Here is a 52,078-nt window from a genome sequence, read left to right on the forward strand (position 1 = left end):
GATGCCATGCAGGGTCAGGACGCGGTCAACACCGCCAAGGCCTTCAAGGACGCGTTGCCGCTGACCGGCATCATCCTGACCAAGACCGATGGCGATTCGCGCGGCGGTGCGGCCCTGAGCGTGCGGCAGATCACGGGCGCGCCCATCAAATTTGCCGGTATCAGCGAAAAGCTTGACGGCCTGGAAGTGTTCGACGCCCAGCGCCATGCCGGGCGTATTCTGGGCATGGGCGACATCGTGGCGTTGGTGGAGCAGGTCGCGGCCGGGGTTGACGTCGAGGCGGCGCAAAAGCTCGCCGCCAAGATGAAGTCGGGCGACGGTTTTGACCTCAACGATTTTTTAAGCCAGCTGCAGCAGATGAAAAGCATGGGCGGCCTGTCCAGCCTGCTTGACAAGCTGCCGGCGCAGATGGCGGCCAAGGCCGGTCAGGTCGACATGAACAAGGCCGAGAAAGACATCCGGCGCAAGGAGGGCATCATCCAGAGCATGACGCCGCTGGAGCGCCGCAAACCCGAGCTGATCAAGGCCACGCGCAAGCGCCGTATTGCCGCAGGCTCGGGCGTTCATGTCCAGGAAGTCAACCGCCTGCTCAACGAGTTTGAGCAGATGCAGGGCATGATGAAAAAAATGAAGGGCGGCGGCCTCATGAAGATGATGAAGCGCATGGGGGGCATGAAGGGCATGCCCAAGTTCTAGGACCCGTCGCTCAGGGCAGCTCGGCGTTGAGCTGGAGCATCAGGCCGGCGGTGCCCAGCATGTTGATTTGCGTCGACAGGCGGGGAGTGATCTGGTAGCTCAGGGCCAGGATCAGGCCAGGCGAAAAGCCCTTGTAGTTGAGCGGCACCTTGTTCTCGTAAGGTGCCCTGTAGCCATACAGCAAACCCGCCGTCCATTTGAAATCCAGGCCGGTGATGCCGGCGATGGAGGGGTAACGCTCACCCCAGGGGTAGAGAAAAGCGCTGGGCTGGCCAAACGAATTTCTGAACACTGCAACACCATCGAGCTTGCGGTCAGGCCGTTCACGCTCCAGTCCCAGCATGAACACGTGGGCGTGCTCAGAGTTATAGGTGAAGTGGCGGCTGTAGGGACTGAATTGAAACCGGATCTTGTTGCCAGACGCGTCAGGCGTGGCGGCAGCCTCTTGGGCCGAGGCCATGGGCGAGATAGAGAGGGTCAGCAAGGTCAGAAAGAATGCAGCAAATGATCTCATGCGGAAAATTACAAAAAAGCAGGGTTGTTTTTGAATGCAGCGGATGGCCGTACAGGGCTGGCGAGTTCGCCTGAAAGCCCTACATACACCATTCAGTATCAGGGCATGAACGTCATCTACCGGCCAGCACTTTGTAAGCGGCTGTGACGCCTGAGGGCACGAATGCCCGTCAGGCTGCCAGCGCTGATTCGTGAACCAGCACTTCACCACGCAATGAGCGCTGCATGGCTTCGGTGATGGTGACATCGATCATCTGCCCCACCAGCCGTGGCTGGCCCTTGAAGTTGACCACGCGGTTGCATTCGGTGCGGCCCATCAGCTCGGTCGGGTCTTTGCGTGACGCGCCTTCCACCAGAATGCGCTGCACCGTGCCCAGCCGGCTGGCGCTGATGGCGCGCACATTGTTGTCTATGGTTTCCTGCAGATGCTGCAGGCGCCTGAGCTTGACCTCATGCGGCGTGTCGTCGTGCAACGCGGCTGCGGGCGTGCCGGGGCGCGGGCTGAAGATGAAGCTGAAAGAGGTGTCGTAGCCCACCTCGTCAATCAGTTTCATCATCTTGTTGAAGTCATCTTCGGTTTCACCGGGGAAGCCCACGATGAAGTCGCTGCTCATGGCCAGATCCGGGCGGATGGCGCGCAGCTTGCGCACCGTGCTCTTGTATTCCATAGCTGTGTAGCCGCGCTTCATGGCCATCAGGATGTGGTCCGAGCCATGTTGCACCGGCAGGTGCAGGTGGTTCACCAGTTTGGGCAGCCTGGCGTAGGCATCAACCAGGTTTTGCGTGAACTCGTTGGGGTGGCTGGTGATGTAGCGGATGCGTTCAATGCCGGGGATGTCCGACACGTAGTCCAGTAGCGTGGCAAAGTCGGCAATGTCGGCGGTTTCACCCATTTTGCCGCGGTAGGCGTTGACGTTCTGGCCCAGCAGGGTCACTTCCTTGACGCCCTGATCGGCCAGGCCGGCCACCTCGACCAGCACGTCTTCAAACGGGCGCGAAACTTCTTCACCCCGGGTGTAGGGCACCACGCAGTAGCTGCAGTACTTGGAGCAGCCTTCCATGATGCTGACAAACGCGCTGGCGCCTTCCACGCGGGCCGGCGGCAAATGGTCAAACTTTTCGATTTCGGGAAAGCTGATGTCGACCTGCGACTGGCCCAGTTGCGCGCGTTTGCTGAGCAGTTCGGGCAGGCGGTGCAGGGTTTGCGGACCGAACACCACGTCGACATAGGGCGCGCGCTGGATGATGGCTGCGCCCTCCTGGCTGGCCACGCAACCGCCCACGCCGATCAGCACGCCTTTTTTCTTGAGGTGCTTGATGCGCCCCAGATCGCTGAACACTTTTTCCTGCGCCTTTTCACGCACCGAGCAGGTGTTGAACAGGATCAGGTCGGCCTCGTCGACGTTTTGCGTGGGCTCGTAACCCTGAGCGGCATGCAGCACGTCGGACATCTTGTCCGAGTCGTACTCGTTCATCTGGCAGCCGAAGGTTTTGATAAAGACTTTTTTACTCATGATTCGCTATCGAATAGGTAGCTGCTCACGCAGATTGGGCGAGGGCTACGGGCCAATTTGGCTTGAAAGTAAACAGCAGCTGACGGGCTTGCTTGGCTTACTGTTTGTAGCGGGGCAACTGCTTGTAAGGCGTCTTGCCGTCGTCTTCAGGCGTGGTGGCAGTGTCAGAGCCAAAAATGATGTTGGTGTGCGACAGGCCTGCCCGCTTTTCCTTGGCCTCTTCGCTGTTGAGTATCCAGACCTGCTGCACCTGACCCAGGTTGTCGCGCAGGTAGTTCACCAGCAGTCGCTGATTGATCACCTGGCCCGTCAGCACCAGCTTGTTGTCGCTGTCCCGGATGCGTGCGCCGGGTGACAGGCGGTCGGCTGCGCCGTTCATGGTGATCTCGGGGGGCGCGAGCACCACGAGTTCGCCGCGCAATGCGGCTTTCGGAAATTCCCGAACGCTGGCTTGGGCCTCGCTTTGGGCGGTGGCCGGCGTGCCGAACAGGCTGGCGCAGGCCATCAAGACTGTCAGGGCGACAGCGGGCAGACGGGGCATCAAATGTCGGCAGCGTTTCATGGTGTGTGTCCAGAGGCTGTGAAAGTGAAAACTTGCAAGGGCGGCCCAGGGGCTGCAATTGCTGAACGTCCAAAGTACAAAAGCCACTGTCAGCGACAGTGGCTTTTATGTCAATAGCGACATCAAAAATCTGGTGGCGCTTCACGGATTCGAACCGCGGACCTGTGGATTATGATTCCATCGCTCTAACCGACTGAGCTAAAGCGCCAAAGCCTTAGATTATAACCATTTTTCGGATCGGCCGGCGATAAAAGCCCGATCACAGGCATCAAAATCCCGTCGCCGAAGCCTAGCGATGCGTAAAGACCGGCTTGCGCTTGTTGACAAACGCATCCATGCCTTCTTTCTGGTCGCTGGTGGCAAACAGGGCGTGGAACAGGCGGCGTTCAAACATGATGCCGTCGGCCAGCGTCCCTTCAAAGGCGCGGTTGACGGCTTCCTTGGCGGCCATCACGCTGGGCTGGCCAAAGTCGCAAATCATCAGGGCGGCGCCCAGCGCTTCATCCATCAGTTTGTCCAGCGGCACGACCCGGCTCACCAGACCGGCGCGCTCGGCTTCGGTCGCATCCATCATGCGGCCGGTCAGGGCCAGGTCCATGGCTTTGGCCTTGCCCACGGCGCGCGGCAGCCGCTGCGTGCCGCCGGCTCCCGGGATGACGCCCAGCTTGATCTCCGGCTGGCCGAAACGGGCGTTGTCGGCGGCAATGATGAAGTCGCACATCATGGCCAGCTCGCAGCCGCCGCCCAGGGCGAAGCCGCTGACGGCGGCGATCACGGGTTTGCGGACGCTGCGGATCTGCTCCCAGTTGCGGGTGATGTAGTCGTTGCTGTAGACATCGGCAAAGCTGTATTGCGCCATGGCGCCGATGTCGGCGCCGGCGGCAAAGGCTTTCTCGCTGCCGGTGATGATGATGCAGCCTATGCGCGCGTCGGCGTCAAAGCCCTTGAGCGCGCGGCCCAGCTCGTCCATCAGCTGGTCGTTGAGCGCGTTGAGCTGCTTGGGCCGGTTCAGGGTAACGATGGCGACCTGGCGCGAATCCGGGCCTTCGGTTCTGGTCAGAATCAGTTCATAAGTCATGGCGAGGTCCTTCTAAGCCTTTTTCAAGCCGTTAATCATGCCACGATCTTTCCGGCTTCAAGGGCGGGTGGCCGGTCAGCGCGCGGGCGCCAGCCACTGGCTGGCCAGCGCTGCATCCTGCACGACCAGCCGCCAGGTGGTTGAGGCGGCGGGCATGGCCAGATCCAGGCGCAGCAGCCGCTTGTCACGCGCCACCAGGGCGATGACTTTCTTGCTGCCGCCGGCATAAAGCGTCAGCTCGTCGAGCTTGCCCAGGCGCCAGCTGTCGCCGACTGGTTTGCTGGCCCGCGCGGTGGCGGGCTCCACGCCCAGCCATTCATCACCCGCCGCGAAGCCTGCGCGCTCGGCCGCGCCGCCACGCAGCACCGTTTTGACCTGGATGCCTTGTGTTTCGGTGACGCGCAGACCCAGCCGCTGCGCCAGTTGGGCCGGCTCTTCCAGCACGCCCACGCCATGGCGCTGCAGCAGCTCCTTCAGGGGCAGTTCGGTGGTGCCGTGCACCCAGCTGGCGATTTCCTTGCCAAAAGAGCGTCCGCCCAGTTCCTGCAGCACCGCGGCAAAATCCGCTTCGCGCATGGGGCCGGCCTTGCAGCGCAGCCACAGGGCACGCATCACGTCATCCAGCGTGGACGCAGAGCGGCGCCCCTCTTTGCGCAGCGTCAGGTCAAAGCACAAGGCCACCAGGGCGCCCTTGGTGTAGTAGCTCACCGTGGCATTGGGCGTGTTTTCGTCCTGCCGGTAGTACTTGACCCAGGCGTCAAAGCTGGCCTGGGCCACCGATTGCACCAGCCGCCCCGGGGTTTGCATGACCTGGTTGATGGTTTTGTTGAGCAGCTTGAGGTAGCCGGCATCGTCCAGCAGCCCGGCGCGGCGCAGCAGCAGGTCGTCGTAGTAGCTGGTAAAACCTTCGAAAAACCACAGCAGCTGCGTGTAGTTTTCGCCGCCGTACTGGTAGCGCTCAAAGTCTGCCGGGCGCAGGCGCTTGACGTTCCAGGTATGAAAGTACTCGTGGCTGATCAAGCCGCGCAGCGTCGTGTAACCCTCTGCGGTTTTGGCCTCCCCCAGCCGCGGCAGATCCTTGCGGTTGCAGATCAGCGCGGTGGAGTTGCGGTGCTCCAGCCCGCCATAGCCGTCGTCCACGGCGTTGAGCATGAACAGGTAGGTTTTGTGGGGCGGCTTCTTGTTGCCGTGCCAGAAGTGGATGGCGGTCTCACAAATTTTCCGGGTGTCGGCCAGCAGCCGCTCGCCATCAAAGGTGGCCGGGGCCCCGGCCACCACAAAGCGGTGCGGCACCCCGCAGGCCGTGAAGCTGCCGCTCCAAAAGCAACCCAGCTCCACCGGGCTGTCCACCAGTTCGTCGTAGTTGGCCGCCTGGTAGCTGCCGAAGCCCTGCTTGTTGATTTTTTGCGCGGCCAGCCCGGTGGCGACGCTCCAGCCGGCGATCGCTTTGGAGGCGGGTATCTCCAGTTCATGGGGCGCCTGCTCCTGCCCCTCGACCCGCAGGCAGAGGCTGGTGCCGTTGAAGAAACCGCGTGTGGCATCGAGCCAGGCCGTGCGCACCGAGTTGTCGTTGGCGTACACCTCGTAGCTCAGCACCAGTGGTTTATCGGGGGCGCACACAATTTCCCAACTGCATTTGTCCAGCTGCACGGTCGTGGCCAGCGCGCGCGCGCCCTGGCGTGCCTGCAGGCGCTGCAGGTTTTTGGAAAACTCGCGCACCAGGTAGCTGCCCGGAATCCAGACCGGCAGCGACACGCGCTGCAGGGCCGTCGGTTGGCGGATGGTGAGGGTGACGCGAAACAGGTGGGCGTGCAGATCGGCGATCTCGACGCGGTAATGAAGAGGTGCGGGGTGGTTCGGTGTATTTTTTTTCATCTTGATCAAAAGAATACCCCACGCGAACGCTGCAGCCCGCGCGCCTCCCGGCAGCTGGCCACAGGCAGCCCGGGAAGGTCAGCTATATGCTATCAAAAAGAGAGCTATTGGCGCACATTCAACGGGGGCTGGATGCCAGTTCTGCTAAAACTTCTGGCATCAAACATCCATTACTGGGCCTTGGCCTCGGTCAGGTGTTTCTCGACCTGCTGGGCGTTGATGGCGCCGGGAACACGCAAGCCATCTGAAAAAATGAGGGTGGGGGTGCCTGTGATGCGGTACTTTCTGCCAAACTCGATATTGCGGGCAATCGCGCTGCTGTCGCAACTGGCGCTGGCCACCGGCTGGTCACGCAGCATCAGGTCCTGCCAGACCTTGCCCTTGTCTTTGGCGCACCAGATGTTTTTCGATTTTTCTGTCGAGTCCGGACTCAGGATGGGGTACAAAAACAGGTAGATGGTGACGTCGGTGACCTTTTGCATGTCGCGCTCAAAGCGTTTGCAATAACCGCAATTGGGGTCTTCAAACACGGCCATCTTGCGCTTGCCGTTGCCATGCACAATGGTGAAGGCGTCCTTGAACGGCAGCGTATCAAAGGCCACCGCGTTGAGTTTGTCAATGCGCTCCTCGGTCAGGTTGCGCTTGACCTTGGTGTCGATCAGATGGCCCTGGATCAGGAAGTTGCCTTCGGCGTCGGTGTAAAAAATATCGCTGCCGTTGACGCGGATTTCATACAGGCCGTTCATCGGTGTTTTGCTGACCTCATCGATTTTTGGCAGGTTGGGCAGGCGCTCGCCGAGGTTTTTGCGGATGGCCGCCTCCTGCGCCAGGGCGCTGCCCAGGCTCAGGGCCAGCAGGCCGAGGATCACGCTTGATTTGAATAATTTCATGTTGTTTCCGGTTCTATAAACCCGTAGCCTGTTTCGTCACCCAGGCCTTGAAAGGCCCGCTGCGCGCAAAACTGTTCATGCCCCAATTGCGCAGCGCCTGCCAGCGCACATCCGTCTGTGCGAACAGGCCGTGCAAGCCATCGGTGACCACCCCCATGGCGGCCACATCGGCCTTGCGCGCCCGTTCGTAGCGGCGCAGCAGTTTTTCATCGCCCAGACCACGCCAGTACTCGCGCTCGTGAATCACATGGGCCAGGCCCGCCGCGTCGGCCAGTCCCAGATTCAGGCCCTGACCGGCCAGCGGATGCACCGTGTGCGCCGCGTCGCCCGCCAGCGCCCAGCCGGGCCCGACCCAGCGCTGGGCCTGCGACAGCGCCAGCGGCCAGCTGGCCAGCTCGCTGATCAGCCGCATTTGACCGGGCTCGTCGCCACAAACCCGTTGCAAGGCGACACAAAACTCGTCTGGCGGCAGTTTTTCCAGCATCTGGGCACGCTCCACAGAGACAGACCAAACCAGCGCCACGGAGTTCCCGGTGGGGCCCGAAAGGGGCAACAGCGCCAGCACATCGCCGTGGCTAAACCATTGCCGGGCCACACCCTGATGCGGCTGGCTGCAGTCCAGGCGGGCGGCAATGGCCTTTTGCGGGTAGGGCTTGACGGTCCATTGCGCGCCAAATTCGTTGCGGCTGCTGCTTTTCTGGCCTTCACAGACCACGTTCAGCGCGGCCTTGACCGGCGCCTCCACGGTTTCGATCTGGGGCTGGTAATGCACGGCCTGGGCCAATTGCTGTTCCAGCGCGGGCACATCGACAATCCAGGCCAGGGCACTTTGGCCAATGTCGCTTGCCGTGAAATCCAGCCGGCCCCCGTCATCGCCCCAGACCCGCATTTCGAGAACCGGCGTGGCGGCGCTGCTCTCAGGCCACGCCCTGAGCGTTTCCAGCAGCAGCCGGGAGGCGCTGTTGAGCGCATAAGCACGGACATCGACCGGCATGGGCGTCTGTGCCTGCCCGGTGGGGCGGGCGACCAGCGCGACCCGCAGCCGCTCGCGCGCCAGCAGCAGCGCCAGCGTGCGGCCGACGATACCGCCACCGCGAATACACACATCAAAAGGCTTGGACATGCCTCATTTTAGAAGGCAGGGCAAAATCGGCGTTTTGCCGAAGCGCTTGAACCCTGCCCGCAACAGGATTCACGACAGGGTCTCAGCCCGCCTCTCAACCAGAATTTCAACAAGGACTTGTCACACGTGAGCGATTCATTGAGTGAAACATCGTCTGTCACTTTTTCTGCCGCCGGCTCCGACATCCAGGCGGTGATCTCACGCCTGTTTGTCTATCCCATCAAGTCCTGCGCCGGGGTGCAGGTGAAGGAGGCCATCCTGACGGAAATCGGGCTCGAATTTGACCGGGCCTGGATGGTGGTGGACGGCGAGGGCCAGTTCCTGACGCAGCGCGAACTGCCGCGCATGGCGCTGATCCAGCCCCGGCTCAGGCACCACGACATGGTGCTGCGGGCGCCCGGCATGCTGGCCCTGCACATTGCGCTCAATGAGGTGGAGGCGCCCGTGCGGGTGCGGGTCTGGGACGATGAGGTTCAGGCTTACGACATGGGGCCGGTGGCGGCGCAGTGGTTCAGTGATTTTCTGGGCACCACGGCGCGGTTGGTGCGCTTTGACCCGGCGCACAAGCGAATCTGCAGCCTGAAATGGACGGACGGCGTGGAAGCCCTCAACCAGTTCAGCGATGGTTTCCCGGTGCTGCTGACCAGCGAGGCTTCACTGGCGGGCCTGAATGAAAAACTGGCGGCTGTCGGTGCGGCGGCTGTGGACATGTTGCGCTTTCGGCCCAACGTCGTGTTGGGCGATGCTGCGGGCGGCAGCGAACTGGCGCCGCACGATGAAGACCGGCTCGATGAGCTGCAGATCGCCACCGGGCAGGGCACGGTGCAGCTCAAACCCGTCAAACCCTGCGGGCGCTGCCCCATCCCCAATATTGACCCGGTCACCGCCACCAGCAGCCCGGAGGTGGGCGACATGCTGCAAACCTATCGGCAGGATGCGCGGCTCAATGGCGCGCTGACTTTTGGCATGAACGCCATCGTGCTGCGCGGCACCGACCATCTGCTCCAGGTCGGACAAGCCGTCACGGCCAACTACCGCTTCGACTGAACCTGTGCCCAGCGCCTGAGCGGTTGCGGACGCGTTCAGTCATTGTTGTCCGCCTCGTCATCCAGCCCGGAGTCGGCTTCCAGCGGCATGGGGTGGGTCAGCTCGGGGTCCAGAAACCGGATCGGGCGGCGTGTTCGCGCTGCCATCCCGTCAAGCAGGTCGGCCAGGGCCTGCGACAGGGCCGGCCCGTCCATGAGCCGCTCATTCAGCAGGACGCCACCCACATGAAACTGCAGAATCACCTCGGGCTGTAGCCCCTTGAGTGGCATCAGGCCCGCGGCAATCAGCCGGGCCGCCAGCTCGGTCACCGGGGTGCGTGAGCTCACGCCTTCCATGATCAGGCCAAAGCGGGCTTCGCCAATCCGGCCCACGGTATTGACATCACGCAAGACACGGCGCAATTTGATCACGCTGCGCAGCAGGCTTTGCTCGGCCACCGCCGTGCCCCAGGTCCGCTTGATGTAGTCGTAGTTCACCAGGTCCACAAACACCACCGCAGCGGGTTCCTTGTGGCGCTTGGCGCGCGACACCACCTGGTTGAGGCGGTCTTCAAACAGGTGCGCAGCCAGCAGCCCGGTCAGCGCGTCCTGGCTGGCCATGGCCTGTTCACGCGCTTCCACGCCGTGGCGCTCGCGCGAACGGATGCTCAGAGTCACCAGCAGCAGGGGCACCCCGATCGTGAGCGCGACCATGACCCCGTATTGCGAAGCCCAGTTGGTGCTGATCCAGCCGAAAATCCGTGCCATGGCCAGCAGGGTGGTCAAGCCCAGCGGCGTGAACGCCGCCAGTACCCACAGGCCGACGACATCGCTGCGGCGCCAGGCTACATAAGCCGTGCCAATGCCCAGAACCACCACGAGCGGCAGGTAAACGCCCACCAGCTGGACGCCGTAGGGGCGTGCCAGGTTCGCATAAAGAATCGCCAGCGGCACGCCGGCCAGGCCGGTCCAGTGAACCGACGCGTCGAACCAGCGCCAGCGTGGCTTGCCGCACAGGGCATGGACAAACAGCAGCGCAGCACTGGCGCCCAGCAGGGCCAAAAAGCCCTGGGCGATGTCTGCCCAGGCGCCGAAATTGCGCCACAGCAAATGGCCTGCCACCCCAGAGTAGGCGGCGATCGCCAAGGCAATGATGATGGTGTAGGCCGCGTACCAGCCGTAGAGGGCGTCGTCGTAAATCCAGCTTTGGGCCGTGCAGGCGGCCACCAGCAGAATCAGGGCGCCAAGCACCACGCCGATGCCCAGGTATTCCAGCTGCAGGCGCTGGTTGTGGCTGTTTGCGGTGGTGGCGTTGATGGGGATGTCGATGTCGGTGGCATGCTGGATGCGCACGTACACATCACGCTCCTCGCCGGCGGGCAACTCAAGCTGGAAGCGGGCGTAGCGGCCGGGCTCGGGCCAGCTGGCCACGGCCACGGTGTCCCCGGCGGTTTGCGAAAACCAGGTGCCGCCGGGCGGGCGCTGGAAAACCGTGACCAGATCGAGCTGGGGCGTGGGAAACTCCAGCACCCAGGACGTTTTGTCGCCAGCGGGCCTGAGCAGCCGGTAATGCTGCCAGAGGGCCGTCTTGGCCCGTAGCGAATAAGGGGCATCGCCTTGCGCAGGCGCCATGGACGGGGCATTTTTGCGGCTGGCGACCTGCTCGATGCTGGCCTGGCCTGTGGGATCCATCCAGATCAGGCTGGCGGCGCGCAGGTCGATGGAGGGGGTTTGCGCGTCCAGCGTGGTGACCGGCTGGGCCAGTCCAGGCGGAGAAAGCAGGGCCACGGCCGTGAGCAGCAGCAGGGTCCGCAAAAGGGTCTGCCAAGGAGTCAGATTCCTGTCTGCCGCGTATCGAATACACTTCTCAGCCTGTTTTTGAAGGTTTGTCATGAGTTTGAAGTGCGGCATTGTAGGCTTGCCTAACGTCGGAAAATCCACCCTGTTCAACGCGCTGACCAAAGCGGGAATCGCGGCCGAGAATTATCCCTTTTGTACGATCGAGCCGAACGTCGGTATTGTCGAGCTGCCGGACCCCAGATTGGCGCAGTTGGCAGAAATTATCAAGCCCGAGCGCATCGTGCCGGCGATTGTCGAATTTGTGGACATTGCCGGCCTGGTCGCCGGGGCGAGTCAGGGCGAAGGTCTGGGCAACCAGTTTCTGGCCCACATCCGCGAGACCGACGCCATCGTCAATGTGGTGCGCTGCTTCGCCGACGACAACGTGATCCACGTCGCCGGCAAGATCGATCCGATCTCCGACATTGAAGTGATCCAGACCGAGTTGTGCCTGGCCGACCTGGCCACGGTGGAAAAAAGCCTGCACCGCTACACCAAGGCCGCGCGTTCCGGCAATGACAAGGAAGCCGCCAAGCTGGTCGCCATCCTCGAAAAATGCCAGGCCGCGCTGAACCAGGGCAAGCCGGTGCGCTCGATTGAATTCAACAAGGAAGACCAGCCGCTGCTCAAGCCGCTGTGCCTGATCACCGCCAAGCCGGCCATGTTTGTCGGCAATGTGGCCGAGGACGGCTTTGAAAACAACCCGTTTCTGGACAAGTTGCGCGAGTACGCGGCCGGTCAGAACGCGCCGGTGGTCGCCATTTGCGCCAAGATAGAAGCCGAACTAGCGGACATGAGCGACGAAGACAAAAACATGTTCCTCGCCGAAATTGGCCAGGACGAACCCGGTCTGAACCGGCTGATCCGCGCCGGCTTCAAGCTGCTGGGCCTGCAAACCTACTTCACCGCCGGCGTGAAGGAAGTGCGCGCCTGGACCATTCATGTCGGCGATACCGGCCCGCAAGCCGCAGGCGTGATTCATACCGACTTCGAGCGGGGCTACATTCGCGCGCAAACCATTGCGTTCAACGACTTCATCACCTACAAGGGTGAGCAGGGCGCCAAGGATGCCGGCAAGATGCGCAGCGAAGGCAAGGAGTACATCGTCAAGGATGGCGATGTCATGAACTTCCTGTTCAACGTCTGACGCATTGCCAATTGTGACTGTTGTCCGCATGGAATGGGCGTTGAGTGCTATATAGTTTGTAGCAAATCGCGATCCGGCGCTGTGATGTAAGAATGGGTGCAAATGGGTTGAATAATGCGCCGCGCACTGTGCAGCGTAAGCCCGAGGAGAAATGGGTGTAAATGGATGTAGCATTGGGCTCAATGATCCAGTCCAACACCGTCCAGATCGCCCCGGAAATCCTGAGCCTCATCGCCGGTGTCGATGAGTTCAAGGGTGCCTGGCGCGCGCTCGGCACGCTGGCGCCGGATCGGCTGTCGGCATTGCGGCGGGTGGCCACCATCGAGAGCATCGGCTCGTCCACCCGCATCGAGGGTAGCAAGCTGTCGGACCGCGAGGTCGAGCGCCTGCTGTCCAACCTGCAGATCAAGTCATTTACCACACGCGACGAGCAGGAGGTGGCCGGCTACGCCGAGCTCATGGAACTGGTGTTCTCCTCTTGGCAGGACATCCCGCTGACCGAGAACCACATCAAGCAGCTGCACCGCGACCTGCTGGCTTACAGCGAGAAGGACGGTTGGCACCGGGGCAATTACAAGACCTCCTCCAACAGCGTGGTCGCGTTTGACGAAGACGGCAAGCAGCTCGGGGTGGTGTTCGAGACAGCGACGCCCTTCGACACGCCTCGCCTGATGACCGAACTGGTGACATGGTTCAATAAAGAGCGGGAAGATCAAAAGAGGGGCCGGCTTCATCCGCTGTTGCTCATCGGCCTGTGGGTCGTGGTGTTCCTGGAGATCCATCCCTTCCAGGACGGCAACGGCCGTTTGAGCCGAGTACTCACCACCCTGCTTTTGCTGCAGGCCGGTTATGCCTATGTGCCCTACAGCTCGCTCGAAAGCGTGATCGAGCAAAGCAAGGAGGCCTACTACCTCGCGTTGCGGCAGACGCAGGGCACCATCCGCACCGAGGCGCCCAACTGGCAACCCTGGTTGATCTTCTTTCTGCGCGCGTTGGCGGAGCAGGTGCGCAGGCTCCATCGCAAGGTCGAGCGTGAGAAGCTGGTGCTGGCCGCGTTACCCGAGCTGTCGCTGCAAATAGTCGAGTTCGCACGGGAGCATGGCCGCATCACGATGGGCGATGCGATGCGCCTGACCGGTGGCAATCGCAACACGCTCAAACAGCATTTCCGTGCTCTGGTGGAGCGTGGTCACTTGGGGCTGCATGGTGCTGGTCGGGGTGTCTGGTACGAACTCGTGGCAGCGCCACAGGCATTGCCTGATGTTCCCAAGAGCAGGCAATCGGGGGGCTGATGGACAACGTCTTTCACCGCGAGCAGTTCGTGGCTGCACTGCGGGCCGGCCATTCGACCGGCGAGGCATAGCCGCCATGGCGCAAAACCCCTTCGCCGGCCCTTGGCGCATCGTCTGGATGAGCGGCTGGGATCAGGACTACGTGGACATGGACGTGCCCGGCCACATCACTTTCAGTGCAGGCCGATCCGGCAGCTTTCAGTTCGGCATGGTGCAGGGGCAGATGGACTGCAAGGTAGACAAGCAGCAAAGCCTGCGCATCGATTTCACCTGGCATGGCTTCGACGAAGGCGACGAACTGACGGGCCGTGGGCATGCCGAGATCGTGGCTGGCGAATTGAAGGGCCACATCTACGTACACCTCGGCGACGACTCGGCATTTCGCGCGGTGAAGCAAACCCCAACCGTGCGCAAGCGCAAAGCCGCAGCATGAGCGAATACCAGTACTACGAATTCGCGGCCATTGACCGGCCCCTCATTCGCGCCGAGATGACGCAACTGCGTGCGATTTCCACGCGCGCCGAGATCACGCCAGCGGGCTTCGTCAACCACTACGAGTGGGGCGGCCTGAAGGCCGACCCGTCCGATTGGATGCGGCGCTACTTCGACGTCTTTGTCTACACCGCCAACTGGTGCAGTTGCCGGCTGGCCTTGCGCGTGCCGCTGGCCGCCTTCCGCAAGGCGGAGGTAAAGCCCTTTGCCACCCGGCACACCCTGAGCATCGAGGCGAACGATGCGCATTGGATCATCGACTGCTCGCTCGACGAGAGCGAGAACTATGACCGCTTCAGCATGGACGACGGCAACGGCTGGATGCGGCGCCTGGCACCGTTGCGCGACGAACTGCTGCGTGGCGACCTGCGGCCGCTGTACCTCGGGTGGTTGGCCGCAGCCAGCGAACTCCGGGATGACGCGCTGGAACCGGAGGTGCTGCCCGGCTTGTCGGACTTGTCCCCACCGCAGCAGGCACTGGTCGAATTCCTGGAGATCGATGCCGACATGCTGGCCGCCGCCATGACCGGGAGAGCCCGCGTTTCACGGGACGATGCTGCGCAGGCCGATCGCATCGATGCGTGGCTGGACGAATGGCCGCGCAACGAGATGGCGGCGGTGCTGAAGTTGATCGCGCAAGGGCGGGGACACGAAGCGGAACGCCAGGTCAGATCCCGCCACGCAGCCTGGCTGAAGACACAACGCCCGGCATCAGCCTCGCCCGGACCGCGACGCAGCGTGGGCCAACTGCGCGAACTCGCCCAATCGGCCTCTGGCGTCCGCCTGGAGTGTGAAGCAAAGAAACGCGCGAAGCAGGAGGCTGAACGCCGCCAGCAACGCGAAGCGACCCTGCGGCTGTTGATGGCCGATGTGGACAAGCACTGGGCAGCCATCGATGCACAGGCGCAGCGCGGTTCGGCATCGGGCTATGAACAGGCGGTGCGCGCCCTGGCAGAGTTGGCCGAAGGCTATGCGCTCACGTCCAGCAGCAAGGAGTTCGAACGCGCATTGCGGCGCTTCCTGGTGCACCATGCGACGCGTGGTGCCTTGCTGCGCCGGTTGACCGCAGCGGGTCTATGGACGGGATGATAGCGGGCAGGGACGATGAACTCGCCCGGCTGCGCGCCGAGAACGCTCGGCTGGTCGGGTTGCTGGACGCCCATGGCATTGCCTGGCGTGTGCCGGAACCTGTGGCCGCCGTGGTTTCTGCCGTCCCGTTGTCCACGGACGACAAAGTCGCGCTCTTTCGCCGGCTGTTTCGCGGCCGCACCGATATTTATCCCGTGCGCTGGGAGAGCAAAGCGGGCAAGACGGGCTATTCGCCGGCGTGCGCCAATGAATGGCGCGCGGGCGTTTGCGAGAAGCCTCGCATCAAGTGCGCTGACTGCGGCCACCGGCTGCACGTGCCGCTGACCGACCAGACGATCTACGACCATCTCGCCGGCCGTCACACCATCGGCGTGTATCCGCTACTGGCGGATGACAGCTGCCATTTCCTCGCGGTGGATTTCGACGACGCGGATTGGCGCAGCGACGCCCGGGCCTTCATCCAATCCTGCCGCGAACTGGGAGTGCCGGCCGTGCTGGAAATCTCGCGCTCGGGCAACGGTGCCCATGCGTGGGTGTTTTTCTCGTCGAAGGTCGCGGCACGGGATGCACGACGGCTCGGCACCGCCATCCTCAGCCACACCTGCGCCCGTACCCGGCAACTGAAGCTGACGTCCTATGACCGGCTGTTCCCGAACCAGGACACAATGCCCAAGGGCGGCTTTGGCAATCTGATCGCTTTGCCGCTACAGAAAGCGTCTCGCGAGAGCGGTGGCAGCGTGTTCGTGGACGATGCGCTGCAGCCCTACGCTGACCAGTGGGGCTTCCTCGCATCGGTACAGCCCATGGTGCCGCACGACATCGAGCCGACGATCCTGCGTGCCACCGGCGGCTCGCATCCGCTCGACGTCACCTTCATCACCGAGGAGGACCCGCAAGAACCGTGGAAACGCACGACGCTGGCCAAGCAGCGTCTGCCCGGCCCAATGCCCACATCGCTGACCGTGACCCTGGCCAACATGCTGTACTTCGACAAGGCGTCTGTGCCACAAGCGCTGGCGAATCGCCTGATCCGGCTGGCGGCATTCCAGAACCCGGAGTTCTACAAGGCGCAGGCGATGCGCTTGTCGGTGTGGGATGAACCGCGCGTGATCGGCTGCGCCGAGAACTTCCCGAACCACATTGCCTTGCCGCGTGGCTGCCTCGATGCCACCAGGGAGCTTCTACGCGATAACGGCATCCGCTGCGAACTTCGGGACGAACGCTTTGGCGGACAGCCGCTGGAAGTGCGCTTTGCTGGAATGTTGCGGCCGGATCAGGATGCAGCCGTTGCTGCAATGCTGGCGCACGACACGGGCATCCTGTGCGCGCCGACCGCATTCGGCAAAACTGTCGCGGCAGCGGCCCTGATCGCCCGGCGCGGCGTGAACACGCTGGTGCTGGTGCATCGCACCGAACTTCTCAAGCAATGGCAAGAACGGCTGCAGGCGTTCCTGGCGACCGACGAGCTGGGCAAGAGCGCGATCGGCACCATTGGCGCAGGCAAGGCCAAGCCCACGGGACGGATCGATATTGCCGTGATGCAGTCGCTTCACAGGCAAGGCGAGACCAGCGAACAGGTGGAGGACTACGGCCACGTCATCGCCGACGAATGCCACCACCTCTCAGCCGTATCGTTCGAGGCGATCCTGAAGCGCGCGAAGGCCAAGTACGTGCTCGGACTGACTGCCACGCCCATCCGGCGTGACGGGCGGCAGCCGATCATCTTCATGCAGTGCGGCCCGACACGTCACGTGGCTGCGCGGCCAAGGGGTGCACCGCAAACCTTGGAGGTGATTCCCCGCTACCTTTCCGCCCACATCACCCTGGCCGGGGACGCCGGCATCCAGGAAGTGTTTCGAACGCTTGCGGGCGATGCTGGGCGCACCGCTGCCATCGCCGAAGAAGTTGCCAGCGCCTATGCGCAGGGCCACAAGGTGCTGGTGCTGACCGAGCGCACCGAGCACCTCGACGCCATGGTGACTGCGTTGGCCGGTCGCGTGCCCACGCTATTCACGCTGCACGGCCGCATGTCGAAGAAGCAGCGCGCTGCCTTGATCGGTGAACTGGATGCCCTGCGACCCGACGCGCCGCGCGTGCTGCTGTCCACCGGCAAGCTGGTTGGCGAAGGCTTCGACCACCCACCGCTGGACACCCTGGTGCTGGCCATGCCCATCTCGTGGAAGGGTACGCTGCAACAGTACGCCGGCCGTCTGCACCGCGAACACGCCAACAAGACCCGCGTGCACATCATCGACTTCGTCGACGCGGGTCACCCGGCCCTGTTGCGGATGTGGGACAGGCGCCAGCACGGCTACCAGGCGATGGGCTACCGCAACCCAGCCGGCCCAGTCAGCGATAATCTGGACTTCGACGCGGCGGCGCCAGATGAGGTGGCCGCTGCGGTCACAGAAGCGGGTATGAACGCGGGTATGAAATGAAGATCGAAGCACAGCGACCGAGCATTGGTGCGGCCGCCCGCCCATTCTTCCTGTTCAATATCTAGAAGATCAGGAGATCGTTCGGCGGGTTTTAGGGTGTTTTAGGCCCCTGGCCCTTTGAATGTATGCGCAAGTAGCTATCGAATTGATAGTGGATTAGCGCCGACCGGCAGCACCAGCTGCCCAACTTTTCACCGGGGCCGATCTTTTCATGACAGAAGCTGTTCGCCTTGCCAAACGCCTTGCCGAACTGGTGGGCTGCTCGCGCCGCGAGGCTGAGCAGTACATCGAAGGCGGCTGGGTCACGGTGGACGGGCAGGTGGTGGAAGAGCCGCAGTTCAGGGTGCTGCAGCAAAAGATTGAGCTCAGCCCCGACGCCAGCCTGATCGCACTGTCACCGGTCACCATCTTGCTGCACAAACCGCCAGCTTGCGAGGCCGGTCTGGGCGCGGGCACGAATGCGGCCCACTCCGCCGCTCAATTATTGTTGACGGCCAAGCAGTGGCCGGATGACCGCTCCGGGGTCCGGCCACTCAAAAAACATTTCTCCGACGTCAAGCTGGTGACCCCGCTGGCCACCGCGGCCAGTGGCCTGGTGGTGTTCACGCAGGACTGGCGCATGACGCGCAAGCTCACGGAAGATGCCGCCGTGATCGAGCATGAAGTCATTGTGGAGGTGAGCGGCGAGATCGTGCCCGAAGGCCTGAAGCGGCTCAATCGCATCGACCACGGCTTTACCTTTAATGGTGTGCTGCTGCCGCCGTGCAAGGTCAGCTGGCAAAACGAGACGCGGCTGCGCTTTGCCCTCAAGGGCGAGCAGCCCGGGCAGATCGCCTATATGTGCGAAAGCGTGGGGCTCACGGTGCAGGCCATGAAGCGCATCCGCATCGGCCGCGTGCCCATGAGCAACCTGCCGGTGGGGCAGTGGCGCTACCTGTTGCCGCACGAGCGGTTTTGAGGCCGGCGTAAGCCCAGAGGCATGTCCAGCGCAGCGCATGCGGTGGCATGCGGGGGGTCAAAAGCCAATGCCTCCAGGAAACGCCCACAGCAAACCGCCCGTCATCATGACGTAGCGTAAGAACTTGCCGATCGCCATGTAGGCCAGGCAGGGCCAGAACGGAAACTTGAGCCACCCGGCCACCGCGCAGAGCGGGTCTCCCACCGCAGGCAGCCAGGACAGCAGGCAGGCCTTGGGGCCCAGATGCTCCAGCCAGCGCAGGGCCCGTCCATGGTGCGTGGAGTGCGAGTACTTGTCGACCACCTGGTGCGCCTCGTAGCCCATCCACCAGTCCAACGCGCCCCCCAGCGTGTTGCCTACGGTGGCTACCAGAAGGGTGGGCCAGAATAGTTCGGGGTTGATCTTGACCAGGCCAAACACCACCGGCTCGGAACCCAGGGGCAGCAGGGTTGCGGAGATGAAAGACACCACAAACACCGTGCTCAGGCCAAATTTTGGCAAGGCCAGCAGTGTCAGCAGGTGTTCAAGCCAGATTTCCATATGGGCCTGAGTATAGGGAGCAAAGGGGGCGCAGAATGGAGGTGCAGGTGGTTATAAACAGGCGCCGGATTTCAATTGCTGAAATTTTAGGCAGCTACAATCATGCCTCGTTTTTCAGCAATTACATCCCCGGCATTTTTCATGAACATCGGCCCCTATGCTCTGGCAAACAACCTGTTTGTCGCACCGATGGCCGGTGTGACGGACCGGCCGTTTCGCCGGCTGTGCAAGCAGCTGGGGGCCGGTTATGCGGTCAGCGAAATGGTGACCTCGCGCCGCGACCTGTGGGACTCGCTCAAAACCTCGCGCCGTGCCAACCATGAAGGCGAAGTGGCCCCGATTGCCGTGCAGATTGCCGGCACCGAGGCGGCCATGATGGCCGAGGCGGCCGCCTACAACATTGACCGCGGTGCGCAGATCATTGACATCAACATGGGCTGCCCGGCCAAGAAGGTCTGCAACAAGTGGGCCGGCTCGGCCCTGATGCAGGACGAGGCGCTGGCCCTGTCGATTGTGCAGGCTGTGGTGGCCGCCTGCGAGCCGCGCCAGGTGCCAGTCACGCTCAAGATGCGCACGGGCTGGTGCCAGTCGCACAAAAATGCCCTGGTGCTGGCGCGTGCGTTTGAGAGCGCCGGCGTGCAGATGGTCACCGTGCATGGCCGCACCCGCGAGCAGGGCTACAAGGGGCAGGCCGAGTACGACACCATCGCCGCGGTCAAGGCGGCCCTGAAGATTCCCGTGGTCGCCAATGGCGACATCACGACGCCTGAAAAAGCCCGCGATGTTTTGGCCTGCACCGGCGCCGATGCCGTGATGATTGGCCGCGCCGCGCAGGGCCGGCCCTGGATTTTCCGGGAGGTGGCGCATTTCATGGCCACCGGCACGCACCTGGCGCCGCCGCTGGTGGCAGAGGTCAAGCGCCTGCTGCTCGACCATCTGCTGGACCATTACACCCTGTATGGCGAGTTCACCGGCGTGCGCTCGGCGCGCAAGCACATTGGCTGGTACGTCAAAACGCTGCCCGGGGGCGAAGCCTTTCGCGCGCGCATGAATTCGCTGGAAGACTGCCAGCAACAGCTGCAGGCTGTTGCAGACTTTTTTGACGACCTGGGCGCCCGCATGGACCGCATGCCCGCCCCTGCGCAAGCCCTGGCGGGCGCAGGCATGGACAACAACGATAAAAAACAGCTTGAAGAACAGGAGGGATGGGCTGCATGAGCAAGAAACACATTGAGGAGTGCGTGCGCACCAGTCTGGAAGGTTATTTCAGGGATTTGCGCGGCACCGAGCCCGGTGGCATGTACGACATGATGGTCCGCGTGGTGGAAAAACCCCTGCTGGAAGTGGTCATGCAGTACGCCGACCAGAACCAGTCCCGGGCCGCTGAATGGCTGGGCCTGAACCGCAACACCCTGCGTAAAAAGCTGGTGGAGCACAAGCTCATCAAGTGAGCCGCAGCAAGCTGGCGTGCTGTCCGCCGTCAACCCCGCCTTTCAACCCCATTTGCCCTCAAAGAAAACCATGAACGCATTAATTTCTGTTTCCGACAAAACCGGTATTCTTGAATTTGCACAGGCGCTGCACGCGCTGGGCATCAAGCTGATTTCCACCGGCGGCACCGCCAAGCTGTTGGCCGATGCCGGCCTGCCCGTGACCGAGGTGGCCGCTCTGACCGGTTTTCCGGAAATGCTCGATGGCCGTGTCAAAACCCTGCATCCCAAGGTCCATGGCGGCCTGCTGGCACGCCGCGATATGCCCGAGCACATGGCGGCGCTCAAGACGCATGGCATTGACACGATTGACCTGCTGGTGGTCAACCTCTACCCGTTTGAAGCCACCGTTGCCAAAGCCGGATGCACGCTGGAAGACGCGATTGAAAACATCGACATTGGCGGGCCCGCCATGGTGCGCTCGGCCGCCAAGAACTGGAAAGACGTGGGCGTGCTGACCGATGCCTCGCAGTACCAGGCCGTGCTCGACGAACTCAAGGCCGGCGGCAAGCTCACCGATAAAACGAAATTTGCCCTGTCGGTGGCCGCGTTCAACCGCATCAGCCAGTACGACGGCGCGATCAGCGACTACCTCTCGAGCATCCAGGCTGACGGCAGCCACGGCCTGTTCGGGGCCCAGGCCAATGGCCGCTTCATCAAGCTGCAGGATTTGCGCTACGGCGAAAACCCGCACCAGCAGGCCGCCTTCTACCGCGATCTGTACCCGGCCCCCGGCTCGCTGGTGACGGCCCGGCAGCTGCAGGGCAAGGAGCTGTCGTACAACAACATTGCCGACGCCGACGCCGCGTGGGAATGCGTCAAGAGTTTCGACAGCCTCAAGGACGGCGCCGCCTGCGTGATCGTCAAGCACGCCAATCCCTGTGGCGTGGCCACCGGGGTCGATGCGCTGCAGGCCTACAGCAAGGCGTTCAAGACCGATCCGACCTCGGCTTTCGGCGGCATTATTGCCCTGAACTGCCCGCTGGACGAGCGCGCGGCGCTACAGATTTCGAAGCAGTTCGTCGAGGTGCTGATGGCGCCGGCCTTCACGCCCGAGGCGCTGGAGGTGTTCAAGAGCAAGGTCAATGTCCGGATTTTGCAGATTGACTTGCCGCCAGGTGGCGATACCGCCTGGAAGCAGGGCCGCAACGCCATGGACATCAAGCGCGTCGGCTCGGGCCTGCTGATGCAGACGGCCGACAACCATGAACTGACCCTGGCCGACCTGAAGGTGGTCAGCAAGCTGCAACCCACACCGGCCCAGCTGCAGGACCTGCTGTTCGCCTGGAAAGTGGCCAAGTACGTCAAGTCCAACGCCATCGTGTTCTGCGCCGACGGCATGACCCTGGGCGTCGGGGCCGGCCAGATGAGCCGCATCGACTCGGCTCGCATCGCCTCGATCAAGGCGGCCAATGCGGGCCTGACGCTGCAGGGCTCAGCCGTGGCCAGCGACGCGTTTTTCCCCTTCCGCGACGGGCTCGACGTGGTGGTGGACGCCGGCGCGAGCTGCGTGATCCAGCCGGGCGGCAGCATGCGCGACGACGAGGTGATTGCCGCCGCCAACGAGCGTGAAGTGGTGATGGTGCTGACGGGTGTGCGGCATTTCCGTCATTGAAGTTCGCCGCCCGGCGAACTTCGACTTTCAGTAAAACAGGCTCTGGCCCCTGATGGTATTGCGAGAGGCGCTATTAATTTGGTAGCAAATTTACCGCTTCAGGCACCGGCAAAGAACTGCGCCGCCGCGTCTACCGTGGCCTCAATGTCCGCAGCCGTATGGGCCGAGCTGACGAAGCCGGCCTCGTACAGGGCCGGTGCGTAGTACACGCCGCGTGCCAGCATGGCATGAAAGAAGCGGTTGAAGGCCGGGCTGTCGGTGCTCATTACCGTGGCGTAGTTTTGCGGCAGCTGGCCCAGCAGGAAAAAGCCGAACATGCCGCCCTCGCTGTCGCCGCAGAAGGCAACGCCGGCCTTGCCGGCCGCTTGCGTCAGGCCCGCCACCAGGCTGCGCGTGCGCTCGCCCAGCGCCTCATAAAACCCCGGTTTGCGGATTTCGCGCAAGGTGGCCAGGCCGCAGGCCGTGGCGACCGGGTTGCCCGACAGCGTGCCGGCCTGGTAGACCGGGCCCAGCGGCGCCAGCTGCTCCATCACCGCGCGGCTGCCGCCAAAAGCGGCCAGCGGCATGCCGCCGCCAATCACTTTGCCCAGCACCGTCATGTCGGGCTTGAAGCCGGGAATGCTTTGCGCGTAGACGCTTTGGGCGCCGCCCAGGGCCACGCGAAACCCGGTCATCACTTCGTCAAACACCAGTAGCGCGCCGTGTTGCGTGCAGAGTTCACGGCAGCGTTTCATGAAGGGCACGCTGGCGCGTACAAAATTCATGTTGCCGGCAATCGGCTCTATCATCAGGCAGGCAATGGTGTTGCCGTGCAGTGCAAACACTTCTTCCAGCTGGGCAATGTGGTTGTACTCCAGCACCAGCGTGTGCTGCACCACTTCAGGCGGCACGCCGGCGCTGGTGGGGTTGCCAAACGTGGCCAGGCCTGAGCCGGCCTTGACCAGCAGCGCATCGGCATGGCCGTGGTAGCAGCCCTCGAACTTGATGATCTTGCTGCGGCCCGTGGCGCCGCGCGCCAGGCGAATGGCGCTCATGGCCGCTTCGGTGCCCGAGCTGACCAGCCGGACCATTTCGAGCGAAGGCAGCAACTGCACGATTTCTTCGGCCAGCTCCACCTCGCGCTCGGTCGGCGCGCCGTAGGAAAAGCCTTCCAGCACCGCGCGCTGCACGGCCTCGACGACCGCCGGGTGACCGTGGCCCAGGATCATGGGGCCCCAGGATCCGATGTAGTCAATGTAGCGCTGGCCATCGGCGTCCCAGAAATAAGCGCCTTGCGCCCGCTGCACAAAGCGCGGCGTGCCGCCAACTGCCTTGAAGGCGCGAACCGGGGAATTGACCCCCCCGGGGATCAGCGCCTTGGCGCGCTCGAACAGGGCTGCATTGCGGCCGGGGGCAGATTTAATGCTTGGTAGTTCCATTGGTAGGCAAGTCAAAAGGGGGTGCGGTAATCAGGGGGTCGGCGCTCTGCGGGTCGCCCGGCGCCGGCTCGTCGCCGGCCTCTTCGAGGTCCATGTCTGCCTGCGCCCAGAACATGCGGTCGGGCACGATGTTGCCCATGCCGGGGTGAAAGCCGGCGTCCAGGCTGTGGTCCAGGTAAGTCAGGGCTTCGGTGGTGGCGGCCTGCAGGTCGTGGCCGTTGGCCAGCAGGGCCGACAAGGCTGCCGACAGCGTGTCGCCCGCGCCCGAAAAGGTGGCTTCAAAGCGCTCGAATTTTTCGCTGTACAAAACCGCTTGCGGCGTGGCCAGCACGTTGTCGATGAATTGCTCGGGCATCGGAATGCCGGTGACCAGCGTGTAGGGCACGCCGAGCTCCGAGGCGGCTTTGGCGATGTCGCGCGCCGACGGGCTGCGCTCGCCCGGCCAGTCGGGCAGCAGCCAGCGCCAGAGGGTGCTGTGGTTGCCGACCAGCACCGTGGTTTGCGGCAGCATCAGTTCGCGAAAGGCGTCGAGGTAGTTGTCGATCTGGCTCTCATCCCACCAGGACAGGGTGGGCATGTAAGCAATCAGTGGTACTTCGGCGTAATCGGATGCGATTTCCGCAATGGCGCTGATGTTTTCCGGCGTTCCGACAAAGCCGACCTTGATGGCGCTCACCGTCATGTCTTCCAGTGCGGTGCGGGCCTGTTCGGTCACGGCCTCTTCGTCAAACGCGCAATGGTCAAAAATCTCGGCGGTGTCCCGCACGTAGGCGCCGGTCACAACGGCCAGCGCGTGCCCGCCGGCGGAGGTGATGGCGGTGATGTCGGCCGTCAGGCCACCGGCACCGCTCGGGTCGCTGGCATTGAAGCTCATGACACAGGCCGGGGAGGTTTCGCTGTCGTCGTCAGCCAGGAGCTGTGTGCTGTCCGCAGGGGGTGGGTTGGGGTTTGCCATAGGCTGGGATTTTGCCTTGTACGCGAATAAGCAACGCCGCCTCGATACAATTGTTGCATTCTATTCGAAGGCAACTTAAGCTGTGACTCAAACAATGACCTGGATGTGTTTAATTTGTGGGTGGATTTACGACGAAGCGGCTGGCGCGCCAGAGCATGGCATCGCTGCCGGCACCCCCTGGGCCCAGGTCCCCATGAACTGGACCTGTCCCGAATGCGGCGCGCGCAAAGAAGACTTTGAAATGGTTCAGATATAAACGGATAAATGGCGGACGAGCCGGTCGTCCAGGCAGTCGCGGACTGATGTCATGTCATCGGTCCAGCGTTAACAGGAGCAGAGTCAGTGAGTATTCCCAGTTCCGGTCTCAAGGTGTTGGTCATTGATGACAGCAACACCATCCGGCGCAGCGCCGAGATATTTTTGAAGCAGGGTGGTCACGAAGTATTGCTGGCTGAAGACGGTTTTGACGCCCTCTCCAAAGTGAATGACTACGAGCCCGACCTGATTTTCTGCGACATCCTGATGCCACGCCTTGATGGCTATCAAACTTGTGCCATCATCAAGCGAAACCAGAAGTTTGCGGCGGTGCCTATCGTGATGCTGTCCTCCAAGGACGGCGTATTCGACAAGGCGCGCGGGCGCATGGTGGGCTCGCAGGACTATCTGACCAAACCTTTTACCAAAGACCAGTTGCTGCAGACCGTTTCAGAACTGGGCAGCGCAAAACAAGGAGTAGCGTGATGGCGATTAAAAAAATTCTGGTAGTCGATGACTCCAAGACCGAATTGATGTTCCTGACGGATTTGCTGGTGAAAAAAGGGTTCACCGTCAAAACCGCCGAGAATGCCGAGGACGCTTTTCGCCGTCTGGCGGAAGACAAGCCCGAGCTGATCCTGATGGACGTGGTGATGCCCGGGCAAAACGGATTCCAGCTCACGCGTGCCATCACGCGCGATCCCCTGTACTCCGACATTCCCATCATGATGTGCACCAGCAAGAACCAGGAAACGGACCGGGTCTGGGGCATGCGCCAGGGCGCCCGCGACTACATCACCAAGCCAGTGGACGCTGACGAGCTGATGGCCAAGATCAAGGCCTTGGGCTGATTGCCCGGAGACCCCCCAGAGCATGGCGAACAGACAAGCCCTCAGAGAGTTGCAAAGCCGGCTGGCGGAGAGGCTGCAGGCAGCGCGAACACAGGGCGTGACGGCATCCTGGCTGGCGGTTGAGGCCGGTAGCCGCAAGTACCTGTTTCCACTGAACCAGTCCGGGGAAATCTTCCCATGGGTCAACACGCAGGCGGTCCCCTACACGCAGCCCTGGTTTGCCGGTGTGGCCAATCTGCGCGGCGGTTTGTTTGGGGTGGTGGACCTGGCCAGTTATGTGTCCGGGCAAAGCCCGGCCGTTCGAAGCGAGCTGGCCCGTACTGATGCGCGGCTGGTGGCGCTCAACAGCGCGCTTGAAATCAATTGCGCCCTGCTGATTGACCGGCTGGCAGGCCTGCGCAATCCCGATGCCTTCAGTGAATTCTCCGAAAGAGCGCCCGATTCCCCCGAGTTTTTTGGCCATAGCTATGTTGACCAGAGTGGCGCAAGCTGGCAGGAAATCAACCTTCAGTCGCTTGCGCAGCAGGCTCATTTTTTGACTATCGGCGCCTAGCGCACCACGTTTTCTCCGGAAGGCTCTCCATGTCTGTTATCGAAAAAATCCAGCAGCTATTCAAATCCAAGCCGGCACGGCCACCGGAGGACAGCATGGATATGGCGTCCGTTGGCATCCCTGCCGACCCCATGGTAACGGGGGTCATGGACGGCGCTGCCCTGCGCACAGGGGCCATGCAGCAGGTTGCCGAGAGTGAAAATGCGCCGGCTGACAGCAGTCTGGACTCCACCTCGGGTGAGCTGCTGGCGGCTGAGAACCAGGAGCTGTTGTCGCTGCCGCTGCTGGGCAAACGGACCATTGGCAAGCACCAGAGGACTCTTGTGTCCTTGCTGATTCTCGCGGTGATTGTGCTGGGTACGGTGACCTATCTGGCCCTGAGCCAGGCTGACAGGGTGGCTCAGCAGGTGGCGGCCACCGGTCAGTCCCTGATGCAGTCACAGCGACTGGCCAAATCCGTATCGCAGGCGCTGGTGGGCAGTGCCCAGGCCTTCCCTGACGTGCGTGAAAGTTCGGACGTGCTGGCCAAAACCGTGCGCGGCCTGAAAGCCGGTGAGGACTCCTTGCGCCTGGCCGCAGTGGATGAAGAGCTCCAGCCGGATGTCGAGAAGATCATGCCGCTGATGGAGCGGGCCGAAAAAAATGCCGGCGCCGTGATGGGCCAGCAGAATATTCTGACCCAGGTGGGCAACGCCTTGCGCACGATTAACCGGCAATCATCGGACCTGCTGGAAATTGCCGAAACCGTATCGTCCCTCAAGCTCCAGCAGAATGCGGCGCCAGCCGAAATTTCTGCCTCCGGCCAGCTGGTGATGTTGACCCAGCGGATTGGTAAATCTGCCAACGAATTCCTGACCATGGAGGGCGTGAGTCCCGAGGCCGTGTTTCTGCTCGGCAAGGACTTGAACTCGTTCAAGGAAATCGCGCAAGGCCTGCAGGAAGGCAGCCCCGAATTGCGTTTGAGCGGCTCCAAGGACCCGCAAACCCGCGAACGCCTCGAAGCCCTGATGGCGCTTTATGAGCAGACGCGCGTGCAGGCGGGTGCGATTTTGGGCAACTTGCAGGGTCTGGTGTCAGCCCGTGAAGCCCAAGCCTCCATTATTTCCGACAGCGAGCCCTTGCGCCGCGGCCTGGAAGATTTGCAGGGCAAGCTGTCGTCCCAATCGGGCCTTAGCGCAGGTGCCCTGACGACCCTGGCGGTGGCTGCGGCGATTGCACTGCTGTGCGCGGCAGGTCTGGCGCGCTTGCAGGTGAAAGACAGTCAGCAGCGCCAAGGGGTTGCCGAGCAGCAGCGGCAGGAAGCCAAGAGCCAGGAGCAGGACGCCAAGCGCGTCAACGACGCCAACCAGGCCGCCATTTTGCGTTTGATGAACGAATTGCAGACCGTTGCTGAAGGTGACCTGACCCAGGAAGCGACGGTGACCGAGGACATTACCGGCGCCATTGCCGACTCCGTGAACTACACGGTGGAGGAGTTGCGCCAGCTGGTGGGCAACGTGCAGAACACGGCGACCCGTGTGGCACAGACGACGGCACAGGTGGAAAGCACCTCCACCGAACTGCTGGCCGCCTCGACCGAGCAGTTGCGGGAAATTCGTGAAACCGGCCAGTCCGTGCTGGACATGGCAACACGAATCAACGAGGTGTCCAGCCAGGCGCAGGAATCTTCCCAGGTGGCCCGCCAGTCCCTGACCGCTGCCGAATCCGGCCTGCATGCCGTGCAAAACGCCATTGGCGGTATGAACTCCATCCGTGACCAGATTCAGGAAACCTCCAAGCGGATCAAGCGCCTGGGTGAGTCGTCGCAGGAGATTGGCGAGATTACCGAGCTGATTTCCGACATTACCGAGCAGACCAACGTGCTGGCGCTCAACGCGGCCATTCAGGCGGCATCAGCCGGTGAGGCCGGTCGCGGCTTCTCGGTGGTGGCCGAAGAGGTGCAGCGATTGGCTGAACGCTCCGCCGATGCAACGCGTCAGATTTCGGCGCTGGTGAAAGCGATTCAGACCGACACCCAGGATGCGGTGGCCGCCATGGAGCGCTCCACGCAGGGTGTGGTGGAAGGGGCCAAGCTGTCCGATAACGCGGGTACGGCCCTGACCGAGATTGACCGCGTGTCACGGCGCCTCGCCGACCTGATTGAGCAGATCTCCAACTCAGCGTCCCGGGAGGCTGAATCAGCCAACGTGGTGGCCGGAAACATCCAGCACATTTTTGCGGTGACGGAACAAACCGGAGAAGGTACCCGTTCCACGGCGCAACAGGTGCGGGATTTGTCGCGCATGGCAGAAGAGCTGCGTCAATCGGTGTCCCGATTCAAGATTGCCTGACGCGTTTTCGCTCTGTGTTTTTGACGTGAATTCCGATTTCTGAACCGGCTCGCCCCCTATGCAATCCAACGCACTGAATCCAACAGCCGCTGAACTCGATTTGGCCGTCAACGATCTGGGCCCATTGGCCTGGGTGCTGGAGGAGCTGCGCAAGTCGCTGGATGGCGCGGCCAAGGCGCTCAAGCGTTTCGTGCGGGATGCCGAATTGGCACGGGGCTCGGACCTGGCTGCCATTGATGCCAGCCAGTTGCGTATCGCCCGCCAGCAGCTGCACCAGGCGGTGGGGGCGCTTGAAATGGTGGGGCTGGCAGGGCCCGCGCTCGTGCTGCGCGCCATGGAAGCGGCGGTACAGAGGTTTGTGCAGCAGCCGGAGCAGTGCAGCCAGGATGCAGCCGCCAGAATTGAGCGCGCCAGCTTCGCCTTGACGGAGTACCTGGAGGGCGTGCTGGCCGACAAGCCGGTTTCCGCTGTGTCCCTGTTCCCGCAATACCGTGATGTCCAGGAGCTGATCCGCGCGGACCGGGTGCATCCGGCCGACCTCTGGTCTTTCGAATGGCGCTGGCTGGATCCCGAACTGGCCGCGACGGCCCTGCCCCGGAACTACGATGACGGCGCGCGTGCGCTGCTGGACCAGTCGGTGCTGCAGATCATGAAAGGCCAGGCCGGGCCGGCGGCTCAGAACCTCAAGGATTTAAGCCTGGGTTTTGCCACCCGGCAGGCCGAGCGCCAACCGCGCATTTTCTGGAAAATCGCCGCCGCTTATTTCGAGGCGCTGGGCCTTGGCCTGATCGGCGGGGATGTCTATGTCCGGCGCGCGGCCTCCCGGATTTTGCTGCAGTACGCTTCCTTGGTCCGTGGGGATGTCACCGTATCCGACCGGCTGGCGCAGGACCTGCTTTTCTTTTGTTCGCAGGCCATCGCGTCGCATGCCAGCGATACGCCGGTGTTGTCGGCGGTCCGTGCGGCCTATGGCCTGAACCGCTTCAAACCGGTCGACTATGAAGCCGTCCAGTTTGGCCGTTTTGACCCCGCATTGCTGGCCCAGGCCCGCAAGCGCATTGTTTCGGCCAAGGAAACCTGGACTTCGCTGTCTGCAGGGGATGCGAGCAAGTTCAAGTCTGTTGCCGACCAGTTCAGTCTGGTCACGGATTCCCTGCTCAAGCTGCACCCCTCCAGTGAGCCCCTGGCTCAAGCCCTGACGCGTGTGATTGACAGTACCGTGCGCTCGGGCCATGCCCCTCCCATCGAGCTGGCCATGGAAGTGGCGACCTCCGTGCTGTACCTGGAAGCGGCGTTTGACGATCTGGATCCCAACGATCCACAGCTCGCGGCGCGCACCACCCACCTGGCCGAGCGGCTGGATGGCGTCAGGAGCGGCGGTGAGCCCCAGCCGCTCGAGTCCTGGATGGAGGAGCTTTATCGCCGTGTCAGCGACAAGCAGACCATGGGCAGCGTGGTCGGTGAACTGCGCGTGGCGCTGGGGGAGCTTGAAAAAACGCTGGACCAGTTCTTCCGCAATCCGGAGGACAAAACTGCTTTGCAGGCCGTGCCGGGGCAGCTGTCGCAAATGCGTGGCGTCCTGTCCGTGCTGGGACTGGATCAGGCTTCCCAGGCCGTTTTGCGCATGCGTGACAGCGTCGAGCAAATGCTGGACGCTGAAATCGATGAGGAGCGTGCCCGTACGACGGGCACCTTCGACAAGCTTGGCAACAATCTGGGGGCATTGAGCTTCCTGATTGACATGCTCAACTACCAGCCTGCGCTGGCCAAGAAACTCTTCGTCTATGACGAAGAAAAAGGCGAACTCAAGCCCTTGATGGGGCGTGCCCAGACATCCGGCGATGCGGCAGCCAGCGTGACCGTCCATGATGACGCGCTGTCACAGGAAGTGATTGCGGTGGTGCAGGACGCCGGCGCGGGCGCAGCCCAGGACACGCTAAGCGTCAAGCTGGACACCCTGGCCACCCATGCCGCCCTGGCCGAACAGCCCAGCCTGGCCCAGACTGCCCGCGAAGCATCCGCTGCAATGGCAGGGCGCGACACCGATGCGGCTGCCAGTGCCCTGACCAGCCTGGCGGCTACCCTGACACCCGCGGCCCCGGCTCCTGCTGTGCAGGCTACTTCGGATGATTTCGAAGAAGATGATCTGCGTGACATCTTTCTGGAGGAAGCGCGTGAAGTCGTGGGCAACGGCCAGGCCGCCATTGAGGCGCTGGCCAATGATCCCGGTGATATCGGCCAGATGACGATCTTGCGCCGCGCCTTCCATACACTCAAAGGCAGCTCGCGCATGGTCGGGCTTAATGAGTTTGGTGAAGCCGCCTGGTCGCTGGAGCAAATGCTCAACAGCTGGCTGGCCGATCAAAAAACGGCGACCGATGATTTGCGGGCCCTGTCCTCCGAGGCGATGGCAGGGTTTGCTGACTGGATTGCGGACATTGCCGCCAAGCAGGATGGTGCATGGAAACCTTCGGTCTTTCGCCACAGCGCCGATGCCATGCGGACGGAAGGGCGTTTAATTCCCCTGAACCTGTCTGCCAGGGCGGTGGCGCCACCCGAGGAATTGCTCCCGCTGCTTGAGTCTGCTGCCCCAGCCGTTGAGGCGCCTCAGGCCGAGCCAGTCCAGCCAGCGCCTTTGACTTCAGAGCCCGATTTGCCCGATTTGAGCTTTGATGTCGTTTTTGATTTGGACTCGCTCGCGGCCACCCCTGTCAGTACAGTGGCTGCGCCGCCCGCCGAGCCAGCCGCCGCGCCGCTGGAAATAGAGGGCATTGACTTTGACAGTCTGGCGACGCTGTCGCTGACGGGTGAGCCGGACCTTGCGCCTGTTCCCGCGGCTGAGCTGCCCACCCTGGACAAGGCCCAAGAGCCCGTGCCGGAGTTGATGGAGCCGGCGCCTTCCCTGGAAGCCGTCGAGCTGTCAGTTGACGATTTTGACCAGCATTTCCTGGCGGCAACCACTTCAGTGGAGGCGCCAGCGTCCGTGGCGCCCGTAGCGCCGGTTGTGGAAGAGGTGACATTCGAGGAACTCGACCTGTCACTCGATCTGTCCTTGCCTGATCTTTCTGTGCAGGAAGCGGCAACCGCGCCTTTCATGAGTCCGGAGCCTGCGGCACAGCTGGATGAGCTTGACGGCAGCCTGCCTTCGGGCGGTGATGGCGATGAGCAGGTCAAGGTCATTGGTCCTTTGCGGATCGGCATTCCTTTGTACAACGTGTACCTGAATGAGGCCGACGAATGGTCACGTCGACTGGTCACTGCATTGACCGAATGGGCTATCGAGTGTCATGCACCCGTTGACGATTCGACCGTGGCATTGGCGCATTCGCTGGCGGGAAGTTCGGCCACCGTCGGGTTTGATGCCTTGTCGGACATGGCGCGAGCCCTGGAACACGCATTGCAACAATCACAAGCGCACCACAGCCAGCAGGGCGCTGCCGAGTATGGCGAGGTGTTTGTCAATGCCGCCGAGGATATCCGTCGCCTGCTGCATCAGTTTGCGGCAGGGTTCCTCAAAGAGCCTGATGCAGACATCCTTGAAAATTTGCGCACGATTGAATTCCCGGAATCAGTGGCGGCGCTGGATGAGCCTGAAACGCCTGCTGAAACGCCTGATTTCCCAGCCGCTGTTCCCGAGCCCGTGGTCATGGAGATGGCCGACCTGCCCCTGCCATTGACGGCTCTTGCGCCCGAGCCGGTCACCGTGCCGGAGGTGGCCGCAGTACCCGAAGTGGTTGCCGCACAGGCTTTTGTGGCGCCACAGCGCCCCACGCTTGTACCCGCTGCTGCCACTGTCTTTCACGACGACGAGGACGATGAGATCGACGCGGTTGACGCGATCGACCCTGACCTGTTCCCGATTTTCGAGGAAGAGGGCGCCGAGCTGATGCCGCAACTGGGCGGTGCCCTGCGGCAATGGTCTGCACGCCCCGACAACCAGAGTGCACGCATGGAGGTTTTGCGTGCCCTGCACACCCTCAAAGGCAGTGCCCGCCTGGCGGGCGCTTTGCGCCTGGGTGAAATGGCCCACCGGATTGAGTCAGACATCGAGAGCCTGGGCTCGGACGCTGCCGCGACACAACAGTTCGAGCCATTGCTGGCCCGGTTTGATGCCATGCAGACCAGTTTTGAGGCCCTGCGCCACGCCGAAGCAGTGGCCGCGGGCACTGCGGAGCCGGCAGTCGCCGAGTCGCCGGTCCATGAGGCCGCGCCTGGGGCGACGCTTGCGCAGGAAACCCCGGATGCCATGAGCGCGCCAAGCCCTGCAGCCGCTGCAGCGGGCACGGGGAAAATGATGATCCCGGTACCCAAAGCCATGGCCATGCAGCCTTTGCGCAAAGCGGCTTCGGGTTCGATCCGGGTGCGTTCGCAGTTGCTGGATCGCATGGTCAACCAGGCCGGTGAGGTCATGATCACGCGTTCCCGCCTCGAGGCTGAACTGAGCCAGCTGCGCGGATCCCTCAATGACATGAGCGGTAACTTGAACCGTCTTCGCCAGCAGCTGCGTGACGTGGAGCTGCAGGCCGAAACCCAGATGCAGTCGCGCCTGGCCCAGGCCAAGGAAGCCCAGCTGGGGTTTGATCCGCTCGAATTTGACCGGTTCACCCGCGTGCAGGAACTGACCCGCATGATGGCGGAGTCTGTGAACGACGTGGCCACCGTGCAGCGCACCTTGCAGCGGACCGTGGAGGCGACCGAGGACGACCTGATTGCCCAGGCCCGCCAGACCCGTGAACTGCAGCGCGATCTGCTGCGTACGCGCATGGTGGAGTTCGAAGGCATTTCCGACCGCCTGTACCGTGTGGTCCGGCAGGCCTCCAAAGATGCCAACAAACAGGTGCGACTGGACTTGACCGGCGGCACCATCGAGATGGACCGCGGCATGCTGGACCGCATGACGCCTGCGTTCGAACATTTGCTGCGTAACTGCGTGGCGCATGGCATTGAAGATCCCGACACGCGCACTGCGGCTGGCAAAGACCCGGTGGGCCTGATCACCGTGACCTTGCACCATGAAGGCAATGACGTGTCGGTCGAATTCAGCGATGACGGCGCCGGCCTGAACCTGCCACGCATTCGCGAAAAAGCGGTCAGTCTGGGCTTGGTCAAGCCGGGCCAACTGCTTGACGACCAGGAAGCCGCCAACATGATTTTCATGTCGGGCTTCTCCACCGCTTCGCAGGTGACTGAGCTGGCGGGGCGGGGCATTGGCATGGACGTGGTGCGCTCCGAGATCAATGCGGTCGGTGGCCGTATCGAGACCTCGACCGTGGCCGGCAAAGGCACCAAATTCAAGCTGGTGCTGCCCCTGACCACGGCGGTGACGCAGGTGGTGATGATGCGCTCGGGCAGTCTTTCAGTGGGTGTGCCCGCGACGGTGGTGGAGATGGTGCGCCGCACGCCGGCCAAAGACCTGCAGCAGGCCTACAACACCGGCGTGCTGGATGTGGGGGGCGAGGAGGCGGTGCCGTTTTTCTGGTCAGGCGCGCTGCTGCAAGCTTCGCACCGCAGCAGTGAGCCACATGCCAAAACCAATCCGGTGGTGATTTTCCGAAGCGCGGCCCAGCGCGTTGCGCTGCACGTGGATGAGGTGCTGGGCAACCAGGAGGTGGTGGTTAAAAACCTCGGGCCACAGCTGTCACGCTTGCCGGGCCTGGCCGGCATGTCGGTGCTGGCTTCCGGTGCGGTCGCCCTGATCTACAACCCGGTCGCGCTGGCCTCGGTGTATGGCCATCAGGCCCGGGCCTGGAGCGCGGACAGCGCCGAGCCGCACATGCTGGAGGCGTTGAACGGCCAGGCGGTCGAATTGCCCGCCCTGATGCCCGCGGCGCCGCAAATTCCGCTGGTGCTGGTGGTGGACGATTCGATCACCGTGCGGCGCGTGACGCAGCGCTTGCTGCAGCGCGAGGGCTACCGGGTGTCCATGGCGGCCGATGGCCTGCAGGCGCTCGAGCGCCTGCAGGAAGAGCGTCCGGCCGTGGTGCTGTCAGACATTGAGATGCCGCGCATGGACGGTTTTGACCTGGCGCGCAATATCCGCGGCGATGGTCGCCTGCGCGATTTGCCGATCATCATGATCACCTCACGCATTGCCGAGAAGCACCGTGAGCATGCCAAGGAACTGGGTGTGGACCACTATCTGGGCAAGCCTTATTCGGAAGACGAGCTGATGAGCCTGGTGCGCCGTTACTGCAGCACCGAAATGGCTGTTTAAATAAAAATGGCGTTCAGCCCTCATGAAGTGGGCGCAATAAGCTATCAAAACAATAGCTAATTTGGGTGGCTTCATGAGGTTCTGGCGATGGCATGGCGCTGCAGGGGCAACGTGTGTGCGTGGTCATGCTGCACCAGCAGACCCTGGCCAGGGTGGCAGAAAGGCGCGTCCATCGGGCCAGTACGCGTAAAATCAACGCATGGCCATGGATTCTGTACCGATCAACCTTACCAATCACTTCCTGATCGCCATGCCCGGGCTGCAAGACGAGGCTTTTGCCAAAAGCGTTGTCTACATGTGCGAGCACAGCGATCGCGGCGCGCTGGGCCTCGTCATCAACAAACCCAGCGACATCAACCTCAAAAACCTGTTTGACAAGGTGGAGTTGCCTCTGCGCCGTGATGACTTGACCGAATCGCCGGTATTTCAGGGCGGCCCGGTCCAGACCGAGCGTGGCTTTGTCTTGCACGAAAGCATGATGCCGGGCAGCGAGTCGGTGTACGCCTCCACCATGACCATTCCCGGCGGCCTGGAGATGACCACCTCCAAAGACGTGCTCGAAGCCCTGTCCACCGGCGCCGGGCCGCGCAAGGTGTTCGTTTCGCTGGGATACTCAGCCTGGGGCGAAGGCCAGCTCGAATCCGAAATTTCCGACAACAGCTGGCTCACCGTGCCGGCCGATGTGAGCGTTATCTTTGACACGCCGGTCGAGCAGCGCTATGACAAGGCCTTGCTGCTGCTGGGCCTGCAAAGCTGGATGCTGTCCTCCGAGGCTGGCCACGCATGAGCGTCGCGGCTGCGCCTTTCCCGGCCGCCAATCTGCAAACTTTTCTGGCTTTTGACTTCGGTGTCAAACGTACCGGCGTGGCCACCGGCAACCGTCTGACCCGTACCGCAACCGCGCGCGGCTCCATTGCGGCCGAAGGTGATGCCCGGTTTGCCGCCATCGGCCTCAAAATCCGCGAATGGCAGCCGGATGCGCTGGTGGTGGGCATTCCTTATCACCCCGACGGTGCCAGCCACGACAATACCGTTCGGGCGCAAAAATTTGCCCGCCAGCTGCGTGGCCGTTTTGGCCTGCCGGTGTTTGAAGTCGATGAGCGCTACAGCACCACCGAAGCGCTGGCGGACGGCGCCAAGGATGCGGATGCCGCATCTGCCTGCATAATTCTGGAGCAGTTTTTAAGGAGTCTTTCATGAGCAGCCTGACCCTGGATGCCGAAGCGCTGTACCGCGAGCTGCTGAGCGGCATGCGGCAACTGCTGGCGGCGTATGCCGAGCCGCCCCGGCTGGTTGGCGTGGCTTCGGGCGGGGCCTGGCTGGCGCAGCGCCTGCATGCCGACCTGGGCCTGCCCGATGAGGCCGGCATCCTGTCTTCTTCCATGCACCGCGATGATTTTTCCCAGCGCGGCCTGTCCTCCAGCGGCCAGACCATGCTGCCCTTTGATGTGAATGGGGCCCACCTGATTGTGCTGGACGATGTGCTCTACACCGGGCGCACCATCCGGGCCGTGCTCAACGAGCTGTTCGACTACGGCCGTCCGGCCAGCGTCAAGCTGGTGGTGCTGGTGGACCGGGGGGGGCGCGAGCTGCCTGTGCAGCCCGACTTTGCCGTGGTCCGCGTGGCGGTGCCGGCGTCACAGGCGCTGGAGCTGGCACGCGCTGACGATGGCCAGTTCAGCTTTCAGGTCCAACAGGTTCAACAGGTCAAAGGAGCTTGAAGCGTGCTGTACCGACGAAACCCGCAACTCAACAAGAACGGTGAATTGATTCACCTGCTGTCGATCGAAGGCCTGCCCAAGGCCACGCTGACGCAGATCCTGGACACGGCCGCCAACTTTGTGTCGGTCAACGACCGTGAGGTCAAAAAGGTCCCCTTGCTGCGCGGCAAGAGCGTGTTCAACCTGTTCTTTGAGAACTCCACGCGCACCCGCACCACTTTTGAGATCGCGGCCACGCGGTTGTCGGCCGACGTGATCAACCTCGATATCGCGCGCTCCTCGGCGTCCAAGGGGGAATCGCTGCTCGACACCATCGCCAACCTCAGCGCGATGGCCGCCGACCTGTTTGTGGTGCGCCACAGCGAGTCGGGCGCTCCTTACCTGATTGCCCAGCACGTGGCGCCGCATGTGCATGTGATCAACGCCGGCGATGGCCGCCATGCCCACCCCACGCAAGGGCTGCTGGACATGTACACCATACGCCACTACAAGAAAGACTTCAGCAAGCTCACGGTGGCCATCGTGGGCGACGTGCTGCACTCGCGCGTGGCGCGCTCCGACATTCACGCGCTGACCACGCTGGGCTGCCCCGAGGTGCGCGTGGTGGGCCCCAAAACCCTGGTGCCTTCGGACATGGCGCAAATGGGGGTGCGTGTCTGCCATACGCTGGAAGAAGGCATCAAGGGCGCTGACGTGATCATCATGCTGCGGCTGCAGAACGAACGCATGTCGGGCGCCCTGCTGCCCAGCAGCCAGGAGTTCTTCAAAAGCTTTGGCCTGACCACCGAGAAGCTGCAGTTGGCCAAAGCCGACGCCATCGTCATGCACCCCGGGCCGATCAACCGCGGCGTCGAGATCGACTCGGCGGTGGTGGACGGCGCGCAAAGCGTCATCCTGCCGCAGGTCACCTTTGGCATTGCGGTGCGCATGGCCGTCATGGGCATCGTCGCCGGGAATGAAGCATGAAGATACTGATTAAAAACGGCCGGGTCATCGATCCCGCCTCGAAACTCGACGAAGTCTGCGATGTGGCGATTGCCGCCGGGCGCATGGTGTCGCTCAAAAACACCGCGCCCGATTTCTCGCCCAACAAAACCATTGACGCCAGCGGCTGCATCGTGGCGCCCGGCCTGGTGGACTTGTCCGCCCGTCTGCGCGAGCCCGGCCATGAGCACGAGGGCATGCTGGAGAGCGAGCTGGCCGCGGCTGTGGCCGGCGGTGTCACCAGCCTGGTGTGCCCGCCCGACACCGACCCGGTGCTCGATGAGCCCGGCCTGGTCGAAATGCTCAAGTTTCGCGCCGAGAAGCTGCACCAGTCCCGCGTGTTTCCGCTGGGCGCCCTGACGCGCGCCCTGCAAGGCGAGGCGCTGACTGAAATGGTCGAGCTGACCGAAGCCGGTTGCGTGGGTTTCAGCCAGGCCGAAGTGCCTTTGGCCAATACGCAGGTGCTGATGCGCGCGCTGCAATATGCGGCCAGTTTTGGCTACACCGTGTGGCTGCGGCCACAGGAAATGCATCTGGGCAAGGGCGTGGCGGCCAGCGGCGCACTGGCCACGCGCCTGGGGCTGAGCGGTGTGCCGGTGGCGGCTGAAACAATTGCCCTGCACACCATTTTTGAGCTGGTGCGCGCCACCGGCGCGCGCGTGCACCTGTGCCGCATCAGCAGTGCCGCAGGGGTGGCCCTGATCGCCCGTGCCAAGGCCGAAGGCCTGCCCGTGACCTGTGACGTCAGCATCAACAGCCTGCACCTGATCGACACCGACATTGGTTACTTCGACAGCCGCATGCGGCTGGACCCGCCGCTGCGCCAGCAGCGCGACCGCGATGCCATCCGCCAGGGGCTGGCCGATGGCACGATTGATGCCCTGGTGTCTGACCACACACCGGTGGACGAAGACGCCAAAACCCTGCCGTTTGCAGAAGCCGAGCCCGGCGCCACGGGCCTGGAGTTGTTGCTGGGCCTGGCCTGCAAATGGGGTCAGGACAGTGGTGCGGGCTTGTCCCGCGCCCTGGCCGTGCTGACGAGCGAGCCCTCCCGGGTGCTGGGCAGCGCGCTCGGCACCTTGCAGGCCAGTGCGGGCCAACTGGTCAAGGGCGGCGTGGCCGATCTCTGCATTTTTGATCCGCAGGCCGCGTGGATGGTGCAGCCCAAGGTGCTGCGCAGCCAGGGCAAGCACACCCCGTTTTCCGGTTATGAGTTGCCCGCGCGCGTGCGCTGGACGGTTGTCGGCGGCCAAGTGGCTTACGAAGCCTGACATGGCACGCATCACGCGACGCCGGGGCTGAACGCGCATGAATCTTTGGCGGGCGTGCTGGAAACTGCTGCAGGCGCTGCTTCACGCCTTGCATGGCTTCTGGACCATCAAGACGGCGTTTCCCCAACTCAGCCAGCCCGAGCGCGAAGCGCAGGTTCATGCCTGGGCCCAGAAAATGCTGCGCATCGCGGGCATTGAACTCATGGTCAAGGGAACGCCACCGGCCAGCGGCCCGCTGCTGCTGGTGGCCAATCATATTTCCTGGCTGGACATTCTGGTCATGCATGCCTCGCGCTACTGCCGTTTTGTCTCCAAGGCCGATGTCAAGCATTGGCCGTTTGTCAGCACCCTGGCCGCCGGGGCCGGCACGCTCTACATCGAACGCGAGTCCCGGCGCGATGCTCACCGGGTGGTGCACCACATGGTCGAGCGCCTGCGGGCGGGGGAGGTGCTGGCGGTGTTTCCGGAAGGCACGACCGGTGACGGCATCACACTCAAACCCTTTCATGCCAACCTGGTTCAGGCCGCCATCTCGGCCGATGTCCCGGTGCTGCCCATGGCGCTGCGCTTTGTAGACCTGAGCACGGGCCAAACCAGCTTTGCGCCGCGCTATATCGATGACGACTCGTTGGTGCGCTCCATCTGGCAGACGCTGACGGCCCAGCGCCTGGGCGCCGAGGTCATCTTTGGGCAGCCGCAGCGTGCCCAGGGCCGTGACCGGCGCACCTGGGCCGGCGACCTGAAGCTGGACATCGAAAAACTGAGAAGCCGCTAAGCCTTTTATGGTTTATTCGCGCGCGAAAGTCACCACGTGATCGACCTCGGCGCGTATGCCTATCCACTCACCGAGCGCGTGGTCATGGTGCGAGGGGACATGGGCCACCACGGTCTCACCGGTCTTGAGCTTGAGGGTGTATAAAAATTCGGAGCCCCGAAACGCCTTGCGCAAGATCTGGGCTTTGACCGGCGCCGCGTCGTCGTGCACGATGTCGTCGGCGCGCAGCAGGACATCGCACACCCCGCCAGGGTAGGCGTTGGGCAGGGGGCATTCCTCGATATCGGTCAGGTCGCCGAGGGCCGTGTGCACCACCACGTTGTTGCCGTGCTGCTCGATGTGCGCACGGGCGAACACGCCATGGCCAATGAAGTCGGCTACAAAGCGCGTGGCCGGGCGGTGATACAGCGCGTAGGCGTCATCCCACTGGTGCAAGCGGCCTTCGTGCATCACGCCAATGCGGTCGCCAATGGCAAAGGCTTCCAGCTGGTCATGCGTCACGAACAGCGCCGTCGCACCAGCCAGTTTGAGAATGCCGCGAACCTCGTGCGCCAAGCGTTCGCGCAAATCCACATCGAGGTTGGAAAAAGGCTCGTCGAGCAGCAACAGCCGTGGCTCGGGCGCCAGCGCACGGGCCAGGGCCACGCGCTGCTGCTGACCGCCCGACAGTTCATGGGGGTGGCGCAGCTGGACCTTGCCCAGGCCCACCAGATCCAGCACTTCCCGGACCCGTTGCTGCCGGGCGGCCGGCTTGAGGTGCGTGAGGCCGAACGCCACGTTGTGCCCCACATCCAGATGGGGAAACAGCGCATAGTCCTGAAACACCATGCCAATGCGGCGCGCTTCGGCCGGGACATGGTTTTGCACGCTGCTGACGGTTTGCTGCGCCAGGCTGATGCTGCCCGCCTGGGCGCGTTCCAGCCCGGCCACGGCGCGCAGCAGGGTGGTCTTGCCACAGCCAGAGGGGCCAATCAGGACGCCAATGTCACCGGCCTGCAGGCTGAAGGAGACGCCATCGACGGCGGGGCGTGAACGGCCCGCGTAATGCACACGCAGCTGGGAGACATCCAAAAACATGAGGGTGATTGTAGATGCTTACAATTCTCATTTGCAGTCGCTGTATTGCAAATCCGCCGTGCAGGCGGGTTAAGCCGGCGATTCAAGATTCAATGTAACTGGCGCCTCCCCTGCTGGCAGGCCCTTGATCTGGATTTCATGCTTCGCCGTCTTATTCCGTCCGCCTTTTTGTTGTTGCTGGTTGGCGTGCTCAGCCTGCCGGTGCTCGCCGTGGTGCTGTCGTGGGCGCAGTTCAACGCCGAAGCCCGGTCCATCCTGACACAGATGCTGCAGACCGTGTTGCCCGACTACGCACTGACGTCCCTGCTGCTGTGCCTGTGCGTGGCGCTGGGTGTGGCCATCGTGGGCATGGGGACGGCCAGCGCCGTGACGCTGTTTGAGTTCCCGGGCCGGCGCGTGTTTGAGTGGGCCTTGTTGCTGCCGCTGGCGATGCCGGCGTATGTGGTGGCCTATGCCTATACCGATTTCCTGCAGTACGCCGGACCCCTGCAGACCTGGCTCAGGACCAGCTTTGGCCTGCAGGGCCGTCTGCTGCCCGAGGTGCGCAGCCTGGGCGGCGCCGTGCTGGTCTTCACCGTGGCGCTGTACCCCTATGTCTACCTGCTGGCGCGCACGGCGCTGTCGGAGCGCGCGGCGCACCTGATGGAAGCGGCCCGCCTGCTGGGCGCGCCGCTGCGCCGCCGCATACGTGCCGTGGCCCTGCCGCTGGCGCGTCCGGCGGTGGCGGCGGGCGTGGCACTGGCGCTGATGGAAACGCTGGCGGACTATGGGGTGTCAAGCTACTTTGGCATCCAGACCTTTACCGCCGGCATTTACAAGGCCTGGCTGTCCATGGACAACCGCATCGCCGCGGCCCAGCTGGCGACCGTTTTGTTGCTGGTGGTGGCGGTGCTGCTGAGAATTGAACATGCCGCGCAAAAACGCATGCGCTTTGCCGCCAGCCGGGGTGCGCGCGCTGGGGCGGCAGATGCGGCGCCGACTCCATTGCGCGGTGGGCGCACCGTGCTGGCCTGGGTGGTCTGTGGGCTGCCGATTGCGCTGGGCTTTGTCCTGCCCGTGCTGTTCATGCTGCGCCCCTTGCTGGCCGGCTGGGAGCAACTGCCCTGGACGCAGTTTGCGCGCTGGTCGCTCAACAGCGTCGGGCTGGCGGGTCTGAGTGCGGCGCTGGCGACCGCGCTGGCCTTGCTGCTGGCCTTTGCCGCGCGGCGCCAGCCGCATTGGCTCACGCACTCGGCGGTGCAGCTGGCCAGCCTGGGCTATGCCGTGCCCGGCGCCGTGATCGTGGTGGGCCTGCTGCTGCCGGTGGGCTGGCTGCAGGCTGCGGCGCCGCAAACCGGCGTGGGTTATTGGGTCACGGCCACGGTGCTCGGCATTGTCTGGGCCTATCTGGTGCGCTTTAGCGCGGTGGCGCTGCAGTCCATGCAAAGCGGCTATTCGCGCATTCCGGCGAGTTTTGACGACAGCGCCCGCATGCTGGGCACCACGGGCACCGGCCTGCTGGCCCGGGTGCACTGGCCGCTGCTCAAGCGCTCGGTGGCGGCCGCGGGCCTGCTGGTGTTCGTGGACGTGATGAAAGAGCTGCCCGCCACGCTGGTGCTGCGCCCGTTCAACAGCGATACCCTGGCCGTGGTGACCTACCAGCTGGCCCGCGATGAACGCCTGGGTGAAGCCGCCTTGCCGGCCTTGGCGCTGGTGCTCGTCGGCCTGCTGCCGGTGGCGCTGCTCAGCCGAACCCTGCGCACCCGCTAGCGTTCAGGTCCGTCCGGTTTGTGGTTTGCCGGGTTTGATCTGGGTTCATAGTAAAAAGTGACCTCAGCCCTTGATGCATCTGCGTAAACAGCTATTGAATTAATAGCGGAAAGATTGACCGAGGCTAGGCCGGACTGGACCAGGGCGGCCCTTTGAGCTCGACCGTGTTGCCTTCGGGATCGGTGATGTAGAGGGAGGGGCCTTCGCCTTCCGCGCCGTAGCGTGAGGCAAGCTCTCCCGCCGCCACGCCGGCGGTTTCCAGCTGCTGGCGAATGGCCTGTTCGTCAAAGGGCTCCACCCGAAAGCAGAAATGGTCGAGGTTGCGGCCCTGCACGCCGGGCGCGGCGCCACCGGCCCGGCCCAGCGGCCCATCCACCGGGACGAGGTCGACCAGCGAGCGGCCGGCGCGCAACTGCACCAGGCCGATTTCATCCTGCCGGCGTTCCACGCTGCAGCCCAGCACCTGCGTGTAAAACGCGACCATCGCGTCGAGGTTCACGACACGCAGCACAAGGTGATCGATTTCCCGGATGGTGATCATGGCGTAGGGGTGGTTTGAGGACTATGGGGCTGTCCTGAAGGACGAACCATCTTAGCAAGTGCGTTCAAGCCTGCAAATCCGTGCCCGTGGCTCACCCAGCGGGCGCCGGCCCATGGGCGACCCGCATGAGACCTGTCTGGCTGGCCTGAATTTTCAAGCCTTTTATGGGGCTGGCCCTTTAAGGATTGCGCAAGAAGCTATCAAAACTATAGCGAATTTGACGGATCGATGAAATAGGCAGGATCAGCAAACAAACCCACGAATCGGTCCGGACAGCCTGAACAGGCATGGTGGCGTCGGCTTGAGCCCGTGCCTGCACGCGCCGCACATCTTGCGGGGTGTCCCTGAATTTATGGCTTTGCCACATTCGCTGCTTTGCGGATGGCGCCCAGGGTCACGCGGCCCAGCACTGTGCCGTTCGTGTCAACAATGCCGGCCTCATCGGCCCCGGCGTCCAGCATGACAGACAGGGCGTCGCGCAGAGGCGTGCCGGGCGGCAAACGCGGTGCGTCAGCGGCGGGCGCGCCCTCCTCGATGTACGGGCCCGCTGTCAGCAGCGCCAGCCTCTTCAGCGAGCGATCTCCCCCTACAAAGGCTTCCACAAACGAGTCGGCTGGGCACGCGAGAATGCGTTCCGGCGTATCGTACTGAACGACTTTGCCGGCGCGCAGGATGGCGATGCGCGAACCCATCCTGATGGCTTCGTCGATGTCGTGCGTGACAAAGACAATGGTTTTGCCGAGCTCGCGCAGGATGCGCAAAAACTCATCCTGCAGGCGCGTGCGGGTGATGGGATCGATCGCCCCGAAGGGTTCGTCCATCAGCATCACCGGTGGGTCGGCGGCGAGTGCCCGTGCCACGCCTACCCGCTGTTTTTGGCCGCCAGAGAGCTCGCGTGGGAAACGGTCCCGGTAGAGGTCAGGCTCCATGCCAACCAGCGCCAGCAGCTCATCCACGCGTTTGGCAATACGCGGCGCGTCCCAGCCCAGCATTTTCGGTACGGTGGCAACGTTCTCGCCAATCGTCATGTGGGGAAACAGGCCCACCTGCTGGATCACATAGCCAATGGACCGGCGAAGCTCCACCGCGTCGATCTGGGTCACATCCCGCCCGCCGACTTCGATCCGCCCCGAGTCGGGCTCTACCATGCGGTTGATCATCCGCATGGTGGTGGTCTTGCCGCAGCCCGAGGGGCCGATCAGCACGCAGATTTCGCCCGCATTGATGGTGAGCGACAGCCCATCGACAGCCGATTGCGCGCTGGCTCCGAAGGTCTTGGTGAGGCGGTCGAGTGTGATCATGCGCGAAGCCCTTGGGGAGTCATGCGGCGTTGCAATGCGCCAAAAAGAAAGTCAGTGCCCAGCGCCAGCAAGGAGACCGGGATGGCGCCCACCAGCAACTGTGGAATGGCCATCATCGCGATGCCCGCGGTGATGAAGTCACCCAGCCCACCGCCGCCAATAAATGCAGCAAGCACCGCGCCGGAAATCACCTGCACCGTACCCGTGCGCAGGCCTGCAAAAATGACCGGCAATGCCATCGGCAGTTCGACCTGCCATAAAAGGGCCGCCCGCGTCATGCCCATCCCGACAGCGGCATCGACGACATCGGCGTCCACGCCGCGCATGCCGACAATGGTGTGGGTCACGATGGGGGGCAATGCGATCAGCGTCAGGGCGAACAGGGCAGGCGCAAAGCCGGTCCCGAGAAGCGGCATGACCAGCGCGAGCACGGCCAGCGATGGCAGGGTGCGCCCGACATTGGCCGCGTTCACCACGGCCAGCGACAGGCCGCCACGCCGGGCAACGGCAATGCCGGCGGGGATGCTGATCAGCGCGGCCAGGATCAGTGCTGAAGCCGACAGTGCAATATGCACGCCCAGTGCCCGTGAAAACTGCGCCGGGTGGGCAAGTACAAAATTCCAGGCATCTAGAAGCATCATTTTTTCTTGAGGTTCAGGCTGCACGCCGGCGTTTAAGCTGCCGCTCGACCAGGGCGAGCAGCAGGTCGACGCTGACCGCCAGGGCGCAAGCCGTCAATGCACCCGCCCATATTTTGGCGGGATGGTCGCTGGCAATGCCGTTAAAGATCAGCGTGCCCAGTCCGCCCGCGTTGACATACGCGGCCACCACGGTCACGCTGATGACCGTGACGGCCGACACCCGCAGGCCGGCCACAATCAGGGGCAGGGCCAGCGGCAACTCGATGCGCCGCATGATCTGGCCCGCATTCATGCCCATGCCGCGCGCGGCATCGATCACGTCCGCAGGAACCTCCCGAATGCCGGTGGCAACGCTGCGGATCAGGATCATCAATGAGAACGCCACCATGGTGATGATGGCGTTGGTTCGGCCCAGCCCGACAAAGGGAATCAAGAATGCGAGAAAGGCCAGCGTCGGGATGGTGTAAAGAATCCCGGAGATGGTCATCACCGTGCCGTACAGCCGTTCACGCCGGGCGGCCACGATGCCGATGAGCAGCGACAGGGCGAAGGCAATCGTCAGGGCGGTCAGGGAGATGGCAATGTGCTCCCACAAGGCATAGGCGATATCGGTCCAGTTGCGCAAAAACCATGCCATAAAAATTTCACGCGGCCTTTGGGTTGAAAAGGCCGGCGGCAACGGCGCGTTCAACGCGGTCGATGTCGGGGCCCAAGGAGCGGTCTTCGTCCAGCACAGGAACCAAGCCGCGCAATTGCTCATAAGCCTGGCGTGCACCTTCGCCCATGGTGGTCTTCTCGATGTCTCGCAGGTCGACCGCCTGGGCGGAAATCAGCAATTCGATGGCGATGAGATAGCGGACACGCTCAAGCAGCTCGCCCAGCTTTTCCGCAACGCCCAGTGCCATGCAGGCGTGATCTTCCAGCGCTTCGGAGACGGGCATGTAGTCCAGCGAACCCGGATTGGCGCGCAGGCGTATCTCGGCCCACAAGGCGGTCAAGGTTTTTTGCACCGTGGCGAAGCCGGAGTGGGCTGGCCCGTGACGGGTCAGTTGCAGGGGCAGGCCCGTGAGTGCGGGTGACATAAACCGCTGGCAGCGGGCTACTGACATGCTGGATGCCTGCGCCAAAGCAATCGCGCAGGCATCCAGCGCCAGCGCCAGGGCCGGCACGTGAAAGTTTCCGTTGGAGAGCATGACGCCATCATCTGGCAGAACCAGAGGGCTGTCAGCGGCGCTGTTGAGCTCCACCTCCACCTGCGCTCTGGCCGCGTCGACCATGCCCTGGGCGGCGCCGTGTACCTGGGCCACGACACGCATGGAAACCGGATCCTGCACGCGACGGGCAGAACCCGGCGTCAAGAGTGCGCTGCCCTTGAGAAGCGCGCGCAACTGGTTCGCGACCTCAATCTGGCCTGTGGCGGGTCTGGCGGCGACCGCGCTGGGATGCAGCGGCGAGAGGTTGGCCCGAAAGCCCTCGTAGCCCAGCGCTACCGCTGCCAGCCAGGCATTCAGTGCAGCCGTCGCGTCGTGCAGCACCAGTGCGGCACGCGCCGTGGTGGCCGCGTTGGAGCTGATCAAGGCCAGGCCGTCCTTGGCGCCCAGTTTCACGGGCTTGAGCCCGGCACGCTCCAGCGCAACGCGGCCACTCAGCACTTCGCCTCCCAATTCGACCTCACCCTCGCCGAACAGTGGCAATGCAAGGTGCGAGAGCTGGGGCAGATCAGCCACGCCAATGGAGCCGAAGCGCGGCACCACCGGGTGCACCTGATGATTCAACAGCGCAATGCAGGCATCCAGCACATCGGGCGACACCCCGGACCCGCCGCGCGCCAGGCCGGCGATGCGGGCAAACTGCATGGCGCGAACGGAAGACCGCTCATAGGCCGGCCCGACGGCCACTGCACGGGCGCGGACGGCCCTGCGCTGGTAGTCTTCCAGATCACCTTCTGGCAGCACCGCTCCGGTGTTGGCGCCCAGCGCGGAATTGAGGCCATAAATCGGCAGGCCGGATGTAGATAAACGCATGACAACGTCGCGCGCCGCAGCGACGCGCGCACGTGCGCCGGATGCGAGCAAGACGGACTCGCCCCTGCGCGCCACACGCACCAGATCGTCTATTCCCACCCATTGTTCGCCGACTTCGATTGTCATGACACGGCAGCTTTCACCCGTTGATGCGCTGGTGTGCAGGCGGCGTTATTTGACGAGACCCTTGGCCTTGAGAAAGTCGCGCGCAACCTCTTTGGGTTCCAGCTTCTCCCCATCGACCTGGTAGTTCATCTGTGCCATGGTGGCTTCGTCGAGCAAGGCGCTGACGCGGTTCAGCACCTCACCAATTTTCGGGTTGGCTTCCAGTGCCTCGCGGCGAATGACAGGCGCGACGAAGTACGGGGGCCACAAGCTTTTGTCATCCCGCAGCCGCTTCAATTTCAAGGCACTGATCATGCCGTCCGTGGAGTAACCGTTGACCACCTGAATCTGGTCGTTCTTGAGCGCCTGATAACGCAGGCCGATGGCCATCTGCAAGTCTTCGCCAAACACCATGTCGTATTTGGCTTTCAGGCCCGGTAGGCCGTCCTTGCGATCGCGAAATTCGGGGCCTGCACCGATCTTCAGCTCTTTGGCGACCCTGGCCATATCCGACAGGGTTTCCAGCTTGTACTTCTGCGCCGTATCGGCGCGCACCACCAAGACGTAACTGTTGTTGAGGTTGGACTGGTTCAGCACCACAAACCCCATCTTGGCGTAGGCCTCTTTCACCTTGTCATAGACGGCCTTGGCGTCTGTCATGGGCTCCTGCTTCAGCACGGCGAGCAGCATGGTGCCGGTGTACTCCGGGTAGAAGTCGATCTGTTTTTCTTCCATGGCTTTTTGCGCAATCAGCGTGCCGCCGAGGTTGAGCTTCTTCTCGGTCTTGATGCCGGCCGCTTCCAGTGCCTGGGCGTAAATTTCCGCCAGTACAAACTGCTCGGTAAAGTTTTTGGAGCCCACGCGAACCGCTTGCTGGGCCTGTGAAGCAAGCGGCACCACGGCGGCGAGCGCCAATGCAGAAAAGGCCAAAAGTTTGCGAATTGTCATGATGATCTCCGGGTGAGGGTTGCGGCAGGAAAAGCGGACATTAACAGTTCTTCTGACTTCGTGCATACCATCTTGTGCTCCAGGAGAGCATCCATTTTGGCGAGCCAACTTGTATATACAACCAAATAATACTAGCACACGAAAATAGTCCGTGCAAGACGGAAAAGCACGCTGCGATGGCCGTTTTTTGCATAAGTACAGACCTCAAAACGGACTCTTGCAGACTCATTCGGGTTTGATGTTTTTTTTGTCGAATCACCTCGGTCCAGCGCACGGTTTCGGCCTGGACGCCAGCGGCGGCAAACAGCAAGGCGTGCAGAAAACGTTTCATCAGAGTTCCTCGAAAGGAGTCGTCGCCGCGGTTGCCATGGCCGCCAGGGGTCGGTAGTCGGCGGGATCGGGAATCGCAAAGCCTGCAAGCAACAAGCGTTCCATGACCGGCGCCAGTTCCGGCGCCGCGGCCGTTGCCAGCAGGGCCTCGCGCAGTCGCGCGAGCTCGTCACCGGGCAGGGTGGCGGTCGCTACCAGTGGCGGAATCGGTAGCGCCGATGTGCTGGCAACGATGCGCACCTGGGCGGCGAAGGCCGGTTCGTGGCGCCGCAGCAGATCGTGGTAGTAGCTGTCCAGCGGACCCACGTCGATGCGGCCTGCGGCCAGCGCCTCGATCACGCCGCGCGCGTGAATCAGGTCGCCGACCGCGACGCGGTAAAGCCGCGTCCGCTCAGCCGTGCGGTAGCTTTCAAGGTGGTGGCGAAGGGCCACGCCGCCTGACATGGAATCGACCAGCGTGTAGCCCACCACGCCGCCAAAAGTATCTTCGAGGGTGCGGTAAGGTGAGTCGGCGCGCACCACGATGTCCGTGAAGTACACCGGCTTGCCGCCGTAGCGGGCCGGTGACGGCAGCGGTGCGGCGACCAGCGTGGTCCGCCTTGCCTCATTGATTCGCTGCGCAAAGGGCAGGCCGCACATCATGGCCAGGCCAAGGTCATCACGCGCCCACAACACCGATAGGGGCGCCGGCGCGTCGTAGTCGATCACGTCCCATGGCAGGCCTGCGCGCGCCAGCACCCAGGCCAACAACTGTTGCCAGTCGGCCTTGACCAACGGGGTCGCCGAGTACATGCGGGCGTTGGCAACGGGCAGGGTGGTCATTTGGGCAGTGGTCATGGCGTTCACGGTCGCGTGTCGCCGTTAGCGGAAGCGCAACTGTTGCCCGAGATTCATCCGTTTGGCTTTTTCGAGCATGAAGGCGCCCAGCGCAATGTCCGACAGCGACAGGCCGCGATGCCAGAACAGATTGGTTTCATCATCGCTTTGGCGGCCGGGCTTGAGACCCGCGACGATCTGACCGAGCTCGGCATGCAGCGTTTGCTCAGACAGTTTGCCGGCGTCCACGTGGGCACGCAGTGCGCCGAAAGGCCCCGCCTTCGCCTGACCCCAGTCGTCCATCACCATTTTGTCCATGATGTCGGTGAGCGACAGCTCGACCGCACTCATGGTGCCGTAAGGAATAACGCAGGCGCCCTTTTTGATCCACTCGGTCTTGAGCATGGGTTCAGGCTTTTCAAGCCGCGAGGCCTCGACCACGATGTCTGCGCCGCGCACGCACGATTCCCAGTCGTCGGTCACCGTGATCTTTTTGCCCAGGTCTTTTTCAAGCTTTGCAGCAAAGGCATTGCGGCTTTCGGGCCGGCGAGAGTGCACGCGAATCTCGTCGAAGTGGTAGATCGAGTCGAGCAGGCGAACGTTCCAGTAAGACGTGCCGCGCGCACCGATGTGGCCCAGCACCTTGGAGTCTTTTCGCGCCAGGTATTTCGCCCCCAGGGCGGTAATCGCGCCTGTGCGCATGTCGGTAATGTCCGAGGCGTCGATGATGGCGATGGGTGAGCCGTTCTTTGGATTGAACAGGTTCAGGACTGCCAGCTCGGACGGCAGGCCGATTTCATAGTTGCGGTAGAAGTCGCCCACCACCTTCACGCCCGCCAAACCCAGCGGGCGGATGTAGCCGCGCAGCACATTGAAGTGGCCCGGATAGTCCTTTTCCGGCACCAGATGCATGCGCGGCTCGATCGTGGTTTGCTGGTTGCCTTGCGCATGCAGCGCCTGCTCCACCGCGGCAATGATTTCCGCGTCGGTCAGGGCCAGCGCCTGAACGTCGGGATGGTTCAGGTAGGTCAGATAGATTTCGGATGCATGGTCGGACATGGCTGTTCCAGGTAGCAAAAAGACTTTTCGGCGATTTGAGTCTCGATTGGTGTAAATCGTAGTTGTCTATACAACAGGTGTCAACTGGGGTAATCTACGGTTTGTGACAGCAACCTTTTTTTTGGGCGACAATTATTTTTTCTTACTCCAGCTGAAAAATGGCAATCACTCCACTGCCAGCCTATGGGCAGGTCAAGGCATTCATCAAGACACGCATCAGCGCCGGCACCTGGAGGCCGGGTGACCCGGTGCCCAGCGAGGCGGCCCTGATGCAGCAATTTGGCGTCAGCCGCATGACGGTCAACCGTGCGTTGCGCGAGCTGATGGGAGAAGGCTTGGTCACGCGGGTTCAGGGCTCGGGCACGTTTGTGGCGGAGCTGTACCGCATTTCTTCAACACTTATCATTCGTGACATTCACGAAGAAGTGATTGAGCGAGGCCATGTCCACACGTCTCGTTTGCTGCTGGCGGAATCCGAAAAAGCCAGTGCCGATCTGGCGCGCACGCTGGGCTTGCGCAAGGGAGCCCGCGTGTTTCACACCATACTGATTCACCAGGAAAACGGCGTGCCCATCCAGTACGAGGACCGTTATGTGAACCCGGCGGCTGCGCCGAATTATTTGAAGACCGACTTTACGCAGACCACGCCCACGCATCACTTGCTGGCAGAAGCACCATTGACCGAGGCGAGCTATTCGATTGAGGCCTGCCAGCCAACGGCGCTGGAGGCCAAGCACCTCGACATCAAACCCAATGAAGCCTGCCTGGCCATGATGCGCCGCACCGTGAGCGGCGCCCATATTGCCAGCGTTGCACGCTTGGTCTACCCGGGTTCCCGCTACAGTTTCGCCGGAAAGTTTCAGGCATGAGACCGCCGGGCCGCCCCAAGGGCTCGCACCGCAGCGCGCAGCGCGGAGGCTTCCAATGAACTGGCATATCGTCGGCTTGCCGGCGTGCCGGCAACACCCGAACAGGTCGAGTGGGGCGATACCCGCGCACGGCCACGCGGGGCAGGGCATTCCCTTCGTGCAGGGTCATGGAGTACCGCCTGCAAAGAACCCCAAACCATGGGGTTCCAAATCAGCGACATCTGCGAGCTTGATGCGTTGAAAGATGGAAGGTGCTGTCAGCGCTCCACCGTCTTGTTCCAGCGGGCATTCCAGGCCGGGCGATTTTCGTTGATCACGTCCCAGTCGACCGTGGTGGCGGTCTTCATGTACTCGTTCATCTGCTTGACCAGGGCTGCGGCGTCGCCCGTGGCTTTGGCCTTGGGGTTGGACGGAATCTGGTTGCCATGCTCGAGTGCCGCAGCCTGGGCTTCGGGTGACAGCAGGTACTGCGCCAGCTTGTGTGCCAGCGCAGGCTCGCTGTTTTTGGCGATCACGCACTCGCCTACGGTGAGCACGGCAGAACCTTCCTTGGGTTGCACGTACTCCACCGGGAGGCCTTTGTCCTTCAACACCCCGACCGCTGTCGGGGTCAGTGGGAACATGGCGGCCTCACCGGTCTGCACCATCTCTGCGATCTTGGCCGAACTCGGGATGTACTCCACCACGTTCGGGCCTATGGTGGTCGGCCAGGCCTTGAAGCCGGGCTCGACGTTCTTGTCGTTGCCGCCCTGGATGCGGTTGAAGAGCAGGAAGCCGTGCAGCCCGAAGGTCGATGAAGACAGCGACTGGAACACGACCTTGCCCTTGAACTTGGGGTCGGCCAGGTCCATCCACGAGGTCGGCGCGGCCCAGCCCTTCTCGGCGAACATCTTCTTGTTGTAGGCCAGACCGGTCATGCCGACGTTGACGCCGGCGGCCATGTCGCCCTTGAAGCGGGCGGTGGGGTACAGGTCATTGAGCGCGGGGCTGGGCTGCATCTTCTCGCACAGGCCCATGCCGATGGCGCGGTACATGATGCCGTCGTCGAGGAACATCACGTGCATCTGCGGGTTGTCTTTATTGGCTTGCGCCTTGGCCAGGATGTCTGACGAGGT

The 52,078-nt window shown here is 62.9% G+C and carries 47 protein-coding genes and 1 tRNA gene (1 of these 48 running past the window's edge); 25 read left to right on the forward strand and 23 right to left on the reverse strand.

Going from position 1 to position 52,078, the window contains the following annotated elements:
- On the forward strand, nucleotides 1–696 hold the 3' portion of the coding sequence (ffh, locus tag V6M61_RS14550; RefSeq protein WP_332777297.1) for a signal recognition particle protein. Its footprint begins 663 nt before the window's first position; only the last 696 of its 1,359 coding nucleotides appear in the window; its start codon lies off the left edge, out of view; the stop codon is at nucleotides 694–696.
- 10 nt (nucleotides 697–706) lie between these two features.
- On the opposite strand, the gene V6M61_RS14555 is transcribed toward ffh, so the two are convergent.
- The 8 genes from V6M61_RS14555 to V6M61_RS14590 all read right to left on the reverse strand — a co-directional run bounded on the left by V6M61_RS14555 (nucleotide 707) and on the right by V6M61_RS14590 (nucleotide 8,251).
- On the reverse strand, nucleotides 707–1,210 hold the full coding sequence (locus V6M61_RS14555) for an ABC transporter ATP-binding protein (protein ID WP_332777298.1): 504 nt from the start codon (nucleotides 1,208–1,210) through the stop codon (nucleotides 707–709).
- 169 nt (nucleotides 1,211–1,379) lie between these two features.
- Nucleotides 1,380–2,723 carry a tRNA (N6-isopentenyl adenosine(37)-C2)-methylthiotransferase MiaB gene (gene miaB / locus V6M61_RS14560; RefSeq protein WP_332777299.1) on the reverse strand — a complete coding sequence of 448 codons (1,344 nt, stop codon included), beginning with the start codon at nucleotides 2,721–2,723 and terminating at the stop codon, nucleotides 1,380–1,382.
- Nucleotides 2,724–2,820: 97 nt separating this feature from the next.
- Entirely contained in the window at nucleotides 2,821–3,285 is a 465-nt protein-coding gene (locus V6M61_RS14565; protein WP_332777300.1) for a hypothetical protein, read from the reverse strand.
- Between the two features lie 131 nt (nucleotides 3,286–3,416).
- A tRNA-Met gene (locus V6M61_RS14570) sits at nucleotides 3,417–3,493 on the reverse strand.
- 81 nt (nucleotides 3,494–3,574) lie between these two features.
- Nucleotides 3,575–4,363, reverse strand: coding sequence for an enoyl-CoA hydratase (locus V6M61_RS14575; protein ID WP_332777301.1), 789 nt, complete (start codon nucleotides 4,361–4,363; stop codon nucleotides 3,575–3,577).
- A gap of 75 nt (nucleotides 4,364–4,438) precedes the next feature.
- Nucleotides 4,439–6,238 carry a M61 family metallopeptidase gene (locus tag V6M61_RS14580; RefSeq protein ID WP_332777302.1) on the reverse strand — a complete coding sequence of 600 codons (1,800 nt, stop codon included), beginning with the start codon at nucleotides 6,236–6,238 and terminating at the stop codon, nucleotides 4,439–4,441.
- Nucleotides 6,239–6,408: 170 nt separating this feature from the next.
- Nucleotides 6,409–7,128 (reverse strand): DsbC family protein, encoded by a 720-nt coding sequence (locus V6M61_RS14585; RefSeq protein WP_332777303.1) that lies wholly within the window; start codon nucleotides 7,126–7,128, stop codon nucleotides 6,409–6,411.
- 13 nt (nucleotides 7,129–7,141) lie between these two features.
- Entirely contained in the window at nucleotides 7,142–8,251 is a 1,110-nt protein-coding gene (locus V6M61_RS14590; protein WP_332777304.1) for an FAD-dependent monooxygenase, read from the reverse strand.
- 126 nt (nucleotides 8,252–8,377) lie between these two features.
- Here V6M61_RS14590 and V6M61_RS14595 point away from each other — a divergent pair, with 126 nt between their 5' ends.
- Complete coding sequence (locus tag V6M61_RS14595; protein ID WP_332777305.1) at nucleotides 8,378–9,298, forward strand: MOSC domain-containing protein; 921 nt, start codon at nucleotides 8,378–8,380, stop codon at nucleotides 9,296–9,298.
- A gap of 35 nt (nucleotides 9,299–9,333) precedes the next feature.
- Here the strand turns inward: V6M61_RS14595 and V6M61_RS14600 are convergent, their stop codons facing one another.
- Entirely contained in the window at nucleotides 9,334–11,091 is a 1,758-nt protein-coding gene (locus V6M61_RS14600; RefSeq protein WP_332777306.1) for a 7TM diverse intracellular signaling domain-containing protein, read from the reverse strand.
- 76 nt (nucleotides 11,092–11,167) lie between these two features.
- Here V6M61_RS14600 and ychF point away from each other — a divergent pair, with 76 nt between their 5' ends.
- The 6 genes from ychF (at nucleotide 11,168) to V6M61_RS14630 (ending at nucleotide 18,531) form a co-directional block, all read left to right on the forward strand.
- Nucleotides 11,168–12,262, forward strand: a complete 1,095-nt coding sequence (gene ychF, locus V6M61_RS14605; protein WP_332777307.1) for a redox-regulated ATPase YchF — start codon at nucleotides 11,168–11,170, stop codon at nucleotides 12,260–12,262.
- Between the two features lie 161 nt (nucleotides 12,263–12,423).
- Nucleotides 12,424–13,554, forward strand: coding sequence for a Fic family protein (locus V6M61_RS14610; RefSeq protein WP_332777308.1), 1,131 nt, complete (start codon nucleotides 12,424–12,426; stop codon nucleotides 13,552–13,554).
- 76 nt (nucleotides 13,555–13,630) lie between these two features.
- On the forward strand, nucleotides 13,631–13,987 hold the full coding sequence (locus tag V6M61_RS14615) for a hypothetical protein (RefSeq protein ID WP_332777309.1): 357 nt from the start codon (nucleotides 13,631–13,633) through the stop codon (nucleotides 13,985–13,987).
- Entirely contained in the window at nucleotides 13,984–15,135 is a 1,152-nt protein-coding gene (locus V6M61_RS14620; RefSeq protein ID WP_332777310.1) for a hypothetical protein, read from the forward strand. The genes V6M61_RS14615 and V6M61_RS14620 overlap by 4 nt, the downstream gene beginning before the upstream one ends.
- Entirely contained in the window at nucleotides 15,123–17,573 is a 2,451-nt protein-coding gene (locus tag V6M61_RS14625; RefSeq protein ID WP_332777311.1) for a TOTE conflict system archaeo-eukaryotic primase domain-containing protein, read from the forward strand. Before V6M61_RS14620 ends, V6M61_RS14625 begins: the two co-directional genes overlap by 13 nt.
- Nucleotides 17,574–17,784: 211 nt before the next feature.
- Nucleotides 17,785–18,531 (forward strand): rRNA pseudouridine synthase, encoded by a 747-nt coding sequence (locus V6M61_RS14630; RefSeq protein ID WP_332777312.1) that lies wholly within the window; start codon nucleotides 17,785–17,787, stop codon nucleotides 18,529–18,531.
- A gap of 57 nt (nucleotides 18,532–18,588) precedes the next feature.
- Here V6M61_RS14630 and V6M61_RS14635 read toward each other — a convergent pair whose 3' ends face one another.
- The gene (locus V6M61_RS14635) at nucleotides 18,589–19,071 is read right to left on the reverse strand and encodes a YqaA family protein (RefSeq protein ID WP_332777313.1); all 483 of its coding nucleotides are present in this window, start codon (nucleotides 19,069–19,071) and stop codon (nucleotides 18,589–18,591) included.
- A 141-nt stretch (nucleotides 19,072–19,212) separates the two neighbouring features.
- On the opposite strand from V6M61_RS14635, the gene dusB reads away from it, so the two are divergent.
- From dusB to purH, 3 genes are all read left to right on the forward strand, one after another.
- On the forward strand, nucleotides 19,213–20,289 hold the full coding sequence (gene dusB, locus V6M61_RS14640) for a tRNA dihydrouridine synthase DusB (RefSeq protein WP_332777314.1): 1,077 nt from the start codon (nucleotides 19,213–19,215) through the stop codon (nucleotides 20,287–20,289).
- Entirely contained in the window at nucleotides 20,286–20,522 is a 237-nt protein-coding gene (locus V6M61_RS14645; RefSeq protein ID WP_332777315.1) for a Fis family transcriptional regulator, read from the forward strand. Before dusB ends, V6M61_RS14645 begins: the two co-directional genes overlap by 4 nt.
- Nucleotides 20,523–20,592: 70 nt before the next feature.
- Nucleotides 20,593–22,176, forward strand: a complete 1,584-nt coding sequence (gene purH / locus V6M61_RS14650) for a bifunctional phosphoribosylaminoimidazolecarboxamide formyltransferase/IMP cyclohydrolase (RefSeq protein ID WP_332777316.1) — start codon at nucleotides 20,593–20,595, stop codon at nucleotides 22,174–22,176.
- Nucleotides 22,177–22,274: 98 nt separating this feature from the next.
- Here the strand turns inward: purH and hemL are convergent, their stop codons facing one another.
- Complete coding sequence (gene hemL / locus V6M61_RS14655) at nucleotides 22,275–23,594, reverse strand: glutamate-1-semialdehyde 2,1-aminomutase (RefSeq protein ID WP_332777317.1); 1,320 nt, start codon at nucleotides 23,592–23,594, stop codon at nucleotides 22,275–22,277.
- Entirely contained in the window at nucleotides 23,575–24,549 is a 975-nt protein-coding gene (gene thiD, locus V6M61_RS14660) for a bifunctional hydroxymethylpyrimidine kinase/phosphomethylpyrimidine kinase (RefSeq protein ID WP_332777318.1), read from the reverse strand. The genes hemL and thiD overlap by 20 nt, the downstream gene beginning before the upstream one ends.
- A gap of 82 nt (nucleotides 24,550–24,631) precedes the next feature.
- On the opposite strand from thiD, the gene V6M61_RS14665 reads away from it, so the two are divergent.
- The 12 genes from V6M61_RS14665 to V6M61_RS14720 all read left to right on the forward strand — a co-directional run bounded on the left by V6M61_RS14665 (nucleotide 24,632) and on the right by V6M61_RS14720 (nucleotide 39,503).
- Nucleotides 24,632–24,805 carry a rubredoxin gene (locus V6M61_RS14665; RefSeq protein ID WP_332777319.1) on the forward strand — a complete coding sequence of 58 codons (174 nt, stop codon included), beginning with the start codon at nucleotides 24,632–24,634 and terminating at the stop codon, nucleotides 24,803–24,805.
- Nucleotides 24,806–24,891: 86 nt separating this feature from the next.
- On the forward strand, nucleotides 24,892–25,290 hold the full coding sequence (locus V6M61_RS14670; protein ID WP_332777320.1) for a response regulator: 399 nt from the start codon (nucleotides 24,892–24,894) through the stop codon (nucleotides 25,288–25,290).
- Complete coding sequence (locus V6M61_RS14675) at nucleotides 25,290–25,655, forward strand: response regulator transcription factor (protein WP_332777321.1); 366 nt, start codon at nucleotides 25,290–25,292, stop codon at nucleotides 25,653–25,655. Before V6M61_RS14670 ends, V6M61_RS14675 begins: the two co-directional genes overlap by 1 nt.
- A gap of 22 nt (nucleotides 25,656–25,677) precedes the next feature.
- Complete coding sequence (locus V6M61_RS14680) at nucleotides 25,678–26,208, forward strand: chemotaxis protein CheW (protein ID WP_332777322.1); 531 nt, start codon at nucleotides 25,678–25,680, stop codon at nucleotides 26,206–26,208.
- A 29-nt stretch (nucleotides 26,209–26,237) separates the two neighbouring features.
- Complete coding sequence (locus V6M61_RS14685) at nucleotides 26,238–28,538, forward strand: methyl-accepting chemotaxis protein (protein ID WP_332777323.1); 2,301 nt, start codon at nucleotides 26,238–26,240, stop codon at nucleotides 28,536–28,538.
- A gap of 58 nt (nucleotides 28,539–28,596) precedes the next feature.
- Entirely contained in the window at nucleotides 28,597–34,752 is a 6,156-nt protein-coding gene (locus tag V6M61_RS14690) for a hybrid sensor histidine kinase/response regulator (RefSeq protein ID WP_332777324.1), read from the forward strand.
- Between the two features lie 199 nt (nucleotides 34,753–34,951).
- Nucleotides 34,952–35,539, forward strand: coding sequence for a YqgE/AlgH family protein (locus V6M61_RS14695; protein ID WP_332777325.1), 588 nt, complete (start codon nucleotides 34,952–34,954; stop codon nucleotides 35,537–35,539).
- Nucleotides 35,536–35,952 (forward strand): Holliday junction resolvase RuvX, encoded by a 417-nt coding sequence (gene ruvX / locus V6M61_RS14700; protein ID WP_332777326.1) that lies wholly within the window; start codon nucleotides 35,536–35,538, stop codon nucleotides 35,950–35,952. Before V6M61_RS14695 ends, ruvX begins: the two co-directional genes overlap by 4 nt.
- Nucleotides 35,949–36,473 (forward strand): bifunctional pyr operon transcriptional regulator/uracil phosphoribosyltransferase PyrR, encoded by a 525-nt coding sequence (gene pyrR / locus V6M61_RS14705; RefSeq protein WP_332777327.1) that lies wholly within the window; start codon nucleotides 35,949–35,951, stop codon nucleotides 36,471–36,473. Before ruvX ends, pyrR begins: the two co-directional genes overlap by 4 nt.
- 3 nt (nucleotides 36,474–36,476) lie before the next feature.
- Complete coding sequence (locus V6M61_RS14710; protein WP_332777328.1) at nucleotides 36,477–37,439, forward strand: aspartate carbamoyltransferase catalytic subunit; 963 nt, start codon at nucleotides 36,477–36,479, stop codon at nucleotides 37,437–37,439.
- Entirely contained in the window at nucleotides 37,436–38,728 is a 1,293-nt protein-coding gene (locus tag V6M61_RS14715) for a dihydroorotase (RefSeq protein WP_332777329.1), read from the forward strand. The genes V6M61_RS14710 and V6M61_RS14715 overlap by 4 nt, the downstream gene beginning before the upstream one ends.
- A 37-nt stretch (nucleotides 38,729–38,765) precedes the next feature.
- Nucleotides 38,766–39,503 (forward strand): lysophospholipid acyltransferase family protein, encoded by a 738-nt coding sequence (locus V6M61_RS14720; protein ID WP_332777330.1) that lies wholly within the window; start codon nucleotides 38,766–38,768, stop codon nucleotides 39,501–39,503.
- Nucleotides 39,504–39,515: 12 nt separating this feature from the next.
- Here V6M61_RS14720 and V6M61_RS14725 read toward each other — a convergent pair whose 3' ends face one another.
- Complete coding sequence (locus V6M61_RS14725) at nucleotides 39,516–40,580, reverse strand: ABC transporter ATP-binding protein (RefSeq protein WP_332777331.1); 1,065 nt, start codon at nucleotides 40,578–40,580, stop codon at nucleotides 39,516–39,518.
- Between the two features lie 138 nt (nucleotides 40,581–40,718).
- Here V6M61_RS14725 and V6M61_RS14730 point away from each other — a divergent pair, with 138 nt between their 5' ends.
- On the forward strand, nucleotides 40,719–42,329 hold the full coding sequence (locus V6M61_RS14730) for an ABC transporter permease (RefSeq protein WP_332777332.1): 1,611 nt from the start codon (nucleotides 40,719–40,721) through the stop codon (nucleotides 42,327–42,329).
- Nucleotides 42,330–42,453: 124 nt separating this feature from the next.
- Here the strand turns inward: V6M61_RS14730 and V6M61_RS14735 are convergent, their stop codons facing one another.
- From V6M61_RS14735 to V6M61_RS14775, 9 genes are all read right to left on the reverse strand, one after another.
- Entirely contained in the window at nucleotides 42,454–42,870 is a 417-nt protein-coding gene (locus tag V6M61_RS14735; RefSeq protein WP_332777333.1) for a VOC family protein, read from the reverse strand.
- Between the two features lie 350 nt (nucleotides 42,871–43,220).
- Nucleotides 43,221–44,171, reverse strand: coding sequence for an ABC transporter ATP-binding protein (locus tag V6M61_RS14740; RefSeq protein WP_332777334.1), 951 nt, complete (start codon nucleotides 44,169–44,171; stop codon nucleotides 43,221–43,223).
- Nucleotides 44,168–44,812: an ABC transporter permease gene (locus V6M61_RS14745; protein WP_332777335.1), complete on the reverse strand. Its 645-nt coding sequence runs from the start codon at nucleotides 44,810–44,812 to the stop codon at nucleotides 44,168–44,170. Before V6M61_RS14745 ends, V6M61_RS14740 begins: the two co-directional genes overlap by 4 nt.
- A 13-nt stretch (nucleotides 44,813–44,825) precedes the next feature.
- Nucleotides 44,826–45,449, reverse strand: a complete 624-nt coding sequence (locus tag V6M61_RS14750) for an ABC transporter permease (RefSeq protein ID WP_332777336.1) — start codon at nucleotides 45,447–45,449, stop codon at nucleotides 44,826–44,828.
- A 7-nt stretch (nucleotides 45,450–45,456) separates the two neighbouring features.
- Complete coding sequence (locus V6M61_RS14755) at nucleotides 45,457–46,962, reverse strand: HAL/PAL/TAL family ammonia-lyase (RefSeq protein ID WP_332777337.1); 1,506 nt, start codon at nucleotides 46,960–46,962, stop codon at nucleotides 45,457–45,459.
- 45 nt (nucleotides 46,963–47,007) lie between these two features.
- On the reverse strand, nucleotides 47,008–47,889 hold the full coding sequence (locus V6M61_RS14760; protein ID WP_332777338.1) for a glycine betaine ABC transporter substrate-binding protein: 882 nt from the start codon (nucleotides 47,887–47,889) through the stop codon (nucleotides 47,008–47,010).
- 40 nt (nucleotides 47,890–47,929) lie between these two features.
- On the reverse strand, nucleotides 47,930–48,220 hold the full coding sequence (locus tag V6M61_RS14765; protein ID WP_332777339.1) for a hypothetical protein: 291 nt from the start codon (nucleotides 48,218–48,220) through the stop codon (nucleotides 47,930–47,932).
- On the reverse strand, nucleotides 48,220–49,056 hold the full coding sequence (locus V6M61_RS14770; RefSeq protein WP_332777340.1) for a phosphate/phosphite/phosphonate ABC transporter substrate-binding protein: 837 nt from the start codon (nucleotides 49,054–49,056) through the stop codon (nucleotides 48,220–48,222). Before V6M61_RS14770 ends, V6M61_RS14765 begins: the two co-directional genes overlap by 1 nt.
- Before the next feature lie 24 nt (nucleotides 49,057–49,080).
- A complete protein-coding gene (locus V6M61_RS14775) occupies nucleotides 49,081–50,094 on the reverse strand; it encodes an ornithine cyclodeaminase family protein (protein ID WP_332777341.1) in 1,014 nt (337 codons plus the stop codon).
- Nucleotides 50,095–50,252: 158 nt separating this feature from the next.
- On the opposite strand from V6M61_RS14775, the gene hutC reads away from it, so the two are divergent.
- Complete coding sequence (hutC, locus tag V6M61_RS14780) at nucleotides 50,253–50,963, forward strand: histidine utilization repressor (protein WP_332777342.1); 711 nt, start codon at nucleotides 50,253–50,255, stop codon at nucleotides 50,961–50,963.
- A gap of 257 nt (nucleotides 50,964–51,220) precedes the next feature.
- Here the strand turns inward: hutC and V6M61_RS14785 are convergent.
- Nucleotides 51,221–52,078, reverse strand: an 858-nt coding sequence (locus V6M61_RS14785; protein WP_332777343.1) for an extracellular solute-binding protein, incomplete at its 5' end; no start/stop codon positions are given.

Origin of the sequence: Polaromonas sp. (assembly GCF_036676035.1) — a bacterium.
GTDB lineage: Bacteria > Pseudomonadota > Gammaproteobacteria > Burkholderiales > Burkholderiaceae_C > Polaromonas.

Bases quoted from the DNA above. Each gene is read 5' to 3' on its own strand.
- V6M61_RS14695 (WP_332777325.1), top strand. From the start codon at position 34,952: ATGGCCATGGATTCTGTACCGATCAACCTTACCAATCACTTCCTGATC.
- V6M61_RS14635 (WP_332777313.1), bottom strand. From the start codon at position 19,071: ATGGAAATCTGGCTTGAACACCTGCTGACACTGCTGGCCTTGCCAAAA.
- pyrR (WP_332777327.1), top strand. From the start codon at position 35,949: ATGAGCAGCCTGACCCTGGATGCCGAAGCGCTGTACCGCGAGCTGCTG.
- V6M61_RS14750 (WP_332777336.1), bottom strand. From the start codon at position 45,449: ATGGCATGGTTTTTGCGCAACTGGACCGATATCGCCTATGCCTTGTGG.
- V6M61_RS14755 (WP_332777337.1), bottom strand. From the start codon at position 46,962: ATGACAATCGAAGTCGGCGAACAATGGGTGGGAATAGACGATCTGGTG.
- V6M61_RS14625 (WP_332777311.1), top strand. From the start codon at position 15,123: ATGGACGGGATGATAGCGGGCAGGGACGATGAACTCGCCCGGCTGCGC.
- ychF (WP_332777307.1), top strand. From the start codon at position 11,168: ATGAGTTTGAAGTGCGGCATTGTAGGCTTGCCTAACGTCGGAAAATCC.
- V6M61_RS14735 (WP_332777333.1), bottom strand. From the start codon at position 42,870: ATGATCACCATCCGGGAAATCGATCACCTTGTGCTGCGTGTCGTGAAC.
- V6M61_RS14615 (WP_332777309.1), top strand. From the start codon at position 13,631: ATGGCGCAAAACCCCTTCGCCGGCCCTTGGCGCATCGTCTGGATGAGC.
- V6M61_RS14645 (WP_332777315.1), top strand. From the start codon at position 20,286: ATGAGCAAGAAACACATTGAGGAGTGCGTGCGCACCAGTCTGGAAGGT.
- miaB (WP_332777299.1), bottom strand. From the start codon at position 2,723: ATGAGTAAAAAAGTCTTTATCAAAACCTTCGGCTGCCAGATGAACGAG.
- V6M61_RS14590 (WP_332777304.1), bottom strand. From the start codon at position 8,251: ATGTCCAAGCCTTTTGATGTGTGTATTCGCGGTGGCGGTATCGTCGGC.
- V6M61_RS14715 (WP_332777329.1), top strand. From the start codon at position 37,436: ATGAAGATACTGATTAAAAACGGCCGGGTCATCGATCCCGCCTCGAAA.
- V6M61_RS14675 (WP_332777321.1), top strand. From the start codon at position 25,290: ATGGCGATTAAAAAAATTCTGGTAGTCGATGACTCCAAGACCGAATTG.
- V6M61_RS14745 (WP_332777335.1), bottom strand. From the start codon at position 44,812: ATGATGCTTCTAGATGCCTGGAATTTTGTACTTGCCCACCCGGCGCAG.
- V6M61_RS14730 (WP_332777332.1), top strand. From the start codon at position 40,719: ATGCTTCGCCGTCTTATTCCGTCCGCCTTTTTGTTGTTGCTGGTTGGC.
- V6M61_RS14580 (WP_332777302.1), bottom strand. From the start codon at position 6,238: ATGAAAAAAAATACACCGAACCACCCCGCACCTCTTCATTACCGCGTC.
- V6M61_RS14765 (WP_332777339.1), bottom strand. From the start codon at position 48,220: ATGAAACGTTTTCTGCACGCCTTGCTGTTTGCCGCCGCTGGCGTCCAG.
- hemL (WP_332777317.1), bottom strand. From the start codon at position 23,594: ATGGAACTACCAAGCATTAAATCTGCCCCCGGCCGCAATGCAGCCCTG.
- V6M61_RS14555 (WP_332777298.1), bottom strand. From the start codon at position 1,210: ATGAGATCATTTGCTGCATTCTTTCTGACCTTGCTGACCCTCTCTATC.
- V6M61_RS14585 (WP_332777303.1), bottom strand. From the start codon at position 7,128: ATGAAATTATTCAAATCAAGCGTGATCCTCGGCCTGCTGGCCCTGAGC.
- thiD (WP_332777318.1), bottom strand. From the start codon at position 24,549: ATGGCAAACCCCAACCCACCCCCTGCGGACAGCACACAGCTCCTGGCT.
- V6M61_RS14630 (WP_332777312.1), top strand. From the start codon at position 17,785: ATGACAGAAGCTGTTCGCCTTGCCAAACGCCTTGCCGAACTGGTGGGC.
- V6M61_RS14685 (WP_332777323.1), top strand. From the start codon at position 26,238: ATGTCTGTTATCGAAAAAATCCAGCAGCTATTCAAATCCAAGCCGGCA.
- V6M61_RS14575 (WP_332777301.1), bottom strand. From the start codon at position 4,363: ATGACTTATGAACTGATTCTGACCAGAACCGAAGGCCCGGATTCGCGC.
- purH (WP_332777316.1), top strand. From the start codon at position 20,593: ATGAACGCATTAATTTCTGTTTCCGACAAAACCGGTATTCTTGAATTT.
- V6M61_RS14740 (WP_332777334.1), bottom strand. From the start codon at position 44,171: ATGATCACACTCGACCGCCTCACCAAGACCTTCGGAGCCAGCGCGCAA.
- V6M61_RS14565 (WP_332777300.1), bottom strand. From the start codon at position 3,285: ATGAAACGCTGCCGACATTTGATGCCCCGTCTGCCCGCTGTCGCCCTG.
- V6M61_RS14760 (WP_332777338.1), bottom strand. From the start codon at position 47,889: ATGACAATTCGCAAACTTTTGGCCTTTTCTGCATTGGCGCTCGCCGCC.
- V6M61_RS14610 (WP_332777308.1), top strand. From the start codon at position 12,424: ATGGATGTAGCATTGGGCTCAATGATCCAGTCCAACACCGTCCAGATC.
- V6M61_RS14690 (WP_332777324.1), top strand. From the start codon at position 28,597: ATGCAATCCAACGCACTGAATCCAACAGCCGCTGAACTCGATTTGGCC.
- V6M61_RS14720 (WP_332777330.1), top strand. From the start codon at position 38,766: ATGAATCTTTGGCGGGCGTGCTGGAAACTGCTGCAGGCGCTGCTTCAC.
- dusB (WP_332777314.1), top strand. From the start codon at position 19,213: ATGAACATCGGCCCCTATGCTCTGGCAAACAACCTGTTTGTCGCACCG.
- V6M61_RS14620 (WP_332777310.1), top strand. From the start codon at position 13,984: ATGAGCGAATACCAGTACTACGAATTCGCGGCCATTGACCGGCCCCTC.
- V6M61_RS14770 (WP_332777340.1), bottom strand. From the start codon at position 49,056: ATGACCACTGCCCAAATGACCACCCTGCCCGTTGCCAACGCCCGCATG.
- ruvX (WP_332777326.1), top strand. From the start codon at position 35,536: ATGAGCGTCGCGGCTGCGCCTTTCCCGGCCGCCAATCTGCAAACTTTT.
- V6M61_RS14775 (WP_332777341.1), bottom strand. From the start codon at position 50,094: ATGTCCGACCATGCATCCGAAATCTATCTGACCTACCTGAACCATCCC.
- V6M61_RS14680 (WP_332777322.1), top strand. From the start codon at position 25,678: ATGGCGAACAGACAAGCCCTCAGAGAGTTGCAAAGCCGGCTGGCGGAG.
- V6M61_RS14725 (WP_332777331.1), bottom strand. From the start codon at position 40,580: ATGTTTTTGGATGTCTCCCAGCTGCGTGTGCATTACGCGGGCCGTTCA.
- hutC (WP_332777342.1), top strand. From the start codon at position 50,253: ATGGCAATCACTCCACTGCCAGCCTATGGGCAGGTCAAGGCATTCATC.